Genomic DNA, 57,671 nt, shown 5'->3' with positions numbered 1-57,671 from the left:
CATGGGCTTCCGTCCGACGATGGTCGAGATGACACGAGAGGCGACGGCCGACGGTAAATGAGATGAATGTCTGACTGCCGGCTTCAGCTGGAAGCTGCTCTCATAAAGCAAGGTTGGCGAGGTCGAAGCGCTGAAAATGCTCGCGCCTGGAAGGCGCCAACGCGTCTCGGATTGCCTGTACTGATCCTAATGTTGCGGCGGGTCGGCGAAATGCTCGATAGCGTATTCCGCGACGCGCTGGTTCGACTTTCTTGCATCGTCGAGCCAGAAGGGAAAAAGCTGCCACTGGTGAACCATACCTGGCCAGACTTCGGTTGCAACATCAACGCCTGCCTGTCTCGCTTTGTCGGCTAGTCGCATGGTGTCGTCCAGCAGTGCTTCGCCAGAGCCGACCTGCAAAAGCAACGGCGGAAATCCGGTCAAGTCAGCATAGAGCGGCGATACCAGCGGATCAGTGGGGGAGCGGGTCCCGAGATAGGCCTTGCGCATAAGGTCGAGCTGGGTGGCATCGATGAGTGGGTCGGTGCTGCCGCTGGTTTTCAATGAGGCGCCCGATCCAGCCAAGTCGGTAATCGGGCTCATGGCGATCACAGCTGCGGGCATCGGTCCCCTGGCCTGCATTTGCCGCAGCGTCGCTTCGATCGCAAGGTTACCGCCAACCGACTCGCCGGCCAGCACTATGTTATGGTTGTCATAGCCGGAATCGAGCAGCCACCTGTAGGCCGTCAAGGCATCGTCCACCTGAGCTGGATATGGATGGTCCGGCGCAAGTCTGTAGTCGATCAGCAGGACGTCCGCGGATGCCGCTTTGGCGAGTGAACCGGCCAGTGCCCGATGCGTTCGCAGTGAACCGCTGTAAAATCCACCGCCGTGAATATAAAGGATGGCGCGCCTGCCGAGGGGATGGTGAAGCCGCGCAGGCCAGATAAGCTGCGCTTCCACGCCTCCTGCATCGACCGGCCTGATCTGCACACGCGTCGGCTCCGGCGTCGATTCCATCAGGTCCTGGAACGCCTCGCGCCGCTCGCGCAGACTTTTGGCTTTGCCGTAATACTGCTCCCACGTTTCCATGAGCTTGCGGACCTGTTCCTTTGAGGCCGGCGATTGGGGCGGAATATCCTCTGCCTGGACGGGCGACATCCACAGTACTGCGGCGAGGCTGGCCACCGCCCACCTTGCCAGGGAGCGACCCCTTTGGGCCGACACAAGACCTCGTGACACATCAGCAGTCCTGCGCGGCAAAGCCCTAGCCCAAAGCACCACAAAACCTCCTGTTCAAGCATCTTTCCTGATGGTCGAAAACTGCCATGATCACGGACGGTGTCAAGGCTGCTGCTTGGCTAGGGGCGCACTAGGTCTTCCTCGTCAATTCTTCCACTCGCTTGAGATTGACCATTGCCTTTACCGGCAGATGATCGGATGCGATGCGGGCAAGCGGCGTGTCGTGGGCCTCGACGGCGGTCACGACACCCTTGCGGTTCGCCATGATGCGATCAAGGGCCAGGACGGGAAGACGCGCGGGAAAGCTTGGTACCGCCGTTGGTTGGGGGCCGAAGGTGGATTGGAACGTGTGGAGCGACGAGCGGTCGCCGAGCCGCCATTCGTTGAGGTCGCCAAGCAGGATGGTCGGGATCTCGCTTTTCCTGGCCATGAGCTCGACGAGCATCTTGGCCTGCTGCGCGCGAGAATGGCGAAGCAGGCCGAAGTGGGCAGCGATGATGCGAAGCGCGCCCCCGTTCTCCAGGTCCAGTTCGGCGACGAGCGCGCCGCGGGGCTCTAGCCCCGGAAGGTTGATCTGGTGTACGTCGCGCACCAAGCCTTTCTTGAACAACACGACGTTGCCATGCCAGCCATGGGCTTTCGCCATGCCGTTGACCGGGACCGGAACCAGTCCGGTGTCGCGCTCCAGCCGGCCGAGATCGAGAATGCCTGTTCGCTCGCCAAAGCGGGTGTCGGCCTCCTGGAGCGCGATAACGTCAGCGTCGATTTCGTGAATGACGCGGCTGGTCCGCTCGGGATCGAAACGGCGGTCGTTGCCGATGCCCTTGTGAACATTGTAGGAGGCGATCAGGGTGCCTTCGGACCGCGGTCTTTGCTCCTGATGTGCCGCATCCAGTCGCTTCTTGCGATTGCGGATCGACGCGAGGATGTTGGCGGGCAGACTGTCTTTTCTGGCATGCATCGGAGTTCGAAGGGCTCCGTTGGTCGAAGAGGTTTGATCCGGAGTATAGGCCGCGCGGATGAAGTTGCCACGCCTTTAGCCCAATAAATCTTGTCTAGAGGTAGGGAGATCCCAACCACAAAACCTTCTCAAGCAAGCGCACTGCGAAGGGCCGTGCGCGTAGCCCCTCAAGCGTAACCGGCGAAGCCGACTTGATGGCCTCGTCGATATGTTCGTCAATCTCGCTGGCAAACCCCTCGTTCAGCACCTCGAGATCAATCTCGAAATTCAGCCGCAGCGATCTCGGGTCGAGATTGGAGGATCCGACGTAGGACCACACGCCGTCGATCGACAAAAGCTTCGAGTGGCTGAATGCGCCGCTGGAGCGCCAGATCCGGCAGTAGCTGCTCAGGATCTGGTCGAACTGCGCCGTCATCGCGCGGTCGACGAGAACGAGGTTGTTGGCTGCGGGAACAACGATGTCGACTTCGACGCCGCGGCGTGCGGCCGTCGCCATCGCGCTGATGAGTTCGCGGTCAGGAAGGAAATAGGGAGACATGACCCGGATCGATTTGCGCGCAATGGAGAAGGCGCCCATCAGCATCTTGTGGTTCGTCTCTATGCTCCGGTCAGGCCCTGACGCCACCACACGCATCAGGACGGGATCGCCCCGTTGCCGTTGAGGCATCGCCGTTCGCCATGCTTCCCCTTCCAGGATCTCGCCGGTGGTGAAGCGCCAGTCCTCCGCCGCGACATTGAAGAGGTCGGCGACAACCGGCCCGGTGACGCTGAAGTGAGTGTCGCGGGCGAAGTTTTCTCCTGCAAACTCGCGCGTGAAGCCCGCGCGGATGTTCATGCCGCCCGTTAGAGCGATGCGACCATCGACAATCAGGATCTTTCGGTGGGTGCGAAGGTTCGCATAAGGCAACCGCAAACCGATGATAACGTTCCCATTGAAGACCGAAACGGTGACGCCGCCATCGCTGAGGTAACCGAGAATGCTCGGTACGGAATAACGGGCGCCGACAGCATCGATCAGCACGCGCACCTCGATCCCGCGCTTGACTGCGGCAATCAGGGAATCGGCGATCCTGAGCCCGATTGTGTCGCGATCGAAGATGTAGGTCTCGAGCAGCACGCTTCGTTCGGCGCCATCGATCGCCTCCTTCATCGCCGCATAGCAATCGTCGCCGGTCTCCAGCATGTCGATTGTGTTGCCACTCGCGAGCGGATTGCGGGCGACACGGTCCCCGAGCGTCTGGAGCGCTGCAAAACGCCGGCCGAAACTGCTGATGACCTGTTCGGCATCGGCGTCGAAGCTCTCCAGCTCGTCGAGGTCGGCTTCGGGTATCAATGCATCGCGCCGGAGGCTGAGCGAGGCGCGGCGTATGCGGTTAATGCCGGCAATGGCATAAAGCACGGCCCCGACGATCGGCGAAAGTATGATCACGCCGACCCAACCGATCGCGGCGCGGACCTCTTCTTTGGTCATGGCTGCGTGAATCGCTGCCGCGGCGCCCATGGCGAGCGAAACAACGAATAGAATATGCGGCCAGTAGGTCGTTATGAGATTAAACATCGCGTTGAACTATAACGACAAAACTGCTGCGTTCAATTGGGTGCTCGCGGACGTGAACCTGCCCGTCTTTCGTGTGTCGACCACCCCGCCGGGAAGCAAAAATACGATCCCGTGCAATGCAATGATGCTGCATTGCAGAATTTCTTTTTGCAGTGTGTCAAAAATTGCTTGAAACCACGCGCTTCCTCTGGAACTCTGCAGTGCAGTATCGCGTTAGACCACGGGCATCATTTGACTGGAGATCGGCGATGACAGAAACTCGCGAAGAGTGGATCAAGAAGCGTGCCTACGCGCTTTGGGAAGAAGAAGGGCGTCCGTCCGGACGAGATTTCATGCATTGGGAGCAAGCCCGGACCGAGCGTCAGGCGCTTGAAGGATCCGCCGCATCTCCGGATGGCAAGGAAGTCAAGGTTCGCAAGCGTACCGCAGCGGTTCCAAAAGCAAATGGCGCCGTAAAAGCTGCATCTGCAAAGAAAACAGCCAGCCGCAAATCGGCGTGATCGCGATCATTTCAAGGGCGTCATGGTGACGCCCTTCCGTCACATGATTGCATTGCTTCTCCTCTATTGATCTTCAGGGGGTACAGTCCGTTTTTTTGGGAACGATCACAGATGAATGCACATGGTCACCGCCGTGGATCAAATTTGCTGTGGCGGCGCCCGGCGATGGAACCAAATTGCTGCTCGAATGTTCTCAGCGGCAATGGGAGCATCGCCATGAACAGAAGCTATTTGGACGCTATTCTGGTTTCCTTGATCGTAGCGGGTTGCTACGTTTTCATCGCGCCGGTGTGAGGAGAGAATGACCGTTCCCGTCATCGCCGCGATATCATATCTGGCGCTCGCGCTGATCCTCGTTTACGCGGTCGATAATATGGTTGCGCTGTTCTTCCGCGATGGGCGCTCGGCAGTGCCGCTGAACTTCGCGATTTTTGCGAAAATGATGGCGGCTTCGCGGAAGTATTATCGCAAGTAAGCGCTCGCCGCGGTTCCCCAAAATCCGGAACCTTTCACACGCCCATCGATTTGCCTTGCATCCCAATGAGGGAGGCGGCACGGGAAGTGGCGACCGATCGGCTTGTTGACAAGCAGAAACGTACGGCCGAGCAATCTCGAGGAGCGCTGTGAAGATCGCGGCGTTCCTACCGAAGGAGCCGAGTGACGCGCTTTTGCTACTGTCGATAAGCAGGATAGAGGCGGCAACAATCGCGGAGGCCGCGCCCATACCTGATCTTGGGTATGAATTGACCGACGGAGCCAACAGGGAGGAATCTGATGGCATATGAACTCTACTATTGGGATGGCATCCAGGGTCGTGGCGAGTTCGTGCGACTTGCACTGGAGGAGGCGCAAGCAGACTACGTCGATGTTGTCAGGGGTTCGGGACCTGGGGTGGGCACGAACGCCATGTTCGAACTGCTAGAGAGCGATCAGGTGCCTCACCTCCCGTTTGCACCGCCATTTCTGAAGGATGGCGACCTGATGGTGTCACACGTCGCCAACATCCTGTTCTATCTCGGGCCGAGGCTCGGTCTTGCGCCGAAGGACGAAAATCTGCGTTACGTTGCCAACGGCCTCCAACTGACGATCACGGATTTCGTCGCCGAGGTACATGACACGCACCACCCGATCGCAACGTCCCTCTACTATGAAGATCAGAAAGACGAGGCGAAGGCGCGCTCGGCCGCCTTCATCCGCGAGCGCATTCCGAAATTCCTCGGCTATTTCGAACGTGTGCTGCAGCAAAATTCCGGCGGCCCGCGCCACATCGTCACAGATACGCTCACCTACGTCGACCTGTCTCTCTTCCAGGTCATTGAAGGGCTGCATTATGCCTTTCCCAAGGCGATGAAGGGCTATGCCACGCGGTATCCGGGTTTGGCAGTGTTGCACGAGGCGGTTGCCAAGCGGCCGAACATTGCCGCCTACTTGCAGTCAAAGCGTCGGCTAGCTTTCAACGAGAACGGGATCTTTCGCCACTACCCCGAGGTTGATCTTACCACCTAGTCGTATTGCGTTGCTCCGCCACAGCAGAGGCTGATAAGCTCCAGCCAATTCGCCCCTCACGTCCCGCCACAATTTGGAGGCCTTCGCTGCCATGGCAAATCTTGCTCAATTGCTCGCATCCATCAAAATTCCGGATCTCGCCGGCAAGGCGGCCCTCATTACCGGCGCTTCTACCGGTATTGGCGCCGCGCTGGCGCGCGCATTTGCCGCCCAGGATATGAAAGTCGGCATTCACTACAATGCCAGCCGGGAGCCCGCAGAAACACTCGCCGAGGAGATCAGAAAGGCTGGCGGCATCGTGCATCTTGTGCATGGGGACGTATCGCGGGAAGGCGAGACCGAACGCGTCGTCGAGGAGACGGCCAGAACCTTCGGACATCTCGACGGACTGGTGAACAACGCCGGCGGCATGCTCGGCCGCAAGCCGACCGCCGAATATACGGATGATCACTACCAGAAAGTCATGGATCTGAACGCACGCTCGGTGCTCGCGGCGACACGCGCAGCACATCCCTGGTTGAAGAAACAGGGCGGCTTCATCATCAACACGACCTCGATTGCCGCCCGCAACGGCGGTGGCAATGGCGCCATCCTCTACGCTGCGTCAAAGGGGTTCGTGTCGACGATTACTCGCGGTCATGCCAAGGAATTCGTCCCTGATCGGATCCGTGTCAATGCGGTGGCGCCCGGGGTCATCGCCACGCCTTTCCACGATCGCTATACCAACGACGAGCAGATGGAAATTCAGCGCAAGTCTATTCCGATGGGGTTCGTCGGGACCCCGGAGGATTGCGTCGGGGCCTATCTGTTTCTCGCTTCTGCGACACTCTCGGGCTACGTGACCGGGCAGATCATCGAGGTGAATGGTGGCCAGCTGATGCCGTAAGACAGGCGGAAAGCGGAAATGGCGCGCCATTTACGAACAAAACTGGGCACTCCTGCCGGAGTTGCCCCATTCCCCATCACAAGCCGTTCTAGAACGTCTCTGCGCCCGTGAATGCGGATTTCCGTGTCGTCGACTTCGACCTGGTCGATGACAGAGCGCATGTAGGCGCGGCGGAAAGGGATGGCGCCGTTTGCGACGTCTCGCGCATAAGGGTGGCGAAGGCGCTGATTTTCTCAGCGGTACATCATCTGACGAGGCGGCCCGCGCTTCGCACCGGGCGATGGTGGCGCCGGAGCTTTTGAAATGGCGTAAGAATGTTCCCAGAGTCTGTGTGAAGGCATCGACCTGTCCCATCGCCGCGAGGGTGCTGAATAGCTGATCGGTGGCAACGGGCTTGAGGGTGACGTGAGGAGCGAGCTTGTCCCTGAGATTATCGAGCAGCTTGCCCTCGACCTTCTCGTAGCTGAACGTCTCGATAAGCGTCGTGCCGTTCGCGGCGTGCAGCTGGCGCTTCCATTCCATGTCGGCAAGGTAGCGTTCGCGGTCGATGTAGGGGGCGGTCGTGAGACGCGTTGCGCCGTTGATACCGCGCTCTTTGCGGACGCCGAAATGCTCGATGTAGATGCCGCTCTCCGTCAGCCGGAAATCAGGTTTGTACGGGCCGCGTGCATCTTCCGGTAGCGGACCTTCATAGAGAGGTTCGTATTCGAACGCGATGCTGTGGCGATAGAGCCAGTTAGAAATCTCCCATTCTTCAAAGCTTCTGACGAGGTCGCCGTTCAGGGTGCGCAGCTCATGGGCCTCCACCCACTGGAAATAGCTATCCTGCGTCTTGAAGTCCCATTCGCTTTTGTATGGCCAATAGAACTCGGAAAACCAATTCAGTATCAGCTTGCCGAGCCCGGTCTTCGACGCGACTTCGTTGAGAAGAATGTCCCTGAGCAGGACGCGGAACTTGGCGTCATCACTGGCATGGTCGGCCAGCGCTGGGCCCTTGCCCTCAACCTCGCGGATGATCCGGTTGCCGAGCGCGTGAAACGTCAGAGCGTCGACGTCTACGCCGGCCCGTTCCTTGATGCGTTCCGCCATCTCGGAAGCGGCGTCTTTGCCGAAGGCGAGGAGCAGGATTTCGTCCGGGTTGCGGATGCCGCGTTCGACGAGATAGGCGGATTTGGCAACGATGACGCTGGTTTTGCCCGAACCGGCGCCGGGAAGGACGAGCGTTGCGTCCTCATCCGTCACGACGGCAAGGCGCTGTTCGAGGGTGAGCGGGTTTTTCTCGATTGTGTCGAAAAAGCCCTTCATGTCGGCAAGGTCGGAGTCGATGAAGCGCTGGATGGCGGTGCGGCGTGCTTCTTCGGGATTTTCTTGGAAGGCGCGGACCGTATCAATGAGCTTTTGCTGATCCTCTGAGAGTACACCGGCGGGGATGGTTTCCGGCAATGACTCGATGACGGCGGTTGCGCGACGCCAGGAAGGGGAGAGAAGGCAGGCGGCGGGGTAGCGGCGCGGCTGGCCAAGGCGCGCTATCGCTTCGGACAGCCCTTTCAGTTCATCTGCCGCTGCCTCGAATTGTTTGAGGAAATGGGCGCGGAAGGCTTCGTTGGCCGCAGAGATGAAGCCGGCGGCATCGTGCGGTGGTACGCCCGCCAGCCTTGCTATCTGGCCGCCAGCCAGCTTCACTTCTATCGTGGTGAAACCCAGCGTGCTGGTGATCTGCGCCGGACCTGCCCAGGAAGAAAAGGGCGCTTGATGGCGGCTGCCAAGGAAGTGTTGATGCCTGTGGCAGTCTGCTCGGCAGCCCATGATGCATGGCCGAGGGAGCGGAGAATCGCTCCGGGCCATTTGCTTCTTTTGAGCTGCTTTGGCGCTGTCATGTTCACGCGCCTCCGCTGGCTATGAGCGTGGCCTGTGCGGCGCGGAATGTATCCTGCAGTGCCTTGTGGTTATCGAGGCCTCCGAGGGCGTAGCTATTGAGAAACTGGCGTCCAGCGAACAGTTTGCGCTCGACGGGGCTCAAGTCTGCTTCGACGCAGACCTCTTGCCAGTGTTCGTCGATGGTCTTGATCTGGTGTTCGATCAGCGCGGCGGATTCAGCCTCTTTCAGGTGATAATCCGGCGCGGCGGCGAGCAGAGTGGCGAGCGTGCTGGCACGGCCCTCGCCCTTGATCAGCATGGCCTGCGTGGCTTCGTTGCCGGTGCGGCCTTGCGGGCAGATGTCGTAGGCGGGGGTAAGCGTCAATCTCTTGCCGTCCCAGAAAGCGGCATGGTTGCGGGCGTGGTCGTCGGTATTGCCGCACAGCACGTTGAAGCAGATCCGCCCGTAGAGTTCCTTCAACGTGTCCTTGGGGTCAGTGAAACGGTGACGGATGAGTTCGGCGAGGTCTTCGTAGGAGGCATAGCGGGCCATCATTTCATCAAGGCCCAGCATGGTCAGGGCTGAGACCATGGCGTGGCGCGTCCAGCCGTCCTTCGTGTGTGTGCGATCGAAGCGCTCGATAAGCAGCACATCCTTATGGGCGGCACGGGTCATCGACACGAGCGCTGCCTTGAGTCCGCAGGCAGCTGCCAGCTTCATCGCGATGAATTCGGCCTTCACGACGCTGTAGGTGTCGTTGGCGGCCGAGAATTTAGCGATGAATTTCTTCGTCCCGTCGTCGATGAGAGCCTTCGGGCGTGCGCCGCCGATCGACGTGCCATGATTGAGGGCCTGGTCGAGTGCCGGGGTCAGGGGCACGCCTTTTTCGATAAAGGCGGCTGCCTCCATGAGCTCGTCTAGTGAGGCTTGTGCGGCAAGGCGGGGGACATACTCCGTGGCCGACGCCTGAAAGTCGAGGGCGCCAATCCGGTCGGATCCTGACTGGAGCAGAAAGGTCAGCTCGCTGATCTCCGGCACGCCGGCAGCGTCGGGCTTCTTGCCGGTGAGTCTATTGATGATTACGCGGCGGCCCCAGGCGTCCGGCGAGCCATCCCGGATGCAGCTTGCCATCGAGAGGCCGTTGAAAGGCGCAATGACACCTTCCTGCAGGGGCAGTTCAGGCTCGTAGAGGGGAATGGCGCTCTTACGGCGGCGGTAGCTGGCGCCGTAAGTAAAGAGCAGACGCTCGCCATCCTGGTCGAGGCGGCCAGCGACCACTGGTTCTGTTGCCCCCGGCAGCCACATCCAGACAAAAGCTTCGGTAACGTCCGCCTTAGAAGTCATCATCGACCTCCTTTACGGCATGGCGGACGCTCTTCGGCAGCAGAGTCAGTTTTTCGTCAAGGCGGGCGTTATGCAGCTGGAGCGTGCGCTCGTCATAGTCGAACAGACGCACGCCGATGATGGAAGCGACCTCAAAGACGATGCCGATCTCAGGGCCGGGAGCGCCTTTTTCGATGCTGGATAGGGTGGTGCGGCTGATGCCGGCGCGGTCGGCCAGTTCCTGCGCGGTCAGGCCGCGCTCGGCCCGGCCGACGCGGATCAGCTTGCCGAGCATGGCGAGCGCTTGGTGCGTGACTCTGGAGTAGCTTCTTTGACGAGGCACGGTTATAACCTGCTTTGTTCATTTGAGTGGACGTGAGGCCTTCTCATGTCCATAATTTTGTACATTATGCCATGGGGCGGGTGTATAGTCAAGTTTTGTTCATTTGATTGGTCATAAGGGTGGTTTGTGGCCAGAATTTTGTACATATTGGATATGAGCCGGGCGGCTGCAATGCGATAAAGTGAAGGAACGGTTTGGGCTGTTATGAAGGTTGGATATACTGAATTTTCTTTTGGCTACGCGTTCACGGAAAATCTAATCCGCGGCTCGGCCACGGCCCCCACCGGCGCGCCGGTTTTTCCCAACCTCGTCCAGGAGGCGACGCTGGGCTATGACGTGCAGATCGCCTTCCCCGCTGTGCCGCTGTTCTTTCAGTACAAGCTTCCGGAGCTGATGACCCGCGCCAGCGCCTTCGAGATCGCGGGCGGCCAGTGTCCGGGCCTGACGCTTGAGTTCTTCAGGATCGCGCTCATGCGCCGGGATGTATCGGATCAGCATCGCCTGTTGATTGGTTGGGAGAGCCGCTATCCGGGGCAGGTTTTCTACGCCGCGCCATGCCTGCGCGACTGCGCGGCGTTCAACACCGCGTATAACTCAGCGAGCGTAGCGAGCCGTTCTATCCTGTTTTCTCCCACGCAGATCGGTCCGCTGCCGGACGACAAGGTCCATACGATCGCGTACAAGCCCGGCCTGTCTTACGGGTATTTCTGCTCGCAGCCACGGCAGATCGAAGCCGAGACCTTTGAGAGCCTGACCGGACGGCTGTCACAGAAGTTCAAGGACAAGAACGTCCGGGATTTCAGGGCCGCGGCGCAGGAGGTCCGTCGGGCTGTGGTCCAAGCCGCATCGCCGATCTGGCGACAGGCGGAAGATGCGGTTGCCGGCAGAGTGCGGCAGGCGCGGCCGCCGACTGCAGCGGATGGTTCAGCTTTGCAGCCTGATCGCGAGCAGGCGATTCTCGACGTTCTGGTTGCCCGGGAGATCGCGCGCATCGACATGGGGATTGACCTCGTAATCGCGCAGCCGCGTTGACGGGTTTTCAGTGTCGGGCGCGTCCGGCAGAGTCGGACCGGGCTCTAGCCTGCGACCCGAGCCGGCGTCTCGGCCCCTCCGGGTGACGATCCCTCGCGTGGTTTTAGGAGGGCTCGGGAGCCCACCACCAAAGCAGGCCTTGGCTTCGAGACCTCTTTAGTCAGAGTTTGTAGTCAGAGTAAAATTAGATAGCACAAACAATGACATAAGAGTGCTCATTTTCATCCTGTCCGGCGCGCAAGTCGCGCCATTTCCCTTGGCAGAAAATCAGACCCGCTCCAGCGCGATTGCAATTCCCTGCCCCACGCCGATGCACATGGTCGAAAGCGAATAGCGTGCGCCGGTTTCGCGCAGTTCGAGCGCAGCGGTGCCGGTGATGCGTGCGCCCGACATCCCAAGTGGATGGCCAAGCGCGATTGCGCCGCCGTTCCGGTTTACGCGTGTGTCGTTATCGGCAATGCCGAGTTCGCGCAGAACTGCCAGCCCCTGCGAGGCAAAGGCTTCATTGAGCTCGATCACACCGAACTGATCCTGTGTCATGCCCAGCCGAGCCATCAGTTTTCGCGATGCTGGGACGGGGCCGATGCCCATTATGCGCGGAGGCACGCCGCCGGTTGCTCCACCCAGAATACGGGCGATCGGCGTCAGCCCGTACTTTTTGGCTGCCGCTTCGCTGGCAATTACAAGGGCGGCTGCGCCATCATTGACCCCGGATGCATTGCCTGCCGTTACCGATCCGGCTTCCTTCTTGAAGGGTGTGGAAAGCCTGGCAAGCGCTTCCATCGTCGTTGCGCGCGGATGCTCGTCCTTCTCGACGATCACGGGGTCACCCTTGCGCTGGGCGATCGTGACAGACGTGATCTCCTTGGCGAGCCGGCCATTGGCTTGCGCTGTCGCGGCCTTTGCCTGGCTCAGTACGGCAAAGGCATCCTGGTCCTCACGTGAAACCTTGAAGTCTTCGGCTACGTTTTCTCCGGTCTCCGGCATGGAGTCGACGCCATACTGTTTCTTCATCAAAGGGTTGATGAAGCGCCAGCCGATCGTCGTGTCGTAGATCTCGGCATTGCGCGAAAAGGCGGTGTCGGCCTTTGGCATGACGAAGGGCGCGCGCGACATGCTTTCCACGCCGCCAGCAATCATCAGGTCTGCCTCGCCAGCACGGATCGCACGGGCAGCAGCAATCACCGCATCCATGCCGGAACCGCAAAGGCGGTTGATCGTCGTGCCGGGCACGGAGACTGGCAGGCCGGCGAGCAGCGAGGACATGCGGGCAACGTTGCGGTTGTCCTCGCCGGCCTGGTTGGCGCAGCCGAAAATTACGTCGTCAACGGCCTCCCAATCAACCTTGTCGTTGCGCTCCAAAAGCGCCTTCAGCGGTACTGCGCCGAGGTCATCGGCGCGAACAGTTGAGAGCGAGCCGCCGAAGCGGCCGATTGGCGTGCGGATGTAGTCACAGATATAGGCGTCAGCCATCGGGTTTCTCCCTTAGAGTTCCGGGACGACGAGATCGGCAACCGGGCCGTCGACCAAAAGGGGCGCGCCCGTCATGGCCTGCAATTCCTCGACAGTCATGGCGGCAAGTTTTTCGCGCAACACAAAACGGCCTTCAACGATGTCGATGACGGCATGGCTCGTATAGATGCGGGTGATGCAACCTACTCCGGTCAGCGGGAAGGTGCATTTATCGACCAGCTTCGGCTCGCCGTTTTTGGTAACATGCTCTGTGATGACGCAGACCTGTTTGGCGCCGTGCACCAGGTCCATGGCGCCGCCGACCGCCGGCACGCCTTTGGCACCGACCCTCCAGTTGGCGAGATCGCCGTTCTGGGCGACCTGGTAGGCGCCGAGGATCGCAACGTCGAGATGACCGCCGCGAACCATGGCGAAGCTGTCGGCATGGTGGAAGAAGGCCGACCCGGGCTTCAGCGTCACCGGCCGCTTGCCTGCATTGATCAAATCCCAGTTCTCTTCTCCGGCGGGCGGTGCCTCGCCGAAATCGAGGATGCCATTTTCCGTATGGAAAATCGCCTGGCGGCCTGGCGGCTGATAGCGTGCCACCATTTCTGGAAAGCCGATGCCGAGGTTTACATAGGCACCGTCAGCAATGTCCTGAGCAGCGCGCCATGCGATACTGGCGTTGGAAAGCTTGATGTCTTCGCGTGTGTTGATGGGGCTGATATCGACGGTCATTGATAGACCACTCCGGCTCGAACGAGCTCTTCTTCCTGGGCGGGATTGGCGACCTCGACGACACGGTCGACGAAGATGCCGGGGGTGACGACATGCTCGGGGTCGATGCCGCCGGGGGCAACGATTTTTGAAACCTGGACGATGGTCTTGGCCGCCGCCATGCACATCAGCGGATTGAAGTTGCGCGCGGCCTTGTTGTAGGTGAGGTTTCCGTGGGTGTCGCCAACATGCGCTTTGACAATGGCGAAGTCCGCCTTCAGCCAGCGCTCCTGCACATATTGCCGGCCGTCGAATTCAGCGATGACCTTACCCTTTGCAAGTTCGGTGCCGTAGCCCGTCGGCGTATAGAAGGCGGGAATTCCGGCGCCGCCGGCGCGGATGCGCTCGGCAAGCGTTCCTTGAGGCACTAGCTCGAGTTCGATCTGGCCGGCCAGATACTTGTCCGTGAAGGCGCGCGGGTCCGACGATCTCGGAAAAGAGCAGATCATCTTGCGCACCATTCCCGCGTCAATCATCGCAGCAATGCCAATGCGCCCGTTGCCGGCATTGTTGTTGATCACCGTAAGGTTCTTCGGTCCCTTGTCGATCAGGGCGTGGATCAGCTCGATCGGTGCGCCTGAGCCGCCAAAACCGCCGATCATGACGGTCGCTCCGTCACCGATTTCGGAGACGGCCTCAGCCGTGCTCACAATAGTCTTGTCCATGCTGGATCACTCCTTACAGGCGGGATGCTCCTCTCCGCCTCTTGGCCGATGGATAAAACGCAATGGGAGGGTGGGCAAGCATTTTGTGCGATATTTGACATTTGTTCATATAGCGCACAGAATGCGGTCGTGGTTATGTTGGTTCCAGAGCTGTACGCAGGGGAGAAATCGTGCGCGAAACTGATTTTGTCAGCGGCTTTGCCAAGGGACTTAAGGTCATCGAGGCCTTTGACGAGACGCGCCAGCGACTTTCGATCGCCGACGCCGCAAAGCTGACCGGGCTCGACCGAGCCACCGTGCGCCGGTCATTGCTGACCCTCGCTGAACTCGGCTATGCCGAATACGACGGCAAGTTTTTCGTTCTGACTCCCAAAATCCTGCGGCTCGGCCATGCTTACCTCTCGGCGACGCCCCTGCCCGTCCTCATTCAGCCGCATCTCGATCAGTTGTCGGAAAGAGCCGGACAGAGCGCATCCGCCTCGGTCCTCGACGGCACGGAAATCGTCTATATCGCCCGCGCCTCGCAGCGCCGCGTCATGTCGATCAACCTGACGCCGGGCAGCCGTCTTCCGGCGTTTTGTGCCTCGATGGGCCGCGTCCTTTTGGCATCACTGCCCGACGCCGAGGCAAGAGCAGTCCTTTCCCGCACCGATCTCAGGCAAAATACGCCGAACACCAAGACGGATGTCGAGGACCTGATGGCGGAGTTTCGACGTGTGCGCGAACAGGGTTACGCCGTGATCGACCAGGAGCTGGAAATCGGCCTTTGCTCCATTGCCGTTCCGGTCGAGAATGATCGCGGGCAGACAGTGGCAGCAATTAATATCGGCGCGCCGGCCGCGCATGCACCGGCCGCGGAAATGCCGGGTCGCTATCTGCCGCTTCTCAAGGAGACGCAGAAGGCACTTCGTCTCGTACTGCGCTAGACGCCAAGTTTTGCCCGCTCCGCCAGACGCCAGGTCCGCGGTGTCTGGCCGGTCTGCTTGAGGAAGAAACGCGAGAAATAGGCGGGATCCGAAAAGCCCAGCCGGTAGGCGATCTCCTGGACGCTGCCGAAGGTGAAGACCAGTTCGCGCTTGGCTTCGTCGACGACCTTGCGCGCAATCAGTTCATGTGCGCCGTTTCCGGTCTTGGCACGTGCGATCCTATTCAAATGGGTTGGCGAGACGCCGAGAGCCTTGGCGTAGAAGGCGGCCGGCTCATGTGACTTGAAATGTCGTTGGATCAGGCCGTGCAGCAGTTCCATCCGGCGCTCGTTCTCATCGGCAGCCGTGCGGTCTTCCGTTCCTTCGGAAGAGAGCCGCGCTGTCAGCAACAGGGCCGATGTCAGATATGCCTCAAGCAGGTCGTTGCGCCCGGCCCGCCGCTCGGCGAACTCGCGCCCGAGCCGTTGCAGGCAAGCCGCGACGTAACGGGCGTCTTGCTCTTCCATGTCGAGTTTCGTCAGATGTGGAGAAGCCATCCACTCGCCAAGCCTGCTGCGGTCACCCGGGATTGCCTTCAGATGCGAGGTCAACACGGTGATGACAAAGCCATCAATGTCCTTGGAGAACCGAAAGCCGTGGTCGAGGCCCGGAGGGACGGTAATCACTGACCGAGGCTCGATCGGGTACCAGACGCCCGAAAACATGGCCTCGCCGGATCCACTATCTATGTACAATATCTGAAAGAAACTGTCGTGGCGATGCGGTCTGATCTCCCAGTGGTGGAGGCTGCTGCGGGACGGAATAGTTTCACAATGCAGCCAAAAATCCGGCTTTCGCCCGGTGCTTTCGCCGTAAAGTTCATATGTCGGAACAATCCTCGCCACAGCTTCCTCCTGGCCCCTGATGTTCGATATGTGCAATTACATGGCGCAATTGTCCATTGTTGATCGCTCCTCGCCCCGTCAGAATTTGGCAAAAGACAAGTGCGGGAGGACACCATGCGCACACAGGTAGCCATCATCGGCTCCGGCCCTTCGGGGCTGTTGCTCGGCCAGTTGCTGACCGAGGCCGGCATCGACAACATCATCCTGGATCGCGTCGCAAAAGACTACATCCTTGGTCGCGTCCGCGCTGGCGTGCTGGAAGAAGGCACCGTCGGCCTAATCGACAAGGCGCGGGCCGGACAACGGATGCACGCAGAGGGCCTTGCCCATGACGGCTTCTCGCTTGCCTTTGACGGGCGTGACCACCGCATCGACCTCTTCGGTCTGACCGGCGGAAAGCGTGTGATGGTCTATGGACAGACGGAGGTCACGCGCGACCTGATGGAACGGCGTGAAATCAGTGGCGCGCAAACGATTTACGAGGCGGCAAACGTTCAGCCCCGTGACTTCGACCAGTCTACCCCCCATGTGACCTACGAGAAGGATGGCGCTACTCACCGCATCGATTGCGATTTCATTGCCGGCTGTGACGGCTTTCATGGAGTGAGCCGCAAAGCCGTGCCGGAACGGTCGCTGCGCACGTTCGAAAAGGTCTATCCGTTCGGTTGGCTCGGAATACTGGCTGAAGTCGCCCCTGTCAGCCACGAACTGATCTACGCCAACCACCCGCGGGGTTTTGCGCTCTGTTCCATGCGTTCCGAGCATCGCAGCCGCTATTATCTCCAGTGTCCCTTGGAGGAGAAGATAGAGGACTGGAGTGACGATCGCTTCTGGGACGAACTGCGTCGCCGCCTGCCCGCACACCATGCCGAGGCGCTGATCACGGCGCCGTCCTTCGAGAAGTCGATCGCACCGCTACGTTCCTTCGTGGCCGAACCGATGCGCTTCGGGCGGATGTTCCTGGTGGGCGATGCGGCCCATATCGTTCCGCCAACAGGCGCCAAGGGCCTCAATCTCGCCGCGAGCGACGTGCATTATCTGTTCTCAGGCCTCATAGAGCACTATCAGGATCGTTCAAATGCAGGCATAGACGCATATTCGCCAAGGGCACTCGCCCGGGTTTGGAAGGCGGTTCGTTTTTCCTGGTGGATGACGACGATGATGCACCGGTTCCCTGATACCGGTGATTTCGACCAAAAGATTCAGGAGGCCGAACTCGACTACCTCACGCATTCACGCGCAGCCTCGACTGCGCTCGCGGAAAATTATGTCGGGCTTGCCTACTAAGCTAGCTTCCCTTCCGCCATCCACGGAAGGGCACATGGAGAGCGGCGGTGGTAAATGCGTCCCACCGCTGCTCGCCAGTTCAGATCTTTCGAAACTCGAGTTCGTAGATGACTTCGTCGCCGCTCTTCGGATCGACACCGGGCGCGCCGCTGATAACCAGCCTTTTGCCGTCGATGGAGAATGGCCTGATAAGGTCGGTAACGCCCCAGGCCGGATTCCAGCTGGCATCGACATGGTGGATGACGCGTCCGTTCTCGAACGTGTAGGTGCCGGCGTAGGCGAGCATACTATCGAAAAGCGCTATCTTTTCGGAATCTGTCGGCATCTTGCCGTTGGATCTCGGCCGTTCGCTGCTGACAACCAGTGCCATCATTCTTCCGTCTGGTTGATAGGACAGGAATCCGACGGGATCCGGTCCCATCGCGTCGGAAACGGCGCCGGTGGCAACTATCTTGCGTTTCCAGGATACCATTCGCCAGGTTCCGTGTAATGCGGCTGCAGTTCCCATAGGCTCCCCCACGCGCAGGTGCATTCGCAAACCATAGCATGGGGGCGGCAGGCCGAACAGGTCGACTAAGGTTTCGCCACTTCTCCCGCCGCTTCCCGTAGCGTCTGCATCAGAATAGACAGCGGCAGCGAGGGGATGGCATCTGTTCTCATCGTCAGGCCGACCGGTCCCCTGGTCTCGCTCGTGTCGATCGGCAAAATGCTGATCAGGCCGTCTGCGATGTCGGTGGCCACTACACCGGTGGAGATGATCCAGATAGCATCGCTCGAACGCACGAATGCGCGGCCGAAAGAGTCCGACACGGTTTCAATCTGGTTCGGCAGGCTGGCGACACCGTTGGCAATCAGGAAGCTTTCGACAAACGGACGAATAATCGAGGCCCGGGTCGGCATCAGCACGGTGTAGTCGCTGAGGCTTGCGAAGAGTGACTGCCGGGTCTTCAAGAGCGGATGACCGGAACGAACAGCAAAGACGACCTGTTCGGAATAGAGATGCTCGAAGGAGAATCCTGCCATCTTTTCCGCGCTCGCCAGGCGCCCGACGACGAGATCGAGATCGCCGACGCGCAATTGCTCCAAAAGGACGGCATTCTCTCCCGTAACGATCTTGATGCGGCTCCAGGTGTTCTCCTTGAGGAAAAGCTCCATGGTACGTGGCATGATACGGGTCGAGACAGTCGGAAGCGCACCGATGCGGATTGGTGGCGCCTCGCCGAACCGCTCCTGCGAGACGGAATCGAGCCCTTGGCGCAACGCCGTAAGTGCCGCCCCGGCATGCCTTAGAAAGACGTCGCCATACCGTGTGATCTTGATGCCGCGACCGTCGCGTTCGAAAACCGCGACACCTAGGACCTCTTCCAGTTCGCGGATCGTCTTTGTCACCGCCGGCTGGCTGACATTGAGCAATTCGGCCGCCTTCATCACGCTCTTTTGTCGCGCAACCTCGACAAATGTCTGCAAATGACGAAATTTGACGCGGTTATCGATCATAGCTTTCATAACTCCGGAGTTATTGAAGTGCCACGAAATATCATTTTACCTAACCATATTAAACATTCAATTTGAACTGGGTCTGCGCTGGATCCTTCATCAAGTCGGCCGCGACCCGAGATGGATTAGCGCGGAGAGGAGATTTGCCGTGCAGTTTGCCCGCATCAACGATATCGCGATCCACTATCAGCTCATCGGAGGCCCCGCCGACAAGCCGGTCATTGTCTTTGCCAACTCCCTGGGAACGGATTTTCGTATCTGGCGCGACGTGATCGTGCGTCTGGCCGGCGACTATGCGATCGTTCTCTATGACAAGCGCGGCCACGGGCTTTCGGATGTCGGTCAGGTTCCTTATTCTATCGAAGACCACGCGTCAGACCTGATCGGTCTTTTGGACTTTCTGTCCGTGGGCCGGGCTTTCATCTGCGGTCTTTCCGTCGGCGGGCTGATCGCCCAGGCAGTCTACAAGGAGCGCCCGGGGCTGGTGCAGGGCCTTATCCTTTGTGATACGGCGCACAAGATTGGCACGGCCGAGAGCTGGAACGCCCGGATCGGGATCGTCACGGATAAAGGGATTGCCAGCATTGTCGACGGCGTCATGAAGCTCTGGTTCACGCCGGCGTTCCGACGTCCCGAGAATACTGCCTATCACGGCTACAGCAACATGCTCGTGCGCCAGCCTGTCGAAGGTTACATCGCGACCTGCGAGGCAATCCGTGATGCCGACTATACTGAGGCGGCCACCAGAATTTCTGTACCAACGATCTGTATTGTCGGTGATCAGGACGGCTCGACTCCGCCTCAGCTCGTGGAGTCGACAGCCCGGCTTATCCCCAATGCCCGTTTCGAAATCATTCGTGATGCGGGTCATATTCCCTGCGTGGAGCAGCCCGAGGCATTAACAGCGGTCATCCGCGCATTCATCGATTTCGCATTGCATGGAGAAAACAGCCCATGAGTGAACTCCACGAGCCCTCGCAGCGCTACAAGCAAGGGATGTCGACACGCCGCACCGTACTTGGCGATGTCCATGTCGACCGAGCCGAGGCAAGTGCAACGCCGTTCGACAAGCCCTTTCAGGACCTGATAACCGAGGCTGCCTGGGGACATGTCTGGTCGCGCCCGACCCTCACACATCGGGAACGCTCGATCGTGACCATCGCGCTCCTCGCAGCGCTTGGACAGGACGACGAGGTCGCCATGCATGTGCGTGCCACCGCCAACACCGGTGCCTCGCGCGAAGATATATGCGAGGCCCTGCTACACGTGGCGATTTACGCCGGCGTTCCAGCGGCTAATCACGCAATCAAGATCGCCAAGCACATTTTCGAACAGATGGACGCCGGCAAGGCGGCCTGAAAGGCATAGGATGTCCGATCTCACCAACCGCAAGCCCGAAACCGGCGCTTTCTTTGCGCGCGACCGTGAGTGGCACGCGCCCGCCTTGACGCCCGGCTACAAGACCTCCGTGCTGCGCGCTCCGCAGCGCGCCCTGCTCTCCCTTGATGGCACCCTCTCGGAGATAACCGGCCCCGTCTTCGGCCACTCCGTCATAGGTGAACTGGACAATGATCTCATTCATAACTTCGCCAGGTCAGGAGAGAGCGCCATCGGCGAGCGCATCGTTGTCCATGGTCGCGTGCTCGACGAGCGTGGCCGGCCGGTGGCCGGCGCGCTCGTTGAATTCTGGCAAGCCAACGCCGGCGGCCGGTACCGCCACAAGAAGGAAACCTATCTCGCTGCCATCGATCCGAATTTTGGCGGTTGCGGTCGCTGTGTCACCGATGAGTACGGTCAGTATTCGTTCCGTACGGTCCGCCCGGGCGCCTATCCCTGGCCGAACGGCGTCAACGACTGGCGACCTGCGCATATCCACTTCTCGATCTTCGGCAACGGCTTTGCCCAACGACTGATCACTCAAATGTATTTCGAGGGCGACCCGATGATCTGGAAATGTCCGATCGTCGGCACGATCCCCGACAAGCGCGCGATCGAGCAACTGATCGCGCCGCTCGACTGGGGCAATACAATCCCGATGGATGCGCGCGCCTACAAGTTCGACATTGTGCTGCGTGGACGTCGTTCGACAATGTTCGAAAATCGCCTGGAGGGCAACTGATGGTACAGGAACTCGGCTACCTCAAGGAAACGCCCTCGCAAACGGCAGGTCCCTATGTGCATATTGGCCTGACCCCGAACTTCTGCGACATCAACGGTTTCTATGAGGCCGATCTCGGCTCCACTATGGTCAATGACAAGACACTTGGCGAACGCATTACTGTAACAGGGCGCGTTTTCGATGGTGCCGGTGCGCTGGTGCGCGATGCGGTCATTGAAATCTGGCAGCCCGATAGCACCGGCCTTTATAACAGCCCTTCGGAAATGCGTGGCGCGGCCGACCCCAATTTCACCGGCTGGGGGCGTTGCCCGACCAGGGCCGACGATGGGGTCTTCTCCTTTGAGACCATCAAGCCGGGCCGCGTTCCCTTCAAGGACGGCCGAAGGATGGCTCCGCACATCACTTTCTGGATCGTTGCGCGCGGCATCAATATCGGCTTGCACACGCGAATGTACTTCCCAGAGGAGGTGGAAGCGAATAGCGCCGATCCGCTGCTCTTACGCATCGAGCATCGGGAGCGCGTCGACACGCTGATCGCGGCGCGTGAGGGGCAAACCTATACATTCGATATCCGGCTTCAGGGCGACAGAGAGACAGTGTTTCTGGATATTTAACCGGCCAGGAGGACCGGACCTTGCAAGGCGGCGGTTCCCGGCGCACATGTCAGGGAACGCAAGCGAGGCGCTGATGACCATTTCACCCTTTGATCACCCGTTCCTCTCCGGTCTTTTCGGCGACGATGAAACGGCTACGTATTTCTCGGCAAAGGCTGACATTCGCGCCATGCTCGCCTTCGAAGCGGCGCTCGCCAGGGCCGAAGCACTCCATGGCCTGATCCCGCACGATGCGGCCCGCCATATCGAGGCTGTCTGTGTCGCGTTCAATCCCGATGTTTCCTCGTTGCGGGCCGCGACGGCCCGCGATGGCGTTGTCGTGGCCGATCTGGTCAAGCAGCTTCGCAAGGCGGTAGGCGGCCCGGCAGCGGGCTCGGTCCACCTCGGTGCGACAAGCCAGGATGTCATCGACACCAGTCTGATGGTGCGACTGAAGGCTGTTGCCTTCCTGTTTTCGACCCGGCTTTCGTACATCGTGCAGGCACTAAGCGATCTTGATGAGCGGTTTGGGAAGGCGGCGCTGATGGGGCGCACGCGCATGCAGGCAGCCATCGCGATTACCGCGTCAGACCGCATCCGTGCCTGGCGCGCGCCACTCGAGGCCTATCGCGACAGGCTGACGGAGCAGCGGTTTCCACTGCAATTTGGTGGAGCCGCCGGTACTTTGGACAAGCTCGGAGATCTTGCGCCATCCGTCCGCGCAACACTTGCCCAGGAGCTTGGTCTGACAGACCAGCCGCAGTGGCAAAGCCAGCGCGGGCTGATCGCCGATCTTGCCAATCTGCTTTCCCTTGTGACCGGCAGCCTCGGCAAATTTGGCCAGGATGTCGCGCTGCTCGCACAGGCGGGCGACGAAATTGAGCTTGCTGGCGGTGGTGGCTCGTCGGCAATGGCGCACAAGCAGAACCCGGTCGCGGCAGAGACACTTGTTGCTCTTGCGCGCTTCAACGCCACCCAGCTCTCGGCCATTCACCAGTCTCTCGTGCATGAGCAGGAGCGATCCGGTGCAGCCTGGGCTTTGGAATGGCTCGTTCTGCCGCAAATGGTTATGGCAACCGCTGCCTCACTGCGTCTGACGATCGAACTGGTCAGCAATATCAGGCGAATAGGTCGTAATTCATAACCGTCAATTTATGATTTTCGCCTTTTATTTCATTTTACATTACCGTTTTGAATGAGACACTATCTGCAGAGTTTAGCTCTGGGCTAATCCGGCGTAGGAGTGCGCCATCGTCATTGGGAGGATTTATGAAACGGTTTGTCCTGGCCGCCGTTGCGGCAATCGTCATGAGCACAGCGGCCTATGCCGAGACTATCAAAGTCGGCGTCGTCGGGCCGTTCTCGGGTCCTTTTGCCCTGCAGGGCAAGAACTTCAAAGCTGGCATTGACGCGTATATGGCGATCAATGGCAACAAGGTCGGCGACAACACCGTCGAGGTAATCTATCGCGACCTTCCGGCGGCCGATCCGGCTCAGTCCAAGGCGCTGGCACAGGAACTGGTCGTCAAGGAAAAGGTACAGTACCTTGCTGGCTTCTATTTCACGCCTGACGCAATGGCAGTGACGCCGATCCTGAAGCAGGCGAATACGCCACTTGTGATCATGAACGCCGCCACCTCGGCGATTGTCACCAAGAGCCCGCTGGTCGTGCGCGCATCGTTCACCACGTGGCAGACCTCGACCCCGATCGCCAAGGTTGCGCATGACGCCGGCGTCAGCAAAGTGATCTCCGTCGTCAGTGATTATGGTCCGGGCGTTGATGCTGAGAATGCCTTCAAGGCAGCCTTCGAGAAGGAGGGCGGGCAGATCGTCGAAGCGATTAGAATGCCGCTCTCGACCAACGACTTCAGCCCGATCATGCAGCGCATCAAGGATTCTGGCGCACAAGGCGTTTTTGCCTTTCTGCCGTCCGGTCCAACCACGCTCGGCTTCGTCAAGGCTTACAAGGAAAACGGTCTGAAGGACGCCGGGATCAAGTTCTATGGCCCCGGCGACTTCACCCAGGAATCCGACCTGCCAGCGCTCGGCGATGCGGCGCTTGGGATCCAGACGACATTCCATTATGCGGTCTCGCACGACTCGCCTGAGAACAAGACATTCGTCGAAGCTGCGACCAAGGCCATTGGCAACAAGGCCGAACTGTCGTTCCCGGCAGTCGGGGCCTACGACGGTATGCATATCATCTATAAGATGATCGAAGCGACGGGCGGAAGCCAGGATGCCGCCAAGGCAGTCGATGCCGTAAAGGGTCTCTCTTGGGTCAGCCCGCGTGGTCCGGTCTCCATTGATCCCGAGAGCCGCCACATTACGCAGAACATCTATCTGCGCGAGGTGACCAAGGCCGACGACGGCACCTACTACAACAAGGAAGTCCAGACCTTCGAAAACCAGGGTGATCCTGGCCTTGCTGCTGCGAAGTAACGGCCTATCCATCCTCTGATATTGCAAGCGGGCCCAGCTCGAATCCGTCACTGCGGGCCCGCTCCAACAGCATCGGAATTGCTTCATGCAAACAGTCCTCAGCATAGCCGTCGACGCGCTTGCCTATGGCATGGTGCTGTTCGTCATCTCGATCGGGCTCTCCGTCACCATGGGTCTGATGCGCGTCGTCAATCTGGCACATGGCGCATTTGCCATGATCGGTGGATATATCGCCTCTTATGCAGCGCGCGATCTTGGCCTCGGCTATGGTCTTGCCGTCATAGCGGCAGTCGTCGGCACGGTCATCATCGCAATACCGATCGAGCGGTTTCTCTATCGGCGTATCTATGGCGCACCGGAGTTGACGCAGGTGCTGATGACCATCGGCATCACCTTTTGCATCATTGGTATTGCCAACTACGTGTTCGGCCCGACACTGAAGACCGTTCCCTTGCCGAGCGAGCTTCAGGGTTCCGTCAACCTCGGCTTCCGCACGATCTCGGTACATAGGCTCTTCGCGATCCTCTGCGGCCTGGCCGTCGCAGGTGGCCTCTGGTATGCGATCGAGAGGACAAGTTTCGGCGTGAAACTGCGCGCTTCGGTCGACAATGCCGCGATGGCGGCAGCACTTGGTGTGCGTACAGAGATCATCTATGCGCTGAGTTTTGCTGTTGCCGTCGGGCTTGCTGCCTTCGGCGGTGTGGTCGGCGCTGAGCTGCTTCCCGTCGAACCTTATTACGCGCTGCGCTACATGGTGACCTTCCTCGTGGTTGTCTCTGTCGGCGGCGCAGGATCGATCCCCGGCGCACTCATCGCCTGTCTCGTGCTTGGAGGCATTGATACTACGGGTCGCTACCTCATGCCGGAATTCGGCGAATTCTTCTTCTACCTCGCGGTCATTGCCATCATCTGCATCTTCCCGCGCGGCCTTGCGGGAAGGGCGAAATAGAATGGCTCTTGTCATGAATACCGAAACAGCAGTGTCCACATCCGCCCGCAAGCGTCGCTCACTGGGCCGCGATGTGGCAGGCGTTGTCGCCATAGCGATGGTTGCCGTCATCGGCTACCTCGTGTTTCCCGACAATCTTGCCCTGCTCACCCGCATTGTCGCCGTTGCTCTGCTTGTCCTGGCCCTCGATCTCGTCACCGGCTATTGCGGGGTGGCGACGCTTGGCCACGCGGCGCTCTTCGGCTCGGGCGCGTATGCTGCCGGCATCCTCTCGGCTCACTACGGCATCAACGATCCATTGCTGATGACGTTGGCAGGCATTGTTGGCGGCGCCATTGCCGGTCTGGTCAGCGGAGCAGTCATCCTGCGCGGCCACGGGTTGCCGCAGCTCGTGCTATCGATTGCACTCATCCACCTCTTCCATGAGTTTGCAAACAAGGCATCCAGTTGGACAGGCGGCAGCGATGGACTGTCTGGAATTTCGACAGATCCGATCTTTGGCTATTTTGAATTCGATCTCTATGGCCACACGGCCTACGTCTTTGCGATCGTCCTCCTGCTCATCGTCTTCGTGCTGTTGCGTCTGCTTGTCCGCTCGCCCTTCGGCATGCTGTGTCGCGGCATCAAGGAAGATCCGCTGCGGGTGCGCGCGCTCGGCGCGTCACCAAAGGCGGCGCTGATGAAGATGTATGTGATTTCGGGTGCGGTAGCAGGTGTTGGCGGTGCATTGAACGCCATCACCACCCAGGTCGTCGGCCTCGACAGCCTCTCCTTCACGCTCTCGGCGGAATCACTCGTGATGCTGGTTCTCGGAGGTACTGGTTCGCTCTTTGGCGCACTGTCCGGCACGGTCATCTTCATGCTGTTCGAAGACTATGTATCTGCAGCAAATCCGTTCCACTGGCTGACGATGGTGGGTGCTCTCCTGATCGCAGTCGTCCTGTTTGCGCCGAAGGGGCTTTATGGCTCGGCGGCAGCGTATGTGAACCGCAAGAGGGAGGCTGGACGATGAGCGCCGTCTTCGAAGTCACCAATCTGAAGAAATCCTTTGGCGGTCTTGCGGTCACCAATGACGTTTCTTTGTCCATGGCGCCCGGCGACCGGGTGGCGTTGATTGGCCCGAACGGTGCGGGCAAGACGACCTTCGTCAATTTGGTGACGGGCAATCTGCAGCCCGACTCCGGTGACGTCCGCCTTGCGGGCGAAACGGTTACCAAGGTGGGTGCCAATGGCCGCGTCAAGCGCGGACTTGTGCGCTCCTTCCAGGTTACCCGGCTCTTCCTCGAGATGACGCCGGCCGAGCATGTGGCCCTTGCCATCCTACAGCGTCAGGGACGCACGGGCCGCATGTTCGGAAATTTTCTGGCTATGCCCGAGGTGATGGGCGAGGTGAGCGATCTGCTTGGCACGCTTGGAATCAGCCATCTCATGCATCGCAGGGTTAACGAGATCGCCTATGGCCAGCAGCGTCTGCTGGAAATAGCCGTTGCGGTGGCGCTCCGGCCAAAAGTGCTGTTGCTCGATGAGCCGGCCGCCGGCGTTCCCCAGAGCGACACCGGCCGTATCGAGCAAGCGCTTGCCGACCTGCCTGCCGATCTCGCCGTCTTGATGATCGAGCACGACATGGATCTTGTCTTCCGTTTTGCCAAACGGGTCGTCGTTCTCGCTGCAGGCGCCATCATCTTCGACGGATCGCCAGCCGATGTCACCAAGGATGCCCGCGTTCGCGAGGCCTATCTCGGGAGCTATGCAAATGCCAGCCACGCCGCTTGAGGTCGAGAATCTGTCCGCCGGCTACGGACCGACGCGCGTGCTGGAAGGCGTGTCCTTCTCCGCGCCAGCCGGGGCGCGTCTCGCCGTCCTTGGCCGCAACGGCATGGGCAAGACCACGCTCCTTGCTACGCTTGCCGGACAGACCAAACGATATGACGGCACGATACGCATCGGTGCGGCGGATGTAACCGCGATGCCGAGTGCGGCGCGCGCTCACAAGGGATTGGGTTACGTGCCGCAGGCGCGCTGTATTTTCCCTACATTGACGGTGGAAGAGAACCTCTTCGTTGGGCTGAAGAGCCGCCCGAAGAGCGCGCTTGAGGAAGCCTACGGAATGTTCCCACGCCTGAAGGAGCGCCGTCGCAATCTTGGCAACCAGCTGTCGGGTGGCGAGCAGCAGATGCTGTCGACGGCACGCACAATCCTCGGTCGCCCCTCCGTGCTCCTGCTTGACGAGCCGCTAGAGGGTTTGGCTCCGGTTATATGCGAGGAACTGATGGCCGCTTTCGCAGACCTTGCAAAGACCGGCGACATGACGATTCTTCTTGTCGAGCAACGCATTCAAAGTGCGCTCGATTTTGCCGACCAAGTGATCGTTCTTGAACGCGGCCGTCTTGCCTGGGCCGGTACCCCCAAGGCGCTCTCGGACGATCAGGATGCCGTCGAGCGTCTGCTGGGAGTTGGCGGCTTGCATTAGCGCTGCCGGAGCGGTGCAAGCAACACTTTCGCAAGCGATGCCTTTTGACACGCGCATGCCTCATACTATCGTCGGAAGCGCCGACGATTGCATTTCCTCAAGCGAGAAACCATCTATTAGACAAGTTGAACGTTTGCCCCCGTGGATCAGGGGCTCGTTTACCGAATGCAAACCATAAGCAGTTGCGTGCGAGTAGGTAAACTGATTGCTTAGGAATATCCTACCATTCTGCTTGTAGCTGGTAGAAACGGTACCAAGGATCCGGGCCAGCAATGGAAATGAAGGCTTCGCTTGCTAATCAAAGTATGATTACGATAGCCTTGTGAGGTTGGCCGATTTTGAAGACGCGATGAGTAAAGATCTGTTTCAGGTAAAGTTTTGGGGCGTTCGCGGCAGCATCCCGGTCTCAGGCCCAGAATTCGATCGCTATGGCGGCAACACCTCGTGCATCGAAATACGCTGCGGTGAACACCGGATGATCTTCGACGCCGGATCGGGCGTACGCGAAGCAGGCCTTGCCATGCTCAATGAGGATGTGCGGGATGTCGACCTGTTCTTCAGCCACTGCCACTACGACCACATCATAGGCCTTCCCTTCTTCAAGGCGATCTACTACCCCACCATCGACCTTACGATCTGGTCCGGTCATCTCGACGGCAAGATGAGCACACGCGAGATGATCGAGCAGTTCATCAGCCCGCCATGGTTCCCGGTCAAAACCGACATCTGTCAGGCGACGATGAGCTTTCGCGACTTCCATGCCGGCCAGACCCTGGAGCCGCGGCCGGGCGTCAAGATCAAGACGTTCATGCTGAACCATCCCGGCGGCGCGATCGGATATCGTGTGGAATGGCAGGGTCGTTCGGTCGCCCTGATTTACGACATCGAGCATATCCCGGGTGTTTACGATCCGGTCGCGCTCGACATGATGAAGGACGCCGATCTCGCCGTCTACGACTGCACCTACAACGAAGACGAGATGCAGCGGTTCAAGGGCTTTGGCCACTCCACCTGGCAACACGGCGTTGAACTTGCCAAGATGGCGGGTGCGAAGCAGTTTGCCCTGTTCCACCATGCGCCCTCGCGAACGGACACCCAGCTGGAGCGAATGGAACAAGATGCCCAGGCTGAATTCCCGCGGGCATTCGCCGCACGGGACAATCAGGTCGTCGAGATCTAGCCGAGCAGATCGCGCGCCGACATCCAGACAGCACCCGGATGGTTTCCGGTCTCTTTGAACAGCTGGGCCAGGAATGCCCACTCCGCAGCACCATGAACCAGGTGGTGGGTCAGTACGCCAATCGGCTCATCATCCTGTGCAAAGCGCGCCTGCAGCTCGCCGGTCAGCTCTGCGACGAGATCCGCATGTGGCCGGTTGCCTCGTTGTCCGCGTGCATTGACAATATCGACATGCGTGTTCAGGAGGCGGATGGGGCCCCGGACCGTGGCCCTGCCAAACACGGACAGGACCTCAAAGCCCCTTGCCCCGAGCTGCGGGATGAGATCCCCGCTTATCCTGTTCCAAGGTGGCACCAGCATCGGAACGAGCCGATCGCCGAAAAGGGCACGAAGCGTGGCGAGGCCGTTGCTCAATTCGTCGAGGACGACGCCCGCAGGTCGGTGGCGGCCGAGCTCCTGCTTCTTTTCATCAGCGTCGGCGTAATTTGCGTGAGACCAGCCATGCACGGTGACGAGGACGTGCTGCTCAGGCGAAAGCCGCACGACCAGTGCATCTCCGGTAAAGGCCGGAATGACGGCAAGCGTTAATGGAACGGAAGCCTCTCGGGTGACGTCCAGCAGACGATCGAGAGCATCAGTCGGCTCGATTGCGTCATCGTCGCGCAGCCACAACCGTGCCTGGCGACCTGCCGCCCGCCAGCGGTCAAGTTCCTGTCGAAGCGGCGCAAAGATCTCATCCTCTGTCATGCTTTTTGTCTCACGTAAGTCTGCAGGATGCCGTCAAGTGCCTTTGCCGCGACGGAGAGTGACCTTTCATCCAGAACAAAACGCCGTGCGCTGATACCCATCGTCGTGCGCCGGGCGGGGTTGTCAAGCAACCCTGCGACGGCCGCGGCGAAAGCAGTCTTGTCTCTGTCTGGCGTCAGAATGCCTGTTACACCGTCGACAACCACCTCGGGAACGCCTGCGGTCCGTTGAGCGACGACCGGCAGCCCCGCAGCCTGGGCCTCCAGATAGGCGAGCCCGTAGGCTTCTCCACATCCTGGCCACACATAGACGCCGGAGTGACGGAACGCATCGGCGATATCGCCAGCGCCAAGCTCGCCGAGCCATTCGATACGATCTTCGCCGAACACGCCGAAAAGGCGCTGCACATCGGCCCTCATCGGACCATCCCCGACAATCGCCAGCGTCCACGTGCGATCCTCGAGAAGCCGTAGCGCTTCGGCGAGCATCGCGTAACTTTGCATCTTGTCACCGCTACGCATCATTGCGACCGCGATCAGGCGTTGCGGCCTTGCCGGAGTGAACGCCCCTTCAAAAGGGCCGGTATCGATGAAGGGTTTCAGCATCGCGAAGCGCCCTTGGGGAAGGGGCTTCAACAGGCCGGAGCGGTCGCGCTCGGTGAAGGTGATGTTTACGGCGGCGTCGCGGATGCTATCCACGACCAGGTGCTGCAGCGGCGCCCAATCGGTTGCATCCCGTTTTGCCGAGTAGGATGCCTCGGCAGTTACGTATGGAATGCCGAATTCTCGACTAAGCGTCGGTCCGAAAAGATCGGGCGATTTATAGTAGGGATGGTAGCAGAACCACAGATCGGGCGCCGGCCTTGCTGACCAGTCGTTGCGAAGGCGCTGCAACTCCGCCTCGCCGGCGACCTGCCTGGCGATTGCATCTTCGGATGTAGGGGCAAAACTGCGGAATTCCGAGACGATCTCGACTGCATGTCCGGACAGCTCAAGAGCGCGCATAAGCAGACGGGCCATCAGGCGATCGCCAGAAGGAACCGGATGGTTTGGAGACTTCAACGGCGCGTAGAATGCAACCCGCATTATGGCATGTCCACCAAGACACACTGTTTGCAATCGATGTAGGGGTCTGCCACGAGAAATTCAGCTATTGTTGGCTTCCTTTGCTGACAAACATGTGAAAGGCGATTGCAATCAGGGTGGCGGCAATTCCACGTCAATTCCGTTATCTCTATTGTATTTGTCATTTGGTATTCAAGAACGGGAATGAATGGCGACGGTTGCTGCCACCGGTATTTTTTCAGAGCGCTCGATCAGAAGGGCCCGGCTCGGCTCCGGGCTGGTCATGTTTCTGTTCGTGCTTCTTCACCTTTCCAACCACGCACTGGGGCTGATCTCCGTCTCGGTTGCCGACGACGGGCGAAGGGTTTTCCTGGCGATCTGGCGCAACCCGCTGGGAACAACGGTTTTCTATGGTGCCGTCTTCGTTCACGTTACGCTCGTTCTAAGGGCAGTATATGTGCGTCGCAGCCTGGTAATGCCGGCGGGCGAGTTGGCCCAAATTGTGCTCGGGATCTCCATTCCACTACTGCTAATGGATCACGTCATTGGCACCCGCATCGCCCATACGCTCTTCCACTACCGTGACGACTACGAGACAATCGTTCGTCTCCTCTGGATCACTTCGCCTGGCAGTGGATGGCGACAGATCGTGGCGCTCCTTGCTGTCTGGATCCATGGCTGTATCGGCCTGCATTTCTGGCTGCGCTACAGGCCGTGGTACGACAGCGTCGCCGCCCTGCTTCTGGCAGTAGCAATTCTGCTGCCGGTGCTTGGGATCCTCGGCTTCATCGAGATGGGAAGGACGATTGCCGAGCCTGCCTATGAAGGCATGGTGAACACCGATCGCTATCAGGAAAATCTCAACATCCGATACTATTCCAATCCGGAAGCCCAGCGCCAGATCGCTTTGATTCGCGTCGGGTTGTACGGGTCGTTTTCCGGTGCCTTGCTCCTTGTCATTGCAGCCCGAACCTGGCGTCGCTGGAGGGAGCGTGTCGATCAGGTCACCGTGCGTTATCCGGGTGGCGAAGCAATCAAGGTACCGCGTGGTTTTACGGTTCTCGAAGCGAGCCGATTGGGCGGCCTCCCGCACTATTCGGTCTGTGGCGGCAAGGGGCAATGTTCGACCTGCCGGGTTCAGATTCTGAGCCGCTATGACGACCTGCCGGCGCCCGACAAGCTCGAGCAATCAACGTTGCGGCGGATCAAGGCCGCCCCTGATGTGCGCCTTGCCTGCCAGTTGCGGCCAACACATGATCTGACCGTCGTACCGCTGCTGGTCGCGGCGACAGAGACCACGCTCCCGCCCAATACGCAGGAGACCAGCCCTGGACGGGAGCGCGAAATCACCGTCCTCTTTTGCGACATCCGCCACTTCACGTCCCTGACGGAGACGCGTCTGCCCTTCGACATCGTGTTCCTGCTCAATCGCTATTTTGCGCTTGTTGGCAATGCCGTCGAGAAAGCCGGCGGGCGAATTGACAAATTCATAGGCGACGGCGCGATGGCGCTTTTTGGTATCGGCAATTCGCCCGAGGAGGCGTGTCGACAGGCGATCACGGCGGCTGCGATGATCGTGCGTGACATCGAGAAGCTGGGTGCCGAGCTTGCCGACGAGCTATCTCGGCCGCTTCACATCGCTGTCGGAGTTCATACCGGTCCCGCGGTCGTTGGAACTCTTGGCTATGGCCGCGTGCGCAGCGTGACGGCGATCGGCGATACAGTCAACGTGGCAAGCCGGCTGGAGACGGCGGCCAAGGAATTCGATGCGGCCATTGTAATTTCAGAGTCTGTCGCAGTCCTGTCCGGAGCGGACACGGCAGGTGTCGAGAGCCGTGAAATCAGTGTGCGCGGGCGCGCCTTGCCCTTGAAAGTCTACGTCATTCCGAGTGACAAAGCCGGCGAACTGCTGAAAGGAAAAGATGGATGACGGACCGCGGCTGGGTTCAGACAAAATTCTGGAGGAAACGGCTGCGCAAGGCTCGCAATGCGATTGCGATCAGGCTGTTCAATACCCGCACCGGCCGGCGCCTCCTGATCGAAAATATCGGGCCACGGGTCGTCTCGATGACAGTTGATGCGGGCGATCACCTGATGACCTTCTCTCCATCGGACTACATTGGACGCAAAGTCTTTCGCAAGGGACATTTCGAGCGCGACCATGTCGACCGCCTGATCGCCGTCCTGCGCGAGCGTGGCCTGATGCGCAGCCAAGGCTATCTTCTGGAGATCGGTGGCAATATCGGAACGCAGACCGTCTACTTTGCGCTGAGTGGCGCATATGCCCGCATTGTCAGCGTCGAGCCCGACCCGCGCAACTTCCCGCTGCTTCAGACCAATATCCGCCAGAACGGACTGGAGGGAATTGTAGCATTGGTCAATTGTGCCGCCGGCGATACGGCTGGCGAGATCGACTTCTTCATGAACGCCAGCAATCACGGAAAAAGCAGTGCGTTCCGAAAGAGTGCCGGTGACAAGAAAACCAGTGTGCCGGTCAAGCCGGTAACGCAGATATTGGAGGAGCTTTCAATCGACCCGGCCGACATAGGCCTCGTCTGGATGGATATCGAAGGCTATGAGCCGGTTGCCTGTCGCTCCATGGTCCCGCTCCTATCCAAACGGGTGCCGCTCTACATGGAGTTTACGCCGCTTTTTTACGGACCTGAGCAGACGCGTCAGTTCATAAAAGCATTGGCGGGCTTTTACGAAAATTGCCTGGTCTTCTTCGAAGAGGAAGAGCAGGAGATGAAGGTTGTCGACCTGCCGGGCAGCGTCGCGCAATACGACGTGCTCTTTCTTCCCTGATCACCTGCGCCGATAAAGATAATAACGGCCTTCCTTGACGCCTGTTGGCAAGGGCAGCGGTTCGAGCTCCGGGCGATCGAGCGGCAGGCCGCTTACGGCGATGCCGTCTTTTGTCAGCACCCCGACCATGAGCTGCGGCAGCCACGTCAGTGTGATTGCGTCGATGTCGTCGTGCCCGGTACCGATATCGGCGTGTGCGAGCGCCGCCCCGATGCCGACGAATGCCTGACCGGATTCGCGGATGTCCCCGGTTACCATGTCGTCTGAAGGCGGCGTCGAGGACGAATAGGAGCGAACCTCGCGGTCAAAGGCGATAATGCGGCGATCCGGAAATTGCTCGCGCAGGTGATCATACGTACGGCCGTTGCCCAGCCCGAACTCCAGCACCGGACCTTCAGTTCCGTTCACGAGGTCGACGATTGCGTTGAGGATATCGCGCTGGGCCGTCAAACGGCGAATGAAGCTGTCCAAACGGCTCATCTATGGTCTTGTCCATTCAATAGTTTTTCGACAGCGGTGCTAGCACATGAAACTGCAAGAAGTCGATTACCGTAGATACAAAATGGCGTTGCGATCACAGCATGGGTGTGTGCTAGGCTTTAGACATGAACGACGTTTTGAATGAAAGATTCTTTGCTGACGTGCCCGTTTTCACCGACTTCGAGAAGGTGACGGATACAAGCAACTACCGTCCGCTGCCTGAGGGCTGGTTTTTGGCGCTCGCCGACATAGTTGGCTCGACGCAGGCGATCGCCGCTGGCCGGTACAAGGATGTGAACATGGCGGGCGTCAGCGTCATTTCTGCAATTTTGAATGCAGTAGACAAGGGTGACTATCCGTTCGTATTCGGCGGCGATGGTGCGGTCGTCGCATTACCCGGGAACTTGGAGGATGTCGCGCGCAGCGCATTGGCAGCGGCGCAGTGCTGGGTTGAGGAGGAAATAGGCCTCACTCTGCGTATTGCTGTCGTGCCGATGACCGACATTCGCAAGGAGGGTCTGGATGTTCGCGTTGCCCGTCACGCAGCCAGCCCCTTTGTGACCTATGCTATGTTTGCCGGGGGCGGAGCAAGCTGGGCCGAGCGCCAGATGAAGAACGGGCGCTATGGTGTTTCGCCCGCGCCACAAGGCACGCGGCCGGATCTCACCGGTTTGTCATGCCGCTGGAGCCCGATTGCCGCGCACAACGGCGAGATCGTCTCGATTATCGCGGTCCCGGCTGAAGGCGGTCGCCCCAGCCCGGAGTTTCGAAAGCTCGTCATGGACATCGTCGCAATATCTTCCGAACAGCGTCGTGGCGGCCACCCTGTTCCGCCTGACGGTCCCGAGTTTGCTTTCTCGATGAAGGGCGTCGATCGCGAGGCGCGAGCGATAGCGCCACCTGGAAAGCGATTGAAACAGAAGCTGTTCATCCTGCTACAACTCGCCCTGGTGGTTGTCCTTCACAAGCTGGGTGCCAAGTTTGGCCGTTTCGATGCCAGGCGTTACACTCAGGATGTGTCGGGCAATTCGGATTTCCGCAAGTTCGACGATGGCCTCAAGATGACGATCGATGTCGACGCGGACCACCTCCGTCGTATTCAGGCGCTCCTTGAAGAGGCAAAGGCCCAAGGCATCGCTCGCTATGGCTTGCACCGGCAAGGTTCTGCCTTGATGACCTGCTTTGTTCCAACGCCGATGTCGCGCGATCACGTGCACTTCATCGACGGCGCCAGCGGCGGCTACGCCGTCGCCGCCAGTCAGATTACGGGAAAGCAGTTGTCAGGCGTGGAGATCAAGCCTTGACGATGTGATCGGCGGACAACCCGAGTCGAGCGAATACGTTGCGGGTGTCGATTATCAGCGGCGCAACATCTGCGATGGCCGCATAGTCGAGCCGATCGTGATCGGTTGCGACAAGAACCGCGTCGTAGGACTGAAGGGCCCCGCGTGTGAGGTTCACCGACTTTCGCCCCTTCAGGTGCTGATATTCGCGCGTCGGGGGGATCTCGTCGACATGCGGATCGTGATAGTCGGCCCTGCCGCCTCGCTCCTCGATGATCTCCATCAGGCGCAATGATGGGCTCTCCCTGATGTCGGCAACGTTCTTCTTGTAGGCCAGACCAAGAACCAGAACACGCGAGCGACTGAGAGCCTTGCCGGCGCGCATATCCAGCGCCTCGGCTAGCTTGCCGACGACATAGCGTGGCATGGCCGAGTTGATCTCGCCGGCGAGCTCGATGAAGCGTGTGGGCAATTCGTACTCGCGCGACTTCCAGGTAAGGTAGAATGGGTCAATCGGGATGCAGTGCCCACCGAGCCCCGGACCAGGATAGAAAGGCATGTAGCCGAAGGGCTTCGTCTTGGCCGCCTCGATCACCTCCCAGACATCGATCCCCATGGCCGCGTAGACGGTCTTGAGCTCGTTGACGAGCGCGATGTTGACGGAGCGGAAGATGTTTTCCGTGAGCTTGACAGCCTCCGCCGTCGCATTGGACGACACCGGAACGACGGTCTTTACCGCCGCGCCATAAAAGCTCTTCATCAGGGCCAGCGCCTGCTGGCCGTCACCGGCGACGACCTTCGGAATGGTCGCAGTGTGGTAGTGCTGGTTCCCGGGATCTTCACGCTCTGGCGAGAAGCCGATGAAGAAATCTTCGCCTGATTGCAGACCTGTTTTTTCCAGGATCACCTTGACGACATCGTCGGTCGTGCCCGGGTACGTCGTCGATTCCAGGACCACAAGCTGGCCGGCTCTCAGGTGTTCGGCAATCGAGCGCGACGTTGCCTCAACGAACGAGAGGTCCGGGTCGCGGTGCTTGGTCAGCGGTGTCGGAACACAGATGACGATGACGTCGCAAGCCGCCAATCCAGCAAAATCCGTGGTGGCGGAGAATCGCCGTGCGTCTATCTCTGCAACAAGATCGTCGTTCGCGACAGAATCGATATAGGAATGCTTCGCCTCAAGGGCCACGATCTTCTTGGCATCGATGTCGAAGCCGGTAACGGCAAAGCCGCTGCGGGCAATCGCGATTGCTAGCGGTAAACCGACATAGCCAAGCCCTATGACGCCGGCTCGGGCGCTGCGGGTTTCGATCTTGCTTGAAAGGATGTCGTAGGCGGAGGAACTGGCCAAGGCAGGTCTCATCTGAGTGCTGAACGGTACCCTGATCTAATGGAAGTAGGGGGCAATTGAAACCCGCCCGCACCTCGCGGCGCGCTGACGCGGTCGTGAAACTCGCTTCAAGGGTGTGCCCCGATCTCCTGGTACCTGAAGCCAGTGTGACCAAAAAGGCGCGGCCGCCCGAAGAGATGTCGACGTGGAGTCGGAAAATGTCCAAATGCCATTGTTTGAGGTTTGTCCGATCCCTATTTACCTCGAATAACGAACCGCGAGAAAGGACTGCCTATCCTGCCCACTATATCAAGGGTTTGACAGGTGCCGCTGCCGGGCTCCCGGCAGATCGTTGACACAATAATACCGCTCGTCCATCCTCCTCCCCGCCCTGCGCATGGCTTTGCTGCAGGCAGGGTTGCCGACGCTTTTCGGGAATGGACGTGCCTTATGAGGATACTACCAAGAATGGGCACGATGGAATCCAGCGTCTCATCTATTTTGTTGGATCGGGTCGCCGAATGGCTGACGAATTCCTCCCTGGCGGGGGATGACCTCGAAAATATCATTCGCGGATTTTGCGAACGCATTGCGGCTGCAGGCTTGCCGATCGTACGCGTGCATCTGACGTTTTCCATGCTGCATCCGCTCTACGACGCGCTGAGCTTCACGTGGAGGCGCGCAAGCGGCGTCACGATTGAAGGATATCGGCATGCAGCAGGGCAGAAGCCGGATCGCTTTTTGCAGAGCCCCTACTACTACCTGCTTGACAATAACCTGCAGCACATCCGCCGCCGGATTGCCACTGATGGTCCAGCCGAGTTTCCCGTCTTTGTTGATCTGCGCGAGGAACGCATCACGGACTATCTGGCCTTCGTCCAGCCTTTCGGTGATGGTTCCGTCCAAGGTATGATGGGATCATGGTCGACTGATAGCCATGCCGGCTTCTCCGACGACATGATCGATGCGTTGCTGCGCATGCAGAACCATCTTGCCGTTGCCGCCAAGATGGCGGTTCTCGGCAAGCTCGCCAACAACATGCTCACCACCTACCTCGGCGGCGACGCGGGTAAGCGGGTGCTGAACGGCCAGATCCGTCGAGGCGACGGAGAAACGATCCGTGCGGCGCTTGTGATGGGGGATATGCGCCAGTCGACCATGTATGCCGAGAAGGAGGGCCGACAGGCCTATATCGACACGCTCAACCAGTTCTTCGACGCGATCGCGGCACCCTTCAACCGCAATGGCGGTGAGATCTTGAGCTTCCTCGGCGACGGGTTTCTGGCTGTCTATCCATGCGGTCGCCACAAGGATCCATCGAAGATTGCCTGTCAGGCGGCGCTTTCTGCCGTCCATCAGGCGCAGGCGCGCGTAGCCGAACTCAACAAGGAACGGATGGACGCCGGTCTGAGCAGGGTTTCCTACGGCATCGGCCTGCATGTCGGAAACGTGATGTTCGGCAACGTCGGCCTGAAGGACCGACTGACTTTTTCGGCGTTCGGGTCTGCCGTGAATGAGGTCCAGCGCCTGCAGGCATTGACGAAGAAGTATTCCAGTGAGGTTGTGGCCAGCCAGGCCTTTGCGGGCTATTGCGGAGGCGAGTGGCGCACGCTTGGGGAAGAGAAGCTGCGCGGCATCCGCCAGAAGGTCACGGTTTTGCGGCCGCACGTCCAGACACCGGCCTTGCAGGTTGAAGAGACGTTCCGTGAAGTTGCGCCGACCGGGCTTTCCGAAGCAGAGCAGGTCATCCTGCTTCATCGCGATGCACGCAAGCAGGCTAAAGGACCAGCAACGGAGAGTTTCATCCAGTAAGAGCGCACCAACACGATTGCTAGCTGACCTTTGGTCTTGCTCAGCCTATGAATTGCGCCAGGTTTTACGTGTCTGTCATCAACTGGACACCCCGATTGCGGTACGGTAGTGTGCCTTAACGGGAACATAAAAGCTGGGGAATTTCATTGGTATGGCGTCCGCCTCGGATCTGTTGCGCATCGAGAATCTTGACGTCTCCTTCTCGGTTTTCGGCGATCGCCTGCGCGTCGTAAAAAACGCGAACATTCGTATTTTGCCAGGCAAGGTCACGGCGCTCGTTGGGGAGTCCGGCTCGGGCAAATCTGTGATCAGCCAGAGCATAATGGGCATTCTCCCCAATCCAGCGAAGGCTGAGGGACGTATCCTCTTCACCGATCCCCTGGACGGCAAGACAACCGATATCCTCCAGTACTCTCGCGACAGTGCAGAGATGCGCGATCTGCGCGGTCGGCGCATGGCGACGATCTTTCAAGAGCCGATGACCTCGTTGTCGCCTCTTCACACGGTCGGAAACCAGATCAGCGAAGCGCTCCTCATCCACACGGAAGCCGACAAGCAGGAAGCGCGCGAGAAGACCGAGGAAATGCTGGGTCTCGTGGGCTTTGCCAATCCGAAGCGGACGTTCGACATGTACCCCTTCGAGCTCTCGGGCGGCATGCGGCAGCGCGCGATGATCGCGATGGCGCTGATCTGCAATCCTGCGCTCCTGATCGCCGACGAGCCGACCACTGCTCTTGATGTCACGATCCAGGCGCAAATCCTGGAATTGCTGCGCGACCTCCAGCACAAGCTCGGTATGGCAATGCTGCTGATAACTCACGATCTCGGTGTCGTCGCCAACATGGCAGACGAAGTGGTGGTGATCTATCATGGCGAGATCATGGAGGCTGGACCAGTCGAGTCCATCTTCGGTAACCCGCAGCACCCTTATCTGAAGGGACTGATGGCAGCGGTGCCGCATTTCGACATGAAACCCGGTGAGCGCCTCAAGGCATTGCGTGACGTACCTGTTAACCTGGAGTCTTTGATCGGCAAGAAGAAGGTGAAGGCCGAAGGGCCGGACGTACTTCTTTCCGTCAACAACCTCTCCAAGGCGTTCAAGACGCGCAATCGCGGTCTCTTTGGAACGCGCGAGGCTGCCGTCGTTCGCGCCGTCGATGATGTGAGCTTTGACATCCGCCGCGGAGAGTGCCTGGGGCTCGTCGGCGAATCCGGCTGCGGCAAGACAACTGTCAGCAAGATACTTATGCGCGCCGTCACGCCAGACGGGGGCTCGGTGATCTTCAACGACGGCAAGGACGTCATCGACGTTCTGTCCGTTACCGGCGATGATCTGCAGGAGCTGCGCACCAAGATCCAGATGGTCTTCCAGGATCCCGTTTCCTCGCTGTCACCGCGCATGACGGTACGCAATATCCTCAGTGAGCCGCTGGAGATCCACGACCGTGGCGACAGCGCCGAACGCAAGCAACGCGTGGAAGCCCTGATGGGCGCCATCGGTCTCGATCGGCGCTATCTCAACCGCTACCCGCACAGCTTCTCTGGCGGACAACGTCAGCGCATCGGTATTGCGCGCGCGCTGGCTCTCGGCCCGAAGCTTATCATTCTCGATGAGCCCGTGTCGGCGCTCGACGTGTCCGTGCAGGCGCAGATCCTCAACCTATTGAAGGATTTGCAGAAGGATCTCGGGCTGACCTATCTGTTCATTTCGCACAATCTGGCTGTCGTGGACTATATGGCCGACCGGATTGCTGTGATGTGCAAGGGGCGCATCGTTGAGATCGCACCCCGCGAAATTATTCTGCGCGATCCCGTGCACCCCTACACGAAGTCGCTGCTGGCGGCAGTTCCCTTCCCCGACTTGAGCCGGCCACTCGATTTCGAGGCGCTGAGAAAGAATGGCGCCGCGGACAAGCAGAACTGGGGAATTACCTTTACGGCGGAGCACGACGATGCTTCCGAGCTCGACTACGCCGATCTCGGCAATGGCCATCTTGTGCGAGCCCGCAAGGGTGCAGACGCAAAGGAGCTTCGCTCATGGTAACGCGGCGCACGTTTCTGGGTGGTCTTATCGGTTCGGCAGTAGTGCCTTCTGTGGTCAACGCTGCGGCGGATCGTGACATTGAGCCCGAATTTCTCAGGGATTGGCTGCGTGCCGGTCGCGTCCCGCCCATGGTGGATCGCCTCCCGACCCACCCGCGTATCGTCAACATGAAGGAGATGGGACGGCAGCCTGGCGTCTATGGCGGTACCGTGCGCACCATCATCGGCAGCCAGAAAGACATCCGCTATATGACCGTCTACGGCTATTCGCGCCTGGTCGGCTACGACAAGCATTTGATGTTCCAGCCCGACATTCTGCTTGGCTTTGAATCGAAGGATGACACGGTCTTTACTTTCCATCTGCGCGAAGGGCACCGCTGGTCTGATGGCGCGCCCTTCACGGTGGACGATTTCCGCTACTGGTGGGAGGATGTGATCCTGAACAAGGATCTGACACCGGGCGGCGGAGCACTTGAGCTGAGGCCGCATGGCGATCTACCAAAATTCGAGGTACTTGATGATTTAAGGGTCCGCTACACTTGGGCGCGACCCAATCCGATGTTCATGCCGGCGCTCGCCGGTCCTCTGCCGCTGGTGATCTTTGGACCTGGGCACTATCTCAAGCAGTTCCACAAGAAGTATCAGGACGATTTTCGACTTTCTGCGTTGATGAAACAAAACCGGGTCAAGAAGTGGGCGGACCTGCACATCAAGATGTCACGCGCATCCCGTCCGGAAAATCCTGACCTGCCGACGCTCGATCCATGGCGCAATACCACTGCGCCGCCGGCCGACCAGTTCGTGTTCGTGCGCAACCCGTTTTTCCACCGGGTCGACGAGAACGGAGTGCAGCTGCCATACGTCGACAAGTTCATCCTGAATGTCAGCTCGTCCTCGATCATCGCCGCCAAGGCAGGCGCTGGTGAGTCCGATCTCCAGGCAACCGGCGTCGATTTCAACGACTACACTTTTCTCAAGGATGCGGAAAAGCGCTTTCCTGTGAGGGTGAATCTGTGGAAGCAGATACGCGGATCACGCGTGGCGCTGCTGCCGAACCTCAATTGCGCCGATGAGGTTTGGCGCAAGCTCTTCCGCGAAGCAAGCTTCCGCCGTGCGCTGTCGATGGCGATCAACAGGCATGAGATCAACATGGTCGCCTTCTACGGCCTGGGAAAGGCAAGTGCTGACACAGTCCTGCCCGACAGTCCCCTCTTCAGGCCAGAGTACGCTGAAGCATTCATTGCGCACGATCCGGATCAGGCCAACAAGCTGCTTGACGAACTCGGACTGACGAACCGCGGCGACGACGGCATTCGATTGTTGCCGGACGGTCGCCGTGCCGAGATCACCGTCGAAACGGCTGGCGAAAGCAACCTCGACACCGACGTCCTGGAATTGGTGCGTGACCACTGGCGGGAGATCGGCCTGGCTCTTTATACGCGCACCTCGCAACGCGACATTTTTCGCAGTCGTGCAATGAGCGGCACCATTATGATGTCGATCTGGTATGGCATCGAGAACGGCGTCGCAACTGCGGACATGTCTCCGGGGCAGCTCGCTCCGACGCTGGACGATCAGCTGCAATGGCCGCTCTGGGGGATGCACTATCTTTCCGCCGGGCAAGAGGGCAGTGCCCCTGATCTGCCTGAAGTGCAACAATTGGTCGACCTCCTCAATCGGTGGGGCGAGACAGCAAGGTTCGAGGAGCGCGAGGTCATCTGGCATCAGATGCTGGCACTCTACACGCAACAGGTCTTCTCGATCGGGCTCATCAACAGCACCCTGCAGCCGATCCTCAGATCCGCCAGGCTCCAGAACGTGCCGGATAAGGCTCTCTATGGTTTCGACCCTACCTCTTTTCTCGGCCTCTACATGCCGGATTCCTTCTGGTTCAGGGAGGCCTGAGGAATGCTGAGATACATTCTCTGGCGCATTGCAGCGATGGTGCCGACGCTGTTCATCATCTCTGCGCTGGTTTTCACCATTATCGAGCTCCCGCCAGGCGACTTCTTCGAGAGCCAGATCGCAGAACTGCGCGCCCAGGGCGAAAGTGCCAACCTTCAGGAGATCGAAGAGCTTCGAAAGCAGTATGGTTTTGACCAGCCCGAGATCGTTCGCTACTTCCTCTGGGTCGGTGGCATGCTGCATGGAGATTTCGGCTACTCGTTCGAATATCAGCTGCCGGTCTCGGAGGTCGTCGGTGACAGGCTCTGGCTAACCATCCTTGTCTCCTTTTCCACCATTCTGCTCACATGGCTGATCGCGTTTCCGATCGGCATTTATTCCGCAACGCACCAGTACAGCTGGGGAGATTACGGGCTGACCTTTCTGGGGTTGCTCGGCATCGCCATCCCGAACTTCATGCTGGCCCTGATTCTGATGTACTTCGCCAACATCTGGTTTGGTGTTTCGATCGGGCACCTGATGGACCAGAAGTTCCTTAACGAGCCGATGAGTTGGGAAAAGGCGCGCTCGATCCTCTCGCATCTCTGGATTCCGGTTATCATCGTCGGTACCGCGGGAACGGCAGGTATGATCCGAAGACTGCGGGCAAACCTGCTCGACGAGATGCAAAAACAGTACGTCGTGACCGCCCGGGCCAAAGGGCTTCACCCGCTTCGTGCGCTGGTAAAATATCCGCTGCGGATGGCACTCAACTTCTTCGTCGCGGATATCGGGTCAATTCTGCCATCAATTATCTCGGGTGCCGAAATCGTTGCGATCGTGCTTTCGCTCGAGACGACAGGCCCGATGCTCATCAAGGCCCTCCAGAGCCAGGACATGTATCTCGCAGGCTCATTTCTGATGTTCCTCGCTTTCCTCAACGTGATCGGGGTGCTTGTCTCCGATATCGCGCTTGGCTTCCTCGATCCGCGTATCCGCCTCCAAGGCAGGAGCACCAAATAGATGTCGCCCTTGCCACCGCCCGGCGCGCCAATGCCGCATTATGTCTCTACCGCACCCTTCGATCCGATGGCGACGGAAGGGATGACGTCTGCGCAATCGCGCATCCACCTTGCCTCGCAAAAGCAGTTGATGTGGTGGAAGTTCAAGCAGCACCGGCTGGCGCTTGCCTCCGGCGTCTTTCTGCTGGCCGTTTACCTCATGATTATTGTCGTCGAATTCATTGCGCCCTATGGGCTGCATACCAAGAATGTCGACTTCATCCATTCGCCGCCGCAGCGGGTCCACTTTTTCGACAACGGCAGGTTCGTCGGACCCTTTGTCTATGGGCGTAGTATGTCGCTGGATCTCGACACGCTGCATCGCATTTACGCTGACAAGCCGGATGAAGTTCAACCGATCCGGTTTTTCTGCCGAGGCGATTCCTATAATTTCTGGGGACTGGTCAGTTCCGATCTTCACCTGGTTTGCCCGGCGGTCGGCGGCCAGATGTTCCTGCTGGGCACCGATAGGCTTGGGCGCGACGTGCTTTCCCGCATTCTGTATGGCGCACGCATATCGCTGACAATCGGCCTGATTGGTATCGCCATCAGCTTCTGCCTCGGTATCGTGATCGGGGGGTTGGCGGGCTATTGGGGCGGTATCTTCGATCTGGTCGTTCAGCGCCTGATCGAAGTTCTGCAGTCACTGCCGAGCCTACCCCTCTGGATGGCGCTCGCGGCAATCATGCCGGTGACGTGGAGTCCTATCGTCATTTATTTCGGGATCACGGTCATTCTGGGTATCATCGATTGGACTGGACTGGCGCGAGCGGTTCGATCGAAGCTTCTGGCGTTGCGTGAAGAGGACTATGTTCAGGCCGCGCAACTGATGGGCGCCAGCACCCCGCGCATCATCGGACGACATCTCGTGCCAGGCTTCATGTCACACCTGATTGCGTCGGCCACGATATCGATCCCGGGCATGATTCTCGGCGAGACTGCGCTGAGCTTCCTTGGACTCGGCCTGCGCCCACCCATCACGAGCTGGGGCATTCTCCTGACAGAGGCAAAGAGCGTAAGCGTCATCGCATTCTATCCGTGGTTGCTTTTTCCGATTATACCGGTCGTTCTGGTGATTTTGGCGTTCAACTTTCTGGGAGACGGCTTGCGCGATGCGGCAGATCCCTACAAATAGCGGCCAGCCCGGCGGAGCACCGCTCTGTCCTCTGACGGCCCAGCGGAAACCGGCGGTGCTAGTATGAACGAAAGCGCAGAAGGAGTGCCCATGGCACGGCGCCTGGAGGATGCCCGTATCCTCATGTACAGTCACGATACGTTCGGCCTCGGTCATTTACGACGGTGCCGCGCGATCGCCCATGCCCTGGTCGAGGATTATCGTGGACTGAATATCCTGATCATCTCTGGTGCAACGATTGCTGGCGCGTTCGACTATCGGGCGCGCGTCGATTTCGTGAAGATTCCGAGCGTGATCAAACTTCGCAACGGCGAATACACGTCGATGGCGAGCCACATCGATCTGCATGAAACGCTGAAGATGCGTGAATCGAGCATTCGCCATACCGCCGAAACCTTTCAACCCGATATTTTCATCGTGGACAAAGAGCCGATGGGTCTGAAGGGGGAAGTGGAGGAAACGCTTGCCTATCTGAAGGCGCAGGGCACCGTTCTGGTGCTCGGTCTACGCGAGATCATGGATGCACCACACCTGCTCGATGCCGAATGGAAGAGGAACGGCATCATGCAGAAGATCGACCAGTACTACGATTCCATCTGGGTCTATGGCCCGCCGGACTTTTATGATCCGCTAGTGGGCCTTGATGTCCCGCCAAGTGTCCGCAGGAAGATGGATTTCGTCGGCTTCCTGCAACGGAGCGTCTCCGCGAGCAAGACTTCGATCAATGCCCGCTCGGACAATTATATCCTGGTCACCACAGGTGGCGGCGGCGATGGCTCCGACCTGATCCATGACGTGATGAACGCGTATGAAGCCGATCCGACCCTGCAGCAAAAGGCACTGGTGGTGCTTGGCCCCTATATGCCAGCCGCCGAGCGCTCCAAACTGGTCGCCAAAGGCTCCCGCATCCCCTACATCGAGGTCATCGAGTTCGACAACCACATGGAGGAGCTGATTGCCGGTGCGACGGGCGTCGTGGCCATGGGTGGATACAACACCTATTGCGAGATCCTGTCCTTCGACAAGCCCGCGCTGATCGTCCCGCGTGTGAAGCCGCGCGAAGAGCAGTTGCTGCGGGCGCAACGGGCGCTAGAATTGGGCCTCATCGACATGCTTCTGCCGGACCAGTCCGCAGATCCGTCTGTTATGTCTCAAGCCCTGAAACGATTGCCCGACCGGTTGCCGCCGTCAAGGAGCGGCTGCACGTTGCAACTGCAGGGCCTCGATCATATTTCGGAGACGGTTGGACACTGGCTGGATGGTCGAGGCCGTCACCTTTCCGTCGTCGGGGCCGAGTGAAGAACAGAACCTTGTTGCAGCGCCGTAAAATTCTCGTCGTGCTGAAAGGCTATCCGCGCCTTTCGGAGACCTTTATCGCGCAGGAATTGCTCGGTCTTGAGAAGGCCGGCTTCGACCTGACTTTGATCTCCATGCGCCGCCCCACCGATAAAAAGCGGCATCCCGTGCATGATGAAATCAGGGCACGCGTCATCTACCTGCCAGAATACCTGCACGAGGAGCCGCTTCGCGTTTTGAAGGGGCTGTATGCGAGCTTCGGTAAGCCCGGGATAAAGGCCCTTTGGCGCCGCTTCTTCAAAGATCTCCGGCGGGATGTCTCCCGCAATCGCTTCCGGCGGCTGGGACAGGCAATGGTGCTTGCGCGCGAATGGCCGGACAATGGCGAATGGCTTCACGCGCATTTCATTCACACCCCGGCCTCAGTCACCGAGTATGCCAGCATCCTGACCGGTGTTCCCTGGACCTGCTCTGCCCACGCCAAGGACATCTGGACGTCTCCTGATTGGGAGCTCCACGAGAAACTTGGCAGTGCTCGCTGGACCGTGACTTGTACGCGAAATGGCTATGAACACATGCGGACGCTGACGCCGCGCAAGGAAGCGGTGCATCTCAGCTATCACGGTCTGGATCTTAGGCGCTTTGCCCATTTTGACGGTCAGCGATCTGACCGTGACGGGAGCAATCCTGCTGACCCCGCGCGCATTTTGAGCGTCGGGCGGGCAGTTGAGAAGAAGGGTTACGAGACGCTTTTGGGAGCACTTGCGCTCCTTCCGCGCGATCTGAATTGGAGGTTCGAGCATATCGGCGGCGGTGACAAGCTGCCAAAACTAAAGGCACTTGCCGCTGAGCTCAACCTGACGGGGCGGATCACTTGGAAAGGTGCCCTCGCCCAGGAAGATGTGCTTGAGCACTATCGCGGCGCCGATGTTTTTGCACTCGCCTGCCGGATTGCATCGGATGGCGATCGCGACGGCTTGCCCAATGTGCTGGTCGAGGCGTCAAGCCAACGCCTGCCCTGCGTTTCCACCTCGGTGTCTGGCGTACCGGAGCTTCTTGTGGATGGTGAAAACGGGATGGTCGTGCCCCCGGAGGATCCTGTAGCGCTTGCTGCAGCGCTTGAGACAATGATCCGGAAGCCTGCCTTGCGTTCGAGGCTGGGAGACGCCGCTGAAAGACGGGTGCGTCAGCAGTTTGACCACCAGGCAAGCATTGAACAGCTCGGCCGGCTGTTTGAGGGGGAATGGCAGAAGGCATCATGAGTGCACCCCGCGTCTTTTTTTATGTTCAGCATTTGCTTGGCATCGGCCACATTGCCCGGGCTAGTCGCATCGCAGCCGCTCTCGTCAGGGACGGTTTTGATGTCACCGTCGCCACCGGCGGCCTGCCGGTACCAGGCTTCCCCGGTGAAAATATCAAGACTGTGGCGCTGCCACCTGTCGTTGCGAGCAACGCGGGCTTCTCCGGGCTGGCCGATGCCGGTGGCGCTGCCGCTGACGAAGCATTTCTTAACCGGCGCCGCGACCTGCTGCTGACGGCATTTCGCGAGGCAGCTCCCGAGGCCGTTATCATCGAGGCCTTTCCCTTTGGGCGCCGGCAGATGCGGTTCGAGCTTCTTCCACTTCTGGATGCGATCGAGAAAACACAGCCGCGACCGAAGCTCTTCAGCTCGGTCCGCGATATCTTGCAGCAGAACCGGAAACCCGGACGCGACGAAGAAACCGTCGCGCTGGTGCGGAACCATTTCGATGGTGTCCTGGTCCACGGCGATCCCTCTTTTGTCCGCTTGGAAGACACCTTCCCGTTGACGTCCGAGATTGCATCCAAGATTCGCTATACCGGAATGGTGGTAGCCGGCCGCGCGCCTGATCCCGAGGAGACCTTCGATATCGTCGCGTCCGCGGGCGGTGGAGCGGTCGGTGTTGATCTGCTTCGTGCTGCCAACGCAGCTGCTGCAATGCTGCCATCAAACCTGCGGTGGTTGCTCATCGGCGGTCCGAACCTTCCAGAGGCTGAATACGCCGCCTTGGCGAATGCCACGCCGCACAATGTCACGCTGGTCCGGTTCCGGAAGGATTTTCCTTCCTTGCTCCGCGGGGCGCGCGTGTCGATCTCGCAGGCCGGTTACAACACCGTTGGCGATCTGCTGCAGACCGACTGCAGAGCGATCCTCATTCCCTTCGTCGCTGGCGGAGAGACGGAACAGACGGTTCGAGCGGAAAAACTGAAAGCGCTCGGACTTGCGGACATCCTGCCGGAGGTTGGCCTGACCCCCGAAATCGTTGCCGGTGCGGTCAAGGCTGCGCTGGCGACGTCGTGCACGCCCGCCATGCCTCTTGATCTCGGCGGTGCAGACAAGACAGCGGCGATCATTCGCTCGATGATCGGCTGAAACTCTCGCACTTTGCGAAAGGCATGTGATATAAACAACGTCCCGGCGAGAATCGGCATGACAACGGCAAACCGATTCGCCTTGTTTTCATTATGAGATCCGGCGGTCCGGTTGCATGGTCCTGTTCTTGGCATTCCCCTCGCCTTCGCAGGTTCACAGCCCCCAGATTTCCCAGGCAACTGACGGTTAGCAATGGAAAAAAGCCTCGCGCGTTACATCTGGTCGAACACGCGGCTGCAGCAGCTCTGGATTCTGACAGTCGTTGCGGTCTCTATGATCCCCTATTTTCTGTCCTTCGACTTGCCGAAGCAGATCGTCAATGGGCCCATTCAGGGCTCCGGTTTCGAGGGGGAAGGTGCAACCCAAACCTTCATGCGACTGGCCTACACTTTTCCTGTGATCGGGGAGGTCGAATTTTTCGGAGGTTTGCAGCTAGATCGGTTGCAGATGCTCATGGCCCTCAGCCTCGTCTTTCTGGCCCTGGTCGTGTTGAACGGCCTCTTCAAGTTCTACATCAACACGTACAAGGGGAGACTAGGCGAGCGTATGCTGCGCCGCATCCGCTTCGAACTGATCGATCGCGTTCTGCGCTTTCCACCCTCGCACTTCAAGCGTGTGAAATCGGCCGAAATCGCGACAATGATCAAGGATGAGGTGGAGCCGATGGGAGGCTTCACCGGCGATGCCTTTGTCTCTCCGGCCTTGCTTGGCGGTCAGGCGCTGACAGCGCTGGCCTTTATCATCGTCCAGAACTTCTGGCTCGGAATGATCGCTGCGGCCATTGTCGGCGTGCAGGCTGTGGTCATCCCGCGGATGCGAAAGCGATTGCTTGAACTCGGTCGCCAGCGCCAGCTGACAGCACGCGAACTTTCCGGCCGTGTCGGCGAAATCGTCGATGGCATCGGGACCATTCACGGAAACGATACATCGAATTTCGAGCGTGCCGACATCGCTACCCGGCTCGGACTGATCTTTTCCATCCGCTACGATCTCTATCAGTGGAAGTTCCTGGTCAAGTTTCTGAACAACTTCCTCGCCCAGGTCACACCGTTCCTGTTTTACGCGATCGGCGGCTACCTCGCGCTGCAGGGTCGGCTCGACATCGGTCAGCTCGTCGCCGTCATCAGCGCTTACAAGGATCTGCCGGGGCCCCTCAAGGAGCTGATTGATTGGGATCAGATGCGCCAGGATGTGCAGGTCAAGTACCAGCAGGTCTACGAGCAATTCAATGTCGAGCCGCTGATCGACGGCAAGATTCAGGATATTTCACCAGAAGCGGTTGGTGCTCTCACGGCTCCACTCGTGGTTACCAACCTGACAGTCAGCGACGACAGTGGCGCGCGGCTGGTCGATCACGTTTCCGTCGAGATCAAGCCGAATGAAACGGTCGCGGTCGTCGGCCCGAATTCAAGCGGCGCAGAGGCCTTCGCGGAAGCACTCGGGCGGCTGGTATGGCCAGATTCCGGTCGTGTCACCATCGATGGCAAGGACCTCCTTGACCTGCCGGAATCCGTGACAGGCAGGCGCATCTCTTACGCATCCGCCGACAGTTACTTCTTCCACGGCACGCTCCGGGACAATCTCCTTTACGGGTTGAAGCACGCTCCGCTGCGTGAGCCGAGCTATGACGGCAAGGAAGCTCAGGAGGCCAAATGGCATGCCGAAGAGGCTGTGAAAGCTGGCAATCCGACGATGGATATCAACAGCGACTGGGTTGACTACCAGTCCGCTGGCGCGACCGGCCCGGAGGATATCCTGACAGCGATCCGTCCGGTGCTGGATGCGGTATTGATTTCGCAGGACATTCTCGACCTTGCGCTTCGATCGAACGTCAACACGAGCGTGCATGTCGTCCTCGCGAACCACATTGTCGATCTGCGCACGGCCCTTCGCAAACGCATGGCCGAGTCGGAACTCGGCAATATCGTCGTGCCGTTTGATTTCGATGCCTTCAATCCGCAGGCCACCGTCGGCGAAAACCTGCTCTTCGGTTCGATGAAGCGACCGATGATGAACAATCGTCGACTGGCAGCTCACCCCTATTTCCAGGCACTTTTCCGCGAGACAGGCCTGAGCAACGACCTCTACGCCATGGGCCTCGAGATCGCCGAAAACGCCGTTGAACTCTTCCACGACCTGCCGCCAGACCATCCGTTCTTCCAGCAACTGACCTTCATGACGCCAGACGATATTCCGACGTATCAGGCGCTGTTGCAGAAGTTGCAGAGCCGGCGGTTTGACGACGCGACGCCTGATGAGCGTTCGGCCATTATTCGGCTAAGCTTTGCCTATATCGAGCCTCGGCATCGTTTCGGTCTCCTGACGGAAGAGCTGATGGCGAAGATCGTCAGCGCCCGCAAGCAGTTCCATGAGAATATTCCTGATGACCTGGCCGCCGTGATCGAACGCTACGATCCCGAGCACTTCATCTCCTCGGCAAGCCTCATGGACAATGTCCTGTTCGGACGTATAGCCTATCAACAGGCCGACGCGTCGGACCGTATCCGTGCCATCATGGGTGACCTCTTCGATTCACTCGAACTTTTCGACGACGTATTGTCGATCGGGCTCGAATTCGACGTCGGTTCCGGCGGCAAACGCCTCACAATGGTGCAGCGGCAGAAATTGAATCTTGCTCGCGCGCTTCTCAAGCGCTCCGACTACTTCGTCTTTAACCGACCCATGTCAGCGCTTGATCAACGCGTTCAGGACCAGATTACCCGCAATATCGTCGAAGGGCTGCACAAGGAGGGCGAACGGCCCGCGATCATCTGGGTGCTTTCGAACGCAAGGCTTGCGGAAATCTTTGATCGGATTCTGCTTTTCGACCGAGGTGCTCTGGCTGAGGCAGGCAACTTTCCGGAACTTTCCGAGCAAAACGGTATGTTCAAGGAACTGTTATCGTAATATCCTATTGACGGACAATAAGATGGCGTGAGGCGCCACGGTCTAACACCGCGCACCGGACAGCGCGACAAGGGTAGGACGTTCATGCTGCTAAGAGACGAAGTGGAAATGCTACGGCGGGTGCCGATCTTTTCGAGGATTGCGCCCGCGAAACTAAAGCTTCTTGCCTTCACTTCCGATCGCATGACATACAACGTCGGGCAGGATCTCTTCCACCAAGGGGACCCTGGCGATGCGGCCTATGTCGTCTTGTCTGGCACTGCCGACATTCTGGTTCATTCGCCGGCGGGCGACATCAAGGTCGCCGACGTTGAACTTAACTCCATCGTTGGCGAGATCGCCATTCTCTGCGATGTTTCGCGTACCGCCACGGTTCGAGCGACCTCGCCTCTCGAAGTCCTGCGGATCAGCAAGGAGCATTTCCTGAAGCTTCTCAGTGATTTTCCGGAAATGGCCGTCGAAATTATGCGCGTTCTTGCCGATCGTCTGAACCACACCACAGCGGAACTGACGGCTGCGCGCGCAGCGAAACAGCCGCAAGCGGCGGCTATGTAGGGTTTTCAGCTTCCTGATACGAAAAGGCCCGCCTCGCGATTGCGTGGCGGGCCTTTTCGTTCTTGTGGAAATCAATCGCGCTGTTCGAGCGCCTTGCTGAACGCCAGCGCAGCAAGAGTGCAGATGGCGCCTGACAGCAGGTAGTAGCCAACGAAAGCCAAACCGAAGCGGCTAGACAGTGTCAGTGCCACCAAGGGCGCAAAGCCGGCACCGACGAGCCAGGCGAGATCCGAAGTAAAGGCTGCTCCGGTATATCGATAACCTCTGCCGAACCGCGATGAGATCGAACCGGTTGCCTGGCCAAAGGAAAGGCCGAGCACACCGAAGCCGATGATGACGAACGCTTCCTGCCCCCCGGAGCCCGACGCCATTAGCATCGGACCGACGAAGCTGAAGATGGCGATGAGGATCGCACAGATCGCAAGCTGCGCACGCCGACCGATGCGATCTGCGATCATTCCGGAAATGACGATCGCGACGAGACCGACCATGGCACCAATGATCTGGACGACCATGAAGCCGCCGATCGGGTGTGTTCCGTAGAGATAGACCCAGCCAAGCGGGAAGATCGTCACCAAGTGGAACATGGCGAAGCTTGCGAGCGGTACGAAGGCACCGAGCAGGATATCGCGTCCGTGAACCTGCAGAACGTCGCGGATCGGTGCGGCTTCCAGCTCATGCTGCTCCAGTGCCGAGCCGAAATCCGGCGTCATCACGAGGCGTAAGCGCGCAAACAGCGCAACGACGTTGATGGCAAAGGCGACGAAGAACGGATACCGCCAGCCCCAGCTCAGGAAATCTTCGCTGGACAGGTTGGCGATGAAGTATCCAAACAAGGCGCTTGCCAGCGCAAAACCGATTGGCGCACCCAGCTGCGGGATCATCGCATACCAGCCACGATGATTTGGTGGCGCGTTGAGTGCCAGCAGCGAAGCCAAGCCATCCCATGCGCCGCCGAGCGCAAAACCCTGCCCGAGCCTAAAGAGCGCAAGCAACGCGATCGACCATACGCCAATCTCGTTGTATCCGGGCAAGAAAGCGATGGAGGCAGTCGAGCCGCCGAGCAGGAACAAGGCAACCGTCAACTTGGCGCCGCGTCCGTAGATACGGTCGATGGTCATGAACACGACAGATCCGACCGGACGTGCCAGGAATGCCAGCGAAAAGATCGCAAAGGAATAGAGCGTCGCCGTCAGCCGATCAGGCGCGAATGGAAAGACAAGTTGAGGGAAGACCAGCACGGATGCGAGGCCATAAACAAAGAAATCGAAGAATTCCGACATGCGTCCGATGACGACGCCGATCGCGATACTGCCGGGTGAAACAGGCTTGTCCGCGTGAATCCGCCGCGCGTCCTGCTCCATCGATGTGGATGATGGTCCATAGTGTGTCGTATTTGCCATTCGAATGCCTCCCTCGTCGAGGCACCTGTGGCAAAGCGCCTCACCAGAGATCTTGAACAAACCCCTGCGCTTATCAAGTCCGTTCGGCGTAAATAGTTCATCCGTCGGCGCGAAAATTACATGTGGACCAAGAATCGCATTCTGTACCCCAGAATCCGGCTGCTGAAGGCTGGCATCGTCGGCCTGCGCGGATATATTAGCCCTTCAAAAAGGGGTGCGTACAAAAATCCTGCGAATGTCGATCAGGATTTTGACATCCTGAGCCACCTGTCTTATTCCGCAGTGCGGCATTTCTGCTGCACTGCGACCAAACACCTCATGTTGCTATCAGGTACAGTGCTTTAGTCGCCGTTTGGATGAAACAACAAGAGCATAGAGACGTGCAAAAACTGCCGAAGTTTTCCCGCCATCTCCTCATTCTGCCGCTCCTTCTGACGCTGGCAGGGTGCAATTTGGTGGTCATGTCGCCCTCGGGCGATATCGCCATGCAGCAACGCGACCTGATTGTCGTATCGACAGTCTTGATGCTGCTGATCATCGTTCCCGTGATCTTCCTGACGCTGCTGTTTGCCTGGCGCTACCGCCGTTCCAACACGGCCGCCACGTATGATCCCGAATGGCACCATTCCACACGTCTCGAAGTGGTCATCTGGTCAGCGCCGCTGGCGATCATCATTGCGCTTGGTGCGATCACCTGGATCAGCACTCACAAGCTCGACCCTTTTCGTCCTCTCGATCGGATTGACGCTGAGCGCGCCATTCCGGCCGAGGTTAAGCCGCTGACCGTCGAAGTCGTCGCGCTCGACTGGAAATGGCTGTTTTTCTATCCCGAACTTGGCATTGCGACCGTCAACGAGATGGCAGCGCCGGTCGATCGTCCGATCACCTTCAGAATCACCGCCTCATCGGTCATGAACTCCTTCTACGTCCCGGCACTTGCCGGCCAGATCTATGCGATGCCTGGTATGGAGACCAAGCTGCACGCCGTGATCAACAAGGAAGGTGTCTTCGACGGCTTTTCGGCCAACTACAGCGGCGCCGGCTTCTCGCACATGCGCTTCAAGTTCCATGGGGTCAACCAGCAGGGCTTCGACCAGTGGGTCGCGCAGGTCAAGGAGAAGGGCACGGCACTGAACCGCGACACTTATCTGAAGCTCGAACGGCCGAGCGAGAGGGAGCCCGTGCGCTACTTCGCGACGGTCGACAAGGACCTCTTCGACGCGATCCTCAACATGTGTGCAACACCCGGCAAGATGTGCATGAACGAGATGATGCACATCGACATGATGGGTGGTGGCGGCAAGGAAAGCGCCGAGAACCGCGACAAGCTTGAATACGATAGCCGCCATGCTGATCAGGTCGGCGGGCACGGAGCTTCTGCCGAAAGTCATGATGCCTCCCAGACCACACCGGCGGATACCACGGGCGGCGCCGCGTCAGATACGCAGACGATGCCCGGCATGCAGCATGACGGGCACTCGATGCCTGGTATGGACCATGGCACTGGTGGTGACACCGCGCCTGCGCAGCCGAATAACAACTAGACCTGGCGCTTTGCGTCGATACGACATCAATGAACGGGTTAATCCATGTTTTCCAATCCTGACCTCCTGAAGTTTATCTTCGGTCGGTTGACCCTAGAATCGATCCCCTATCACGAACCTATCCTTGTCGTGACATTCACCGCCGTGGCGCTTGGCGGGATCGCGCTTCTGGGCGTTGTTACCTATTTCAAGCTTTGGGGCTATCTCTGGCGCGAGTGGCTGACGAGCGTCGATCACAAGAAGATCGGCATCATGTACGTCATCCTTGCGCTCGTCATGCTGCTACGTGGCTTCTCGGATGCAATCATGATGCGTTTCCAGCAGGCAATCGCCTTCAACGGATCCGGTGGTTATCTGCCCCCGCACCATTATGATCAGGTCTTTACCGCCCATGGCGTGATCATGATCTTCTTCATGGCAATGCCGTTCGTCACCGGCCTGATGAACCTCGTGGTACCGCTGCAGATCGGTGCGCGTGACGTCTCCTTCCCGTTCCTGAACAATTTCTCCTTCTGGATGACGACAGCAGGCGCGATCATCATCATGATCTCGCTCTTCGTTGGTGAATTCGCCCAGACTGGCTGGCTGGCCTATCCGCCGCTTTCGGGATCCGACTACAGTCCGGGCGTTGGCGTCGACTATTACATCTGGGGGCTGCAGGTGGCCGGCGTTGGCACGACGCTGTCAGGTATCAACCTGATTGCAACCATCGTGAAGATGCGCGCGCCTGGCATGAGCTTCATGAAGATGCCGGTCTTCACCTGGACGTCGCTCTGCACCAACATCCTGATTGTTGCGACATTCCCAATCCTGACGGCAACGCTAGCGCTCCTGTCGCTCGACCGCTATGCCGGCACCAACTTCTTCACGAATGACCTTGGCGGCAATCCGATGATGTACGTCAACCTCATCTGGATCTGGGGCCACCCGGAAGTCTACATTCTGGTGCTGCCTGCCTTCGGGATCTTCTCCGAAGTCGTCGCAACGTTCTGCGGCAAGCGTCTGTTCGGTTATGCTTCGATGGTCTACGCCACCTGCGTGATCATGATCCTGTCCTATCTCGTGTGGCTGCACCACTTCTTCACGATGGGTTCGGGCGCAAGCGTAAACTCGTTCTTCGGCATCACCACAATGATCATCTCAATCCCCACCGGGGCGAAGATGTTCAACTGGCTGTTCACGATGTACCGGGGCCGCATCCGTTATGAAGTGCCGATGCTGTGGACGCTGGGCTTCATGGTGACCTTCGTCATCGGTGGTATGACTGGCGTTCTGCTTGCCGTTCCGCCGGCCGACTTCGTGCTCCACAACTCGCTCTTCCTGATCGCCCACTTCCACAACGTCATCATCGGCGGCGTTGTGTTCGGCCTGATGGCCGGCGTGACCTACTGGTTCCCGAAGGCGTTCGGCTACAAGCTCGATCCATTCTGGGGCAAGATGTCCTTCTGGTTCTGGCTGGTTGGCTTCTATTTCGCCTTCATGCCGCTCTATGTCCTCGGCCTCATGGGCGTTACGCGACGCGTGTCGCAGTTCGAGGATCCGTCGCTGCAGATATGGTTCATCATTGCGGCATTCGGTGCTGTCCTGATCGCGATCGGCATCGCGAGCTTCATCATCCAGCTGGTCGTCAGCTTCTTCAAGCGCGAGGAGCTGCGCGATACGACGGGCGATCCCTGGGATGGCCGCACGCTGGAATGGTCGACTTCGTCGCCGCCGCCGGACTACAACTTTGCCTTCACGCCCGTCGTCCACGATCATGATTCCTGGTACGACATGAAGGGGCGCGGCTACGCCCGTCCGCTGGAAGGCTTCAAGCCGATCCATATGCCGAAAAACACCGGAACCGGTGTCATCCTCGGTGCTATTAGCGTTGTGCTGGCCTTCGCCCTCATCTGGTACATGTGGTGGCTTGCCGTCCTGTCGTTCGCCGCGATGCTCGTCGTGTCGATCGGCCATACATTCAACTACAACCGCGATTTCTATATCCCCGCCGAGGAAGTCACGGAAACGGAAGCAAAGCGTACGGCGCTGCTTGCCGAGCAGGTGTAAGACCATGAGCGATATTGTAATCGACAAGGCCGACAAGCCTGAATTCTACGTCACCGAGGAGCACCATCCGGAAGGCAGCACCATGCTGGGCTTCTGGCTATACCTGATGAGCGACTGCCTCATCTTCGCGGTGCTTTTTGCGACCTACGCCGTTCTCGGCCGCAATTATGCGGCCGGACCCTCGCCGGCCGATCTCTTTGATCTGCCGCTGGTGGCGATTAATACGTCGATGCTGCTTTTGTCCTCCATCACCTACGGCTTTGCCATGCTGCAGATGGAGCGGAAAGAGAAGGGCGCAACGCTCTTCTGGCTCGGTATCACCGGCATCTTCGGCCTCGCCTTCCTCGGGCTTGAACTTTACGAGTTCGCGCACCTGATCCACGAGGGTGCTGGTCCGACCCGCAGCGCCTTCCTGTCGAGCTTCTTCACGCTCGTCGGCACCCACGGCCTGCACGTCACCTTTGGCATCATCTGGCTGGTGACGCTGATGGTACAGGTCTCGCTGCGCGGGCTCATTCCGGAAAATCGCCGCCGCCTGATGTGCCTGTCGATGTTCTGGCACTTCCTCGACGTCGTCTGGATCGGCGTCTTCTCCGTCGTATATCTCATGGGAGTTCTCGGATGACCTCCAACGCACCTGCAACCGAAGACGCTCACGAAGCCCATCATGGTCATAGCCACGGTCACGAGGCTGCCCACGGCACCTTCAAGAGCTACATGATCGGCTTTGTGCTGTCGGTCATTCTAACTGCGATCCCGTTCTGGCTGGTCATGGCCGGCGTGTTCGAGAGCCCGGCCGTCACTGCCGCCTGGGTCATGGGGCTTGGCGCCATCCAGATCGTTGTTCATATGATCTTCTTCCTGCATATGAACCCGCGCTCTGAAGGCGGCTGGACGATGATGGCGCTAATCTTCACGCTTTTGCTCGTCGCCATCGCGCTCGCAGGCTCTCTCTGGGTCATGCATCATCTGAACACCAACATGATGCCGATGAGCCCCGAAATGATGAAGAACATGCCTTAAGGGCAACAGCGGGCGGCGCTTGCGCCGCCCGCATGGATTTTTGGCCATGGCCGACGTTTCTCCCGACAAAGCACAAAGACAGCATACTGCCGCCGGGCTGGTGATATTCTGCGGCCTGATGGTTTCGCTGATTGTGGCACTGACTTCGCTTGGTGTGTGGCAGGTCGAGCGCCTCTCCTGGAAAAAGGATCTGATCGCCCGCGTCGACCAGCGGGTTCATGCGGAGCCGGTGCCGGCTCCGACACGCGCGGAGTGGAACGACGTCAGCCGCGCCAAGGACGAATATCGCCACGTGATGGCCCAAGGGACCCTGCAAAACGATCGGGAGACGCTGATTTACGCGTCGACGGCGCTCGGCGCCGGCTACTGGGTGATCACGCCGCTTAGCCTCGCCGATGGGACATCGCTCCTGATCAACCGCGGTTTCGTG

General features: G+C 59.1%; 53 protein-coding genes (1 of these 53 only partly in view). 36 read left to right on the top strand and 17 right to left on the bottom strand.

Going from position 1 to position 57,671, the window contains the following annotated elements:
- Nucleotides 1–186: 186 nt before the first annotated feature.
- The 3 genes from JNB88_RS06590 to JNB88_RS06580 form a co-directional block, all read right to left on the bottom strand.
- Complete coding sequence (locus tag JNB88_RS06590) at nt 187–1,140, bottom strand: alpha/beta hydrolase (protein ID WP_220355075.1); 954 nt, start codon at nt 1,138–1,140, stop codon at nt 187–189.
- A 211-nt stretch (nt 1,141–1,351) separates the two neighbouring features.
- Complete coding sequence (locus JNB88_RS06585; RefSeq protein WP_037134216.1) at nt 1,352–2,182, bottom strand: endonuclease/exonuclease/phosphatase family protein; 831 nt, start codon at nt 2,180–2,182, stop codon at nt 1,352–1,354.
- A 94-nt stretch (nt 2,183–2,276) separates the two neighbouring features.
- Nucleotides 2,277–3,740 carry a phospholipase D-like domain-containing protein gene (locus JNB88_RS06580; RefSeq protein ID WP_220354753.1) on the bottom strand — a complete coding sequence of 488 codons (1,464 nt, stop codon included), beginning with the start codon at nt 3,738–3,740 and terminating at the stop codon, nt 2,277–2,279.
- 248 nt (nt 3,741–3,988) lie between these two features.
- Between JNB88_RS06580 and JNB88_RS06575 the strand changes: the two genes are divergently transcribed.
- The 4 genes from JNB88_RS06575 (at nt 3,989) to JNB88_RS06560 (ending at nt 6,632) form a co-directional block, all read left to right on the top strand.
- Nucleotides 3,989–4,240 carry a DUF2934 domain-containing protein gene (locus tag JNB88_RS06575; protein ID WP_220354752.1) on the top strand — a complete coding sequence of 84 codons (252 nt, stop codon included), beginning with the start codon at nt 3,989–3,991 and terminating at the stop codon, nt 4,238–4,240.
- 301 nt (nt 4,241–4,541) lie between these two features.
- Entirely contained in the window at nt 4,542–4,715 is a 174-nt protein-coding gene (locus JNB88_RS06570) for a hypothetical protein (protein WP_220354751.1), read from the top strand.
- A gap of 299 nt (nt 4,716–5,014) precedes the next feature.
- On the top strand, nt 5,015–5,746 hold the full coding sequence (locus JNB88_RS06565) for a glutathione S-transferase (RefSeq protein ID WP_220354750.1): 732 nt from the start codon (nt 5,015–5,017) through the stop codon (nt 5,744–5,746).
- Between the two features lie 91 nt (nt 5,747–5,837).
- Entirely contained in the window at nt 5,838–6,632 is a 795-nt protein-coding gene (locus JNB88_RS06560; RefSeq protein ID WP_220354749.1) for an SDR family NAD(P)-dependent oxidoreductase, read from the top strand.
- Between the two features lie 30 nt (nt 6,633–6,662).
- Here JNB88_RS06560 and JNB88_RS06555 read toward each other — a convergent pair whose 3' ends face one another.
- The 3 genes from JNB88_RS06555 to JNB88_RS06545 all read right to left on the bottom strand — a co-directional run bounded on the left by JNB88_RS06555 (nt 6,663) and on the right by JNB88_RS06545 (nt 10,108).
- Complete coding sequence (locus tag JNB88_RS06555) at nt 6,663–8,438, bottom strand: UvrD-helicase domain-containing protein (RefSeq protein WP_220354748.1); 1,776 nt, start codon at nt 8,436–8,438, stop codon at nt 6,663–6,665.
- A 73-nt stretch (nt 8,439–8,511) separates the two neighbouring features.
- Nucleotides 8,512–9,834, bottom strand: a complete 1,323-nt coding sequence (locus tag JNB88_RS06550) for a type II toxin-antitoxin system HipA family toxin (protein ID WP_220354747.1) — start codon at nt 9,832–9,834, stop codon at nt 8,512–8,514.
- Nucleotides 9,824–10,108 carry a helix-turn-helix transcriptional regulator gene (locus JNB88_RS06545; protein WP_220354746.1) on the bottom strand — a complete coding sequence of 95 codons (285 nt, stop codon included), beginning with the start codon at nt 10,106–10,108 and terminating at the stop codon, nt 9,824–9,826. The genes JNB88_RS06550 and JNB88_RS06545 overlap by 11 nt, the downstream gene beginning before the upstream one ends.
- 384 nt (nt 10,109–10,492) lie before the next feature.
- On the opposite strand from JNB88_RS06545, the gene JNB88_RS06540 reads away from it, so the two are divergent.
- Complete coding sequence (locus JNB88_RS06540) at nt 10,493–11,188, top strand: hypothetical protein (protein WP_220354745.1); 696 nt, start codon at nt 10,493–10,495, stop codon at nt 11,186–11,188.
- Nucleotides 11,189–11,455: 267 nt separating this feature from the next.
- Here the strand turns inward: JNB88_RS06540 and pcaF are convergent, their stop codons facing one another.
- From pcaF to JNB88_RS06525, 3 genes are read right to left on the bottom strand one after another with little or no spacing between them, the layout of a single operon-like run.
- Nucleotides 11,456–12,661 (bottom strand): 3-oxoadipyl-CoA thiolase, encoded by a 1,206-nt coding sequence (gene pcaF / locus JNB88_RS06535; RefSeq protein ID WP_220354744.1) that lies wholly within the window; start codon nt 12,659–12,661, stop codon nt 11,456–11,458.
- 12 nt (nt 12,662–12,673) lie between these two features.
- Nucleotides 12,674–13,378: a 3-oxoacid CoA-transferase subunit B gene (locus tag JNB88_RS06530; protein ID WP_220354743.1), complete on the bottom strand. Its 705-nt coding sequence runs from the start codon at nt 13,376–13,378 to the stop codon at nt 12,674–12,676.
- A complete protein-coding gene (locus JNB88_RS06525; RefSeq protein ID WP_220354742.1) occupies nt 13,375–14,082 on the bottom strand; it encodes a 3-oxoacid CoA-transferase subunit A in 708 nt (235 codons plus the stop codon). Before JNB88_RS06525 ends, JNB88_RS06530 begins: the two co-directional genes overlap by 4 nt.
- Before the next feature lie 170 nt (nt 14,083–14,252).
- On the opposite strand from JNB88_RS06525, the gene JNB88_RS06520 reads away from it, so the two are divergent.
- Entirely contained in the window at nt 14,253–15,008 is a 756-nt protein-coding gene (locus tag JNB88_RS06520) for an IclR family transcriptional regulator domain-containing protein (protein WP_037134326.1), read from the top strand.
- Here JNB88_RS06520 and JNB88_RS06515 read toward each other — a convergent pair.
- Entirely contained in the window at nt 15,005–15,892 is an 888-nt protein-coding gene (locus JNB88_RS06515; protein ID WP_220354741.1) for a helix-turn-helix domain-containing protein, read from the bottom strand. The two genes, JNB88_RS06520 and JNB88_RS06515, sit on opposite strands and share 4 nt — an antisense overlap.
- A gap of 114 nt (nt 15,893–16,006) precedes the next feature.
- Between JNB88_RS06515 and pobA the strand changes: the two genes are divergently transcribed.
- Nucleotides 16,007–17,179, top strand: coding sequence for a 4-hydroxybenzoate 3-monooxygenase (gene pobA, locus JNB88_RS06510; RefSeq protein WP_037134226.1), 1,173 nt, complete (start codon nt 16,007–16,009; stop codon nt 17,177–17,179).
- A 79-nt stretch (nt 17,180–17,258) separates the two neighbouring features.
- Here the strand turns inward: pobA and JNB88_RS06505 are convergent, their stop codons facing one another.
- Complete coding sequence (locus JNB88_RS06505; RefSeq protein WP_037134227.1) at nt 17,259–17,687, bottom strand: lipocalin-like domain-containing protein; 429 nt, start codon at nt 17,685–17,687, stop codon at nt 17,259–17,261.
- 65 nt (nt 17,688–17,752) lie between these two features.
- Nucleotides 17,753–18,676, bottom strand: a complete 924-nt coding sequence (gene pcaQ / locus JNB88_RS06500; RefSeq protein WP_037134228.1) for a pca operon transcription factor PcaQ — start codon at nt 18,674–18,676, stop codon at nt 17,753–17,755.
- A gap of 148 nt (nt 18,677–18,824) precedes the next feature.
- Between pcaQ and pcaD the strand changes: the two genes are divergently transcribed.
- From pcaD to JNB88_RS06445, 11 genes are all read left to right on the top strand, one after another.
- Nucleotides 18,825–19,634, top strand: coding sequence for a 3-oxoadipate enol-lactonase (gene pcaD / locus JNB88_RS06495; protein ID WP_220354740.1), 810 nt, complete (start codon nt 18,825–18,827; stop codon nt 19,632–19,634).
- Entirely contained in the window at nt 19,631–20,035 is a 405-nt protein-coding gene (gene pcaC, locus JNB88_RS06490; protein WP_037134230.1) for a 4-carboxymuconolactone decarboxylase, read from the top strand. Before pcaD ends, pcaC begins: the two co-directional genes overlap by 4 nt.
- Nucleotides 20,036–20,045: 10 nt before the next feature.
- A complete protein-coding gene (pcaH, locus tag JNB88_RS06485; RefSeq protein ID WP_037134231.1) occupies nt 20,046–20,795 on the top strand; it encodes a protocatechuate 3,4-dioxygenase subunit beta in 750 nt (249 codons plus the stop codon).
- Nucleotides 20,795–21,409 carry a protocatechuate 3,4-dioxygenase subunit alpha gene (gene pcaG, locus JNB88_RS06480; RefSeq protein ID WP_220354739.1) on the top strand — a complete coding sequence of 205 codons (615 nt, stop codon included), beginning with the start codon at nt 20,795–20,797 and terminating at the stop codon, nt 21,407–21,409. Before pcaH ends, pcaG begins: the two co-directional genes overlap by 1 nt.
- A 73-nt stretch (nt 21,410–21,482) precedes the next feature.
- On the top strand, nt 21,483–22,532 hold the full coding sequence (locus JNB88_RS06475) for a 3-carboxy-cis,cis-muconate cycloisomerase (RefSeq protein WP_220354738.1): 1,050 nt from the start codon (nt 21,483–21,485) through the stop codon (nt 22,530–22,532).
- A gap of 125 nt (nt 22,533–22,657) precedes the next feature.
- Entirely contained in the window at nt 22,658–23,830 is a 1,173-nt protein-coding gene (locus JNB88_RS06470; RefSeq protein ID WP_037134233.1) for an ABC transporter substrate-binding protein, read from the top strand.
- 85 nt (nt 23,831–23,915) lie between these two features.
- The gene (locus JNB88_RS06465; RefSeq protein ID WP_037134234.1) at nt 23,916–24,779 is read left to right on the top strand and encodes a branched-chain amino acid ABC transporter permease; all 864 of its coding nucleotides are present in this window, start codon (nt 23,916–23,918) and stop codon (nt 24,777–24,779) included.
- Between the two features lies 1 nt (nt 24,780).
- The gene (locus JNB88_RS06460) at nt 24,781–25,791 is read left to right on the top strand and encodes a branched-chain amino acid ABC transporter permease (protein WP_037134235.1); all 1,011 of its coding nucleotides are present in this window, start codon (nt 24,781–24,783) and stop codon (nt 25,789–25,791) included.
- On the top strand, nt 25,788–26,552 hold the full coding sequence (locus JNB88_RS06455) for an ABC transporter ATP-binding protein (RefSeq protein ID WP_220354737.1): 765 nt from the start codon (nt 25,788–25,790) through the stop codon (nt 26,550–26,552). The genes JNB88_RS06460 and JNB88_RS06455 overlap by 4 nt, the downstream gene beginning before the upstream one ends.
- A complete protein-coding gene (locus tag JNB88_RS06450; protein ID WP_037134237.1) occupies nt 26,533–27,249 on the top strand; it encodes an ABC transporter ATP-binding protein in 717 nt (238 codons plus the stop codon). Before JNB88_RS06455 ends, JNB88_RS06450 begins: the two co-directional genes overlap by 20 nt.
- 349 nt (nt 27,250–27,598) lie before the next feature.
- Complete coding sequence (locus tag JNB88_RS06445; protein ID WP_037134238.1) at nt 27,599–28,429, top strand: MBL fold metallo-hydrolase; 831 nt, start codon at nt 27,599–27,601, stop codon at nt 28,427–28,429.
- On the opposite strand, the gene JNB88_RS06440 is transcribed toward JNB88_RS06445, so the two are convergent.
- Nucleotides 28,426–29,175 carry a polysaccharide deacetylase family protein gene (locus JNB88_RS06440; protein ID WP_220354736.1) on the bottom strand — a complete coding sequence of 250 codons (750 nt, stop codon included), beginning with the start codon at nt 29,173–29,175 and terminating at the stop codon, nt 28,426–28,428. The genes JNB88_RS06445 and JNB88_RS06440 overlap by 4 nt on opposite strands.
- Complete coding sequence (locus JNB88_RS06435) at nt 29,172–30,260, bottom strand: glycosyltransferase family 4 protein (protein ID WP_220354735.1); 1,089 nt, start codon at nt 30,258–30,260, stop codon at nt 29,172–29,174. Before JNB88_RS06435 ends, JNB88_RS06440 begins: the two co-directional genes overlap by 4 nt.
- A 187-nt stretch (nt 30,261–30,447) precedes the next feature.
- Here JNB88_RS06435 and JNB88_RS06430 point away from each other — a divergent pair, with 187 nt between their 5' ends.
- Nucleotides 30,448–32,169: an adenylate/guanylate cyclase domain-containing protein gene (locus tag JNB88_RS06430; protein WP_220354734.1), complete on the top strand. Its 1,722-nt coding sequence runs from the start codon at nt 30,448–30,450 to the stop codon at nt 32,167–32,169.
- On the top strand, nt 32,166–33,044 hold the full coding sequence (locus tag JNB88_RS06425; RefSeq protein WP_220354733.1) for an FkbM family methyltransferase: 879 nt from the start codon (nt 32,166–32,168) through the stop codon (nt 33,042–33,044). The genes JNB88_RS06430 and JNB88_RS06425 overlap by 4 nt, the downstream gene beginning before the upstream one ends.
- Here JNB88_RS06425 and JNB88_RS06420 read toward each other — a convergent pair whose 3' ends face one another.
- Nucleotides 33,045–33,524, bottom strand: a complete 480-nt coding sequence (locus tag JNB88_RS06420; RefSeq protein WP_220354732.1) for a class I SAM-dependent methyltransferase — start codon at nt 33,522–33,524, stop codon at nt 33,045–33,047. It abuts the gene before it with no gap.
- A 125-nt stretch (nt 33,525–33,649) separates the two neighbouring features.
- Between JNB88_RS06420 and JNB88_RS06415 the strand changes: the two genes are divergently transcribed.
- On the top strand, nt 33,650–34,828 hold the full coding sequence (locus JNB88_RS06415; protein ID WP_220354731.1) for a DUF3095 domain-containing protein: 1,179 nt from the start codon (nt 33,650–33,652) through the stop codon (nt 34,826–34,828).
- Here JNB88_RS06415 and JNB88_RS06410 read toward each other — a convergent pair.
- Nucleotides 34,818–36,170, bottom strand: a complete 1,353-nt coding sequence (locus tag JNB88_RS06410; RefSeq protein WP_051977029.1) for a nucleotide sugar dehydrogenase — start codon at nt 36,168–36,170, stop codon at nt 34,818–34,820. The genes JNB88_RS06415 and JNB88_RS06410 overlap by 11 nt on opposite strands.
- A gap of 435 nt (nt 36,171–36,605) precedes the next feature.
- On the opposite strand from JNB88_RS06410, the gene JNB88_RS06405 reads away from it, so the two are divergent.
- The 10 genes from JNB88_RS06405 to JNB88_RS06360 all read left to right on the top strand — a co-directional run bounded on the left by JNB88_RS06405 (nt 36,606) and on the right by JNB88_RS06360 (nt 51,222).
- Nucleotides 36,606–37,949 (top strand): adenylate/guanylate cyclase domain-containing protein, encoded by a 1,344-nt coding sequence (locus JNB88_RS06405; RefSeq protein WP_220354730.1) that lies wholly within the window; start codon nt 36,606–36,608, stop codon nt 37,947–37,949.
- A gap of 151 nt (nt 37,950–38,100) precedes the next feature.
- Complete coding sequence (locus JNB88_RS06400) at nt 38,101–39,993, top strand: ABC transporter ATP-binding protein (protein WP_037134248.1); 1,893 nt, start codon at nt 38,101–38,103, stop codon at nt 39,991–39,993.
- Complete coding sequence (locus JNB88_RS06395; RefSeq protein ID WP_037134249.1) at nt 39,987–41,897, top strand: ABC transporter substrate-binding protein; 1,911 nt, start codon at nt 39,987–39,989, stop codon at nt 41,895–41,897. The genes JNB88_RS06400 and JNB88_RS06395 overlap by 7 nt, the downstream gene beginning before the upstream one ends.
- Nucleotides 41,898–41,900: 3 nt before the next feature.
- A complete protein-coding gene (locus JNB88_RS06390; protein ID WP_037134250.1) occupies nt 41,901–42,899 on the top strand; it encodes an ABC transporter permease in 999 nt (332 codons plus the stop codon).
- Nucleotides 42,900–44,072, top strand: coding sequence for an ABC transporter permease (locus JNB88_RS06385; protein WP_037134251.1), 1,173 nt, complete (start codon nt 42,900–42,902; stop codon nt 44,070–44,072).
- A 90-nt stretch (nt 44,073–44,162) separates the two neighbouring features.
- The gene (locus tag JNB88_RS06380; protein ID WP_037134252.1) at nt 44,163–45,371 is read left to right on the top strand and encodes a glycosyltransferase family protein; all 1,209 of its coding nucleotides are present in this window, start codon (nt 44,163–44,165) and stop codon (nt 45,369–45,371) included.
- Nucleotides 45,372–45,382: 11 nt separating this feature from the next.
- On the top strand, nt 45,383–46,630 hold the full coding sequence (locus tag JNB88_RS06375) for a glycosyltransferase (protein WP_156142548.1): 1,248 nt from the start codon (nt 45,383–45,385) through the stop codon (nt 46,628–46,630).
- Entirely contained in the window at nt 46,612–47,760 is a 1,149-nt protein-coding gene (locus JNB88_RS06370; protein ID WP_037134254.1) for a glycosyltransferase family protein, read from the top strand. Before JNB88_RS06375 ends, JNB88_RS06370 begins: the two co-directional genes overlap by 19 nt.
- 192 nt (nt 47,761–47,952) lie before the next feature.
- The gene (locus JNB88_RS06365) at nt 47,953–50,667 is read left to right on the top strand and encodes an ABC transporter transmembrane domain-containing protein (protein WP_037134255.1); all 2,715 of its coding nucleotides are present in this window, start codon (nt 47,953–47,955) and stop codon (nt 50,665–50,667) included.
- 84 nt (nt 50,668–50,751) lie between these two features.
- Nucleotides 50,752–51,222, top strand: a complete 471-nt coding sequence (locus JNB88_RS06360) for a cyclic nucleotide-binding domain-containing protein (protein WP_037134256.1) — start codon at nt 50,752–50,754, stop codon at nt 51,220–51,222.
- Between the two features lie 71 nt (nt 51,223–51,293).
- Here the strand turns inward: JNB88_RS06360 and JNB88_RS06355 are convergent, their stop codons facing one another.
- Nucleotides 51,294–52,625, bottom strand: a complete 1,332-nt coding sequence (locus JNB88_RS06355; RefSeq protein WP_037134257.1) for an MFS transporter — start codon at nt 52,623–52,625, stop codon at nt 51,294–51,296.
- A 380-nt stretch (nt 52,626–53,005) separates the two neighbouring features.
- Here JNB88_RS06355 and cyoA point away from each other — a divergent pair, with 380 nt between their 5' ends.
- The 5 genes in view from cyoA to JNB88_RS06330 are tightly spaced (at most 46 nt apart) and all read left to right on the top strand, a layout consistent with a single transcriptional unit that may run on beyond the window.
- Nucleotides 53,006–54,169 (top strand): ubiquinol oxidase subunit II, encoded by a 1,164-nt coding sequence (gene cyoA / locus JNB88_RS06350; protein ID WP_220354729.1) that lies wholly within the window; start codon nt 53,006–53,008, stop codon nt 54,167–54,169.
- Nucleotides 54,170–54,214: 45 nt separating this feature from the next.
- Complete coding sequence (gene cyoB / locus JNB88_RS06345; protein ID WP_037134259.1) at nt 54,215–56,218, top strand: cytochrome o ubiquinol oxidase subunit I; 2,004 nt, start codon at nt 54,215–54,217, stop codon at nt 56,216–56,218.
- Nucleotides 56,219–56,222: 4 nt separating this feature from the next.
- Nucleotides 56,223–56,843 carry a cytochrome o ubiquinol oxidase subunit III gene (gene cyoC, locus JNB88_RS06340; protein ID WP_037134260.1) on the top strand — a complete coding sequence of 207 codons (621 nt, stop codon included), beginning with the start codon at nt 56,223–56,225 and terminating at the stop codon, nt 56,841–56,843.
- The gene (cyoD, locus tag JNB88_RS06335; RefSeq protein ID WP_037134261.1) at nt 56,840–57,241 is read left to right on the top strand and encodes a cytochrome o ubiquinol oxidase subunit IV; all 402 of its coding nucleotides are present in this window, start codon (nt 56,840–56,842) and stop codon (nt 57,239–57,241) included. Before cyoC ends, cyoD begins: the two co-directional genes overlap by 4 nt.
- A 46-nt stretch (nt 57,242–57,287) precedes the next feature.
- A protein-coding gene (locus tag JNB88_RS06330) for an SURF1 family protein (RefSeq protein ID WP_037134262.1) crosses the window boundary here: on the top strand, nt 57,288–57,671 show its 5' portion. The gene runs 372 nt beyond the window's last position; 384 of the gene's 756 nt are visible here — the first part of the coding sequence; its start codon is at nt 57,288–57,290; its stop codon lies beyond the right edge, outside the window.

Origin of the sequence: Rhizobium cauense, assembly GCF_019511525.1 — a bacterium.
GTDB lineage: Bacteria > Pseudomonadota > Alphaproteobacteria > Rhizobiales > Rhizobiaceae > Rhizobium > Rhizobium cauense.
Note: the sequence above shows the minus strand (reverse complement) of the source record. Positions and strands in the feature narration are given on the sequence as shown.

Coding starts and splice junctions, on each gene's coding strand:
- JNB88_RS06590 (WP_220355075.1), bottom strand. CDS start 1,140: ATGTCGCCCGTCCAGGCAGAGGATATTCCGCCCCAATCGCCGGCCTCA.
- JNB88_RS06585 (WP_037134216.1), bottom strand. CDS start 2,182: ATGCATGCCAGAAAAGACAGTCTGCCCGCCAACATCCTCGCGTCGATC.
- JNB88_RS06580 (WP_220354753.1), bottom strand. CDS start 3,740: ATGTTTAATCTCATAACGACCTACTGGCCGCATATTCTATTCGTTGTT.
- JNB88_RS06575 (WP_220354752.1), top strand. CDS start 3,989: ATGACAGAAACTCGCGAAGAGTGGATCAAGAAGCGTGCCTACGCGCTT.
- JNB88_RS06570 (WP_220354751.1), top strand. CDS start 4,542: ATGACCGTTCCCGTCATCGCCGCGATATCATATCTGGCGCTCGCGCTG.
- JNB88_RS06565 (WP_220354750.1), top strand. CDS start 5,015: ATGGCATATGAACTCTACTATTGGGATGGCATCCAGGGTCGTGGCGAG.
- JNB88_RS06560 (WP_220354749.1), top strand. CDS start 5,838: ATGGCAAATCTTGCTCAATTGCTCGCATCCATCAAAATTCCGGATCTC.
- JNB88_RS06555 (WP_220354748.1), bottom strand. CDS start 8,438: ATGGGCTGCCGAGCAGACTGCCACAGGCATCAACACTTCCTTGGCAGC.
- JNB88_RS06550 (WP_220354747.1), bottom strand. CDS start 9,834: ATGACTTCTAAGGCGGACGTTACCGAAGCTTTTGTCTGGATGTGGCTG.
- JNB88_RS06545 (WP_220354746.1), bottom strand. CDS start 10,108: ATGCTCGGCAAGCTGATCCGCGTCGGCCGGGCCGAGCGCGGCCTGACC.
- pcaF (WP_220354744.1), bottom strand. CDS start 12,661: ATGGCTGACGCCTATATCTGTGACTACATCCGCACGCCAATCGGCCGC.
- JNB88_RS06530 (WP_220354743.1), bottom strand. CDS start 13,378: ATGACCGTCGATATCAGCCCCATCAACACACGCGAAGACATCAAGCTT.
- JNB88_RS06525 (WP_220354742.1), bottom strand. CDS start 14,082: ATGGACAAGACTATTGTGAGCACGGCTGAGGCCGTCTCCGAAATCGGT.
- pobA (WP_037134226.1), top strand. CDS start 16,007: ATGCGCACACAGGTAGCCATCATCGGCTCCGGCCCTTCGGGGCTGTTG.
- JNB88_RS06505 (WP_037134227.1), bottom strand. CDS start 17,687: ATGGGAACTGCAGCCGCATTACACGGAACCTGGCGAATGGTATCCTGG.
- pcaQ (WP_037134228.1), bottom strand. CDS start 18,676: ATGATCGATAACCGCGTCAAATTTCGTCATTTGCAGACATTTGTCGAG.
- pcaC (WP_037134230.1), top strand. CDS start 19,631: ATGAGTGAACTCCACGAGCCCTCGCAGCGCTACAAGCAAGGGATGTCG.
- pcaH (WP_037134231.1), top strand. CDS start 20,046: ATGTCCGATCTCACCAACCGCAAGCCCGAAACCGGCGCTTTCTTTGCG.
- pcaG (WP_220354739.1), top strand. CDS start 20,795: ATGGTACAGGAACTCGGCTACCTCAAGGAAACGCCCTCGCAAACGGCA.
- JNB88_RS06475 (WP_220354738.1), top strand. CDS start 21,483: ATGACCATTTCACCCTTTGATCACCCGTTCCTCTCCGGTCTTTTCGGC.
- JNB88_RS06470 (WP_037134233.1), top strand. CDS start 22,658: ATGAAACGGTTTGTCCTGGCCGCCGTTGCGGCAATCGTCATGAGCACA.
- JNB88_RS06465 (WP_037134234.1), top strand. CDS start 23,916: ATGCAAACAGTCCTCAGCATAGCCGTCGACGCGCTTGCCTATGGCATG.
- JNB88_RS06460 (WP_037134235.1), top strand. CDS start 24,781: ATGGCTCTTGTCATGAATACCGAAACAGCAGTGTCCACATCCGCCCGC.
- JNB88_RS06455 (WP_220354737.1), top strand. CDS start 25,788: ATGAGCGCCGTCTTCGAAGTCACCAATCTGAAGAAATCCTTTGGCGGT.
- JNB88_RS06450 (WP_037134237.1), top strand. CDS start 26,533: ATGCCAGCCACGCCGCTTGAGGTCGAGAATCTGTCCGCCGGCTACGGA.
- JNB88_RS06445 (WP_037134238.1), top strand. CDS start 27,599: ATGAGTAAAGATCTGTTTCAGGTAAAGTTTTGGGGCGTTCGCGGCAGC.
- JNB88_RS06440 (WP_220354736.1), bottom strand. CDS start 29,175: ATGACAGAGGATGAGATCTTTGCGCCGCTTCGACAGGAACTTGACCGC.
- JNB88_RS06435 (WP_220354735.1), bottom strand. CDS start 30,260: ATGCGGGTTGCATTCTACGCGCCGTTGAAGTCTCCAAACCATCCGGTT.
- JNB88_RS06430 (WP_220354734.1), top strand. CDS start 30,448: ATGGCGACGGTTGCTGCCACCGGTATTTTTTCAGAGCGCTCGATCAGA.
- JNB88_RS06425 (WP_220354733.1), top strand. CDS start 32,166: ATGACGGACCGCGGCTGGGTTCAGACAAAATTCTGGAGGAAACGGCTG.
- JNB88_RS06420 (WP_220354732.1), bottom strand. CDS start 33,524: ATGAGCCGTTTGGACAGCTTCATTCGCCGTTTGACGGCCCAGCGCGAT.
- JNB88_RS06415 (WP_220354731.1), top strand. CDS start 33,650: ATGAACGACGTTTTGAATGAAAGATTCTTTGCTGACGTGCCCGTTTTC.
- JNB88_RS06410 (WP_051977029.1), bottom strand. CDS start 36,170: ATGAGACCTGCCTTGGCCAGTTCCTCCGCCTACGACATCCTTTCAAGC.
- JNB88_RS06405 (WP_220354730.1), top strand. CDS start 36,606: ATGGGCACGATGGAATCCAGCGTCTCATCTATTTTGTTGGATCGGGTC.
- JNB88_RS06400 (WP_037134248.1), top strand. CDS start 38,101: ATGGCGTCCGCCTCGGATCTGTTGCGCATCGAGAATCTTGACGTCTCC.
- JNB88_RS06395 (WP_037134249.1), top strand. CDS start 39,987: ATGGTAACGCGGCGCACGTTTCTGGGTGGTCTTATCGGTTCGGCAGTA.
- JNB88_RS06390 (WP_037134250.1), top strand. CDS start 41,901: ATGCTGAGATACATTCTCTGGCGCATTGCAGCGATGGTGCCGACGCTG.
- JNB88_RS06385 (WP_037134251.1), top strand. CDS start 42,900: ATGTCGCCCTTGCCACCGCCCGGCGCGCCAATGCCGCATTATGTCTCT.
- JNB88_RS06380 (WP_037134252.1), top strand. CDS start 44,163: ATGGCACGGCGCCTGGAGGATGCCCGTATCCTCATGTACAGTCACGAT.
- JNB88_RS06370 (WP_037134254.1), top strand. CDS start 46,612: ATGGCAGAAGGCATCATGAGTGCACCCCGCGTCTTTTTTTATGTTCAG.
- JNB88_RS06365 (WP_037134255.1), top strand. CDS start 47,953: ATGGAAAAAAGCCTCGCGCGTTACATCTGGTCGAACACGCGGCTGCAG.
- JNB88_RS06360 (WP_037134256.1), top strand. CDS start 50,752: ATGCTGCTAAGAGACGAAGTGGAAATGCTACGGCGGGTGCCGATCTTT.
- JNB88_RS06355 (WP_037134257.1), bottom strand. CDS start 52,625: ATGGCAAATACGACACACTATGGACCATCATCCACATCGATGGAGCAG.
- cyoB (WP_037134259.1), top strand. CDS start 54,215: ATGTTTTCCAATCCTGACCTCCTGAAGTTTATCTTCGGTCGGTTGACC.
- cyoC (WP_037134260.1), top strand. CDS start 56,223: ATGAGCGATATTGTAATCGACAAGGCCGACAAGCCTGAATTCTACGTC.
- cyoD (WP_037134261.1), top strand. CDS start 56,840: ATGACCTCCAACGCACCTGCAACCGAAGACGCTCACGAAGCCCATCAT.